This is a genomic window from Schlesneria paludicola DSM 18645 (genome assembly GCF_000255655.1).
In the GTDB taxonomy this organism is placed as follows: Bacteria; Planctomycetota; Planctomycetia; order Planctomycetales; family Planctomycetaceae; genus Schlesneria; species Schlesneria paludicola.
On record NZ_JH636436.1, the window covers coordinates 1 to 57,671 of the forward strand.

Below are 57,671 nucleotides of genomic sequence, written 5' to 3' on the forward strand. Positions count from 1 at the left end.
CCGTGTAAACGTCACGGGCACACAATCGGTCAACTAAACTTTTACAATTGCGCCGCGAACTGCTGGAGAAGCTGCTCGATCCATACTTTGCGGTGGTCATAGTTCTTGCCGGTCACCGAGTCGGTTCCCAGCAGGAAACATCGCCGCACCACGCGATTCATGACATGCACGATCGCGATCTCATCCGGCGCAAAGACCTCCGCACGAGACAGGCGAGCCATGACAAGGTCCTTTAATCAGCAGAATCTTTTCATTCACCACACCGAAAAAATAGAACATTTCTTGAATCGAAGTTCAATCGATCCGATGAAGATGCTGTGTCCCCATGGTTACCCATACCACTATACCTCCGCCTTCTTTGGTAGCGCCGACCATTCTTCTTGAAATCCTAGGCTCCACGTTTTAAGTACACTATAGTAGTAATCTGCCGATATCCATATGTCACTCAGCGTGCTGGGGTCATGAAGCCTGCCCTTAGTCTTGAATGCGATCAGGCGAACTCGCTCGTCTACATCAAACTGAAGAACATAACTGCCATCATCGAAAGCTTCATCACCATCAGGTGCCCAAACTGCGCGAGCATTGTGTAAGATCCTGCTATACTCAGGGAGGGGAACACCAGTGTTGGCGTTAAGTTCGTCATCGTTGTAAACTGCATTTCGAAAGTCGTCTGCGATATCCGCCGCCCGGGCGTCGGTCGCAACCGATACTCGGTGTTGTCCACGATTCTTTAATCGACTAATCACTTCTTGAAATGAGCAGGCAAGCATTGTTGCTTTGTTCTGCCGGACTCCATAGACACGCCCATCAATAATTATTACGAAAAACCCTAAAGCGAGAGCACTTAATCGTTCGTAGGCACATGCGATATGTGACTCTATCGCAAATACAGATGGGTCGCCAACAATCATTTAAACTCTTTGCGAATGTAGTTTGGTATATCCTCAAGTCGAATTGGACCTGCGCCGGCCGTCGAGCCATTCCAGTGAGTTTCGCCATTGCTTGGACGGCTAAAGCGGTGAAATACTCCATCCGAATCTTTGGCCCAGCGAACACCGGTTTTATCGACAACCGACTTGTCAAACAAGTCTTGAACATTAGAGGGTTCTGTCAGGGCAATCGAGCGTCGAAGTCACGGTTTGATTATTGCGTGAGGAAGTGGTCAGGGAAGCCCCGCGAATTCGGGCTTGGATTTCTCTGATCATTTAGCAACGGAGTTGACTCGTGTCCTCAGCATTTGTTGAAACAGTTACGCAGTACTTTGAAGAAGTTACAGATCCCCGCGTCAATCGTGGTCAGAATTATCCTCTGATCGAAATGGTCTTCGTTGCGCTGTGCGGCTCGATTTGTGATTGCAACTCTTGGGTCGACGTCAGTGAGTTCGGTCATGCCAAACTCGCTTGGTTTCGGAAGTTTCTGCCGTTCAAGCTCGGTGTTCCCTCGCACGACACGTTTAGCGAAGTTTTCGCCCGATTGGACAGCGTGCAGTTTTACGCCGCCTTGCAGTCGTGGACCACCAGTATCGCCGGTTCGCTACAGGGTCAGACAGTCGCCTTTGACGGCAAGACATTGTGCGGGTCGTTCGATCAGGCGTCTGCCAAATCCGCGTTGCACTCGGTCTCGGCATGGGTGTGCGGGCTGAAACTGTGCCTGGGCCTGAAATCGGTGGAAGACAAATCCAACGAAATCCCGGCTGTTCAGCAGTTAATTGATCTCATCGATCTGCGAGGAGCAATTGTCACGGCCGACGCGATGCACTGCCAGATCGAAACGGCCGCTAAGATCGCAGACAAAGGAGCGGACTACGTCTTGGTCGCGAAAGGAAACCAGAAATCACTGCAATCAGAGATCCGGGAAGTGCTGGCCAAAGCCTTCGAAGAGAATGATTCTCGCCTGCGACAATGTGCCTCCGCCGAAACGAGTCACGGCCGAGATGAGACGCGACAAGTCGTGGTGATGCCCGCTCCGAAGAATTCGAAAATCTTCTCGAGGTGGCCGAATATCCAAACCATCGGTGCGATCTATCGGACACGCGACGTCGACGGCAAACAGATCGAATGGCAAGACTGCTTCATCAGCAGCCTGTCTTCGAAGGTCCGCAATCATCGCGACCTTCTTCGATCTCACTGGAGTATCGAAAACTGCCAGCATCATATCTTAGATGTAACATTTACAGAGGATTCGAGTCGAATTCGGAAAGGAACGGGGCCCGAAATTAGTTCCGTTTTCCGCCGACTGGCGCTCACGATTTTGCAACAGGACACTTCGATCAAAGGAAGCCTTCGAAGCAAACGAAAGATTTGCGGCTGGGATGAATCCGCGTTTGAAAGGCTTCTCGCTGGTTTTTCTGAGGATTAACGCTCGATTGCCCTGGACTTGTCCCCCCCCGTATGAATGGTTTGTTTTCTCGATTGGGGTTCCGCGGCGTGTTGCGCTGAGTTTCATCGTTCGCTTGATTGTCTGGAGGGCGTGCAGTTGAGTGGGTTGGTGTCGCCACGATCCACCCGTTCCCTGCGTCAAGTTGTCGGGAGTCGAGATGTTCTGCGTGTACTTGTAGGCGGCAGTGTCTCTGGGATGTCTGTGGGCGAAGAGGGGCGCGAGCATTCGTCGATGTCGGAGTGTTTCGAAATTGTGCATGCCGGCCGGTGGTGATGAGGTTTTCGGGGGTGGCGAGCGGTGTGTCATCATTTGGGGCTCAAGGCATGATCGGGTTCTGCTGGTTGCCTGTGTTTTCCATTGGCCGGTCGAAGATTATGGATTGGTCCTGTGGCAGCAGGGGCGTGTTTGAGTGAATCAAAGAGGTTTCGCGGATAAGCCGTACTTATGGACGCAGTCGCCATTTTTAATGCTCTTGAAGCGGTGTTCTGGTTGATTGTCAGCGGCGTCGTTTGGTGGAAAAGCAGGGGCGCAGGTCGGTTTCGACAGCTCGGTGGCTGGGCGGCATTCTGGTTTGTCTTGTTTGGGATATCTGATGTGATCGAAGTCTTCACGGGTGCCTGGTGGCGGCCCCTGTCATTGCTCGTTTTGAAAGGAGTCTGCGTTGTCGCGCTGGTCACGTGCGGGGGCCTCTATCGGGCACGGTGTCGCTGACAGGTACGGCGGACGTTCTTGTCGCTGGGTTGATCCATTAACGATTGGCAATGTGTGTCGGGCGACTTGATCGCGACGTCTCTGGTTTTGATTTCAACTCGTTGGGATGCGTTTCCGCGTCCTCGATATCAGTTGCATGCCAAGGAGCTGTGCCGCCAGTCTGGTGAGGCCTGTCGAGTGGGGAGGATCTGCGGTTCTCACTTGTGAGAGATCCATGTTTGGCAATGGTTTGCATCGCTTGCGTTGAAGCGGGGGCGTCCTATAATCCAGCGGTCTTCATGAAGCGGGAGCTTTGCGCTGTGCTCGGGCTCCCCGGTTGACGCGACGGCGAACGTCCCGCATGGCGTTCACTCAGCGAGACTATCTATGCAGGCGATTCGGAATTTCCGTGAATGGTGCCGCAACGTCTACGTGGCGGTTTCCACGTTACTCCAGGGCATGTGGGTGACGATGCGGACGATGATCTGGACGTATCGCCGCAAGACATTTACCGAAGTCTTCGAATACCCCGAAGTGCCGGTCCCGGTCAAAGCCCGTTATCGTGGTTTTCATCGGTTCGATCTGACGACGTGCATCGGCTGCGAAAAGTGTGCGGTGGCCTGTCCGGTCGACTGCATCTACATCGAAAAAGAAAAAAGTCCCGTTGGCAAGGGTTTCCGCGTGAACGGCTTCACGATCGACTACACCAAGTGCATGTTCTGTGCTTTGTGTGTCGAACCTTGTCCCGTGGATTGTATTTTCATGGGTTCCAATCACGATCTCAGTTGTTACAGTCGCGACGGCTGCATTGTGGATTATGCCAAGTTGCCCTTGGAAGTCGGTTGGGGACAAGCGACACTTAATCCAACGGCGGTGGCTGAATCGAAAGTGTTGTATGAGCCGGTATGGGTCAAGGGTGAACCGAGTCCTTTTCAGTTTGCGCCGACTGACGAGTGAATCAGACGTTTATTGTCTTGCCGGGTTTCCGTGAGAGAGGTTTTCGCTGCTGCGGAGCAGTGGCCAAAAAAAGGCGGAGCTACGATGAGTGCGAAACTGGCACCCCGGCACTATTTTTCGGTGGCATCCGCCAACCAGACGTTACCACTGGTCCGAGCAATCGTCAGTGACATCGTCGAGTTGTATCCGGAAGTCAAAGATCGGGAAGAACGGCTGACGCGGATTACCCGCGGTCGGTCCAAGGATGCTCGTCCCGGCGATCCGTATTCCGAAGAAGTCGAGCAGATCAAGCAGGAACTGGAACGGGACGTCGAACGATTGCAGGGCTTCATCGACGAACTGCAGCAGTTGGGAGTGGATTTCAAAGACCCGGTGATGGGCCTGGTGGATTTTCCGGCCCAACGTGACGGTGAAGAAGTTTGCCTGTGCTGGAAACTGGGTGAGCCCTCCGTCGGGTTTTGGCACACTCTCGAGAGTGGGTTTCAGGGACGCAAGGAACTGACTGAAGACGATTCTGAGGGCTCCGCCGCCAGCCAGAAAGAATGAGCTCGCCATGACTGAAGTTGTTGGACATTTTCTCGTCTTCACGATCTCTGCGATTGGTTTCTTGCTCGCACCACTCTTGATCGGCAAGCTGGTCCGGCCGCGGTTGCCGACGCCCGAGAAAGACGCCGCGTACGAGTGCGGTGAACCCACGATTGGAAGCAGCTATATTCAGTTCGACCTGCGTTTCTACGTCGTCGCACTGCTGTTCATCATCTTCGACGTCGAAGTGGTGTTCTTCTTCCCTTGGGCCACGGTCTTCGGGAACGCCATGCAACTCGCCGACACCGCCCTGTCCGCTGCCGCGCGACAACACCTCAGCGAACAACTGCTGGCGCTCCCCACAGGCTCGCTCGCCAATCAGCCCCAGATTGATGCTGCGGCCGCGTTGACGCTCGGCTGGACCACGTTTGTCGACGTGCTCGTCTTTTTTGGTGTGCTGTTGGTGGGCTTCGCGTATGTCTGGAAACGCGGCGACCTCGATTGGGTCCGGTCCACCGCAGAACAACGACTGCGACTGGGGGTGTCCACGACCTATCCGTTGTCTCAGTCAGCGGTGCGGAAGCCTGATTCCCTGACCGCCAGTTAAAGCTCATTCAGAGGGTGGGGGCCGTCGAGCGCCGGGATGAACCTGGCGCAGCTGGTTTCCACGATTTCATGCAGCCAGTGAGGCCGTCGGATGGCTGGGCGACAGTTTGATTCCCGTCAATCGCAATTCTGTGGCCGTGGGCCTTCCGACATCGCTCGCTGAACTTTGTAATACGTTCGACTCGTTCCCGCTCGCACTCAACAAAACTTGTCGTCCGATCTGACGTGGTTGCTGCGTCCGGATCGTGTTTCCCACACGAAGCCAGAACTTCCCGGAATCGATTCCATGAAGATTGAAGACATCCATCAGCGCCTTGTCACTCGCTTCGGTGACGCGATCCGCGAGCTGAAGACTGGCGTCAAAGATCCGTGGATCGAAGTGGCGGTGCCATCGATTGCAGAGGTGTCCGAATTCCTTCGAACGGACCCCGAGCTCAAGTTCGAATCTCTCAACGATCTGACGGCAGCCGACTGGCTGGAAACCGACCCCAAAAAGAAAACACCATGCGAACCGCATGTTGAGGTCGTCTATCACCTTTACAGCTATTCCCTGAAGCATTGGTGCAAGCTGAAAGTGAAAATGCCGCGGTGGAAGAATGATGTGGCGGGCGAACTGCCCCAGGTTCCGTCGGTTGCAGGTGTCTGGGCGATCGCCGACTGGCACGAACGCGAAGCTTATGATCTGGTGGGAATCGAGTTCACCAATCATCCGAATCTGCGGCGAATCCTTTGTCCGGAAGATTGGGAAGGGCATGCGCTGCGAAAAGATTACGAGTTCCCATTGGAGTATCACGGGGTGCGTGGGAAGTAGACCTCGGCATTGATCCCTTCTCTAGACGCCGCTCAAGCTGGGAATAGACATCATGAGTCTGACACTCGAAGATCCTCGCATCGTTGAATTCGACGTTCGTACTGACGAGATGCTCGTCAATATGGGGCCGCAGCACCCCAGCACGCATGGTGTGCTGCGATTGCTGCTGCGGACCGACGGTGAAATCGTCCATGAAGTCACGCCGCATATCGGCTATTTGCACCGCTGTGCCGAGAAGATCGGCGAGAATCTGTCGCCGCCGCAGTGGATTCCGTACACCGACCGGATGGACTATCTGGCGGCGATGAACATGAACCTCGGGTTCGCTTTGACGATCGAAAAATTGATCGGCATGGAAGTCCCCGACAAGGCGATGAACCTGCGGGTGATCATTGCCGAACTGAACCGAATCGCCAGTCACCTCGTCGGGATGGGCGCGTATGGTCTCGACCTGGGAACGTTCAGTCCGTTCCTGTATGCCTTCCGCGAGCGTGAGATCATTCTCGATCTGTTCGAGGAAGTTTGTGGTGCGCGTTTGACCTACAGCTACATTACGATTGGCGGGGCGACACATGATCTGCCCGATCAAATCACGATTCCACCGGGCCTGGCGCAACTGACCGAACGTGATCCCAACATGCGACTCAGTTGGGCCGATGCTCTGCGGATGTTCCTGGATTGGATGACGCCGCGGATCAAAGAATACCACACTCTGCTAACGCGCAACGCCATTTTCGTCCGCCGCACGGCCGGATTAGGCGTCTTGTCGCCCGAGATGGCGATGAGCTACGGCTGCACGGGACCCGTCCTGCGCGGTAGCGGCGTTGACTTTGACCTGCGTCGCGACGGTGAGCCGATCTACACGCGGATGTACCAAGGATACGACTTCAAGATCCCGGTCGCACCGTTCACCGATCCCGCGTTCGGAGCGATTCCGCCCGATGTGAAACTCGGCGACAACTGGTGCCGGTTCTTCGTTCGCATGATGGAAGTGGCTCAGTCGATTCAAATCGTCCGTCAGGCCCTTGATCGCTATCCGTCGTCGAAGGGGGAATATCGTGTCCCGTTCAAGATGAATCAGAAACTTCCCTCTGACGAAGTCTATCTGGAAACCGAATGCCCGAAGGGGTCAATGGGCTTCTATGTCATTGGCGACGGCGATGCGGAACCCTTCCGCGCCCGCGCGAAGAGCTCCTGCTTCTGCAACCTTTCCGTCACCGGCCCGCTCTGCCAAGGCGTCCTGATCGCCGACATCCCCTCGATCGTCGGCTCTCTCGATATCGTGATGGGCGAGATCGACAGATAACGTCTTCTGGACGTGATTCCACTTGGAATTCAGCAGGCGATGATTTAGTTCACGAATCGATCGAGCCCCGAACCAGGTTTCGGCAGGTGCTGGCATAGGGCCTCAGCACTTGCAAGAGACCCGTGAGAACGAGGAGATTGATCATCGCGGATCTGAGCTCGGGCGAATTCGGAGAGACGGCAAGTCGCCAGAATAAGATCAGAGTGCAAGCGGCCTCGATCACATAGCACGTGATCAAGGTTGAACCGCGTGCTTCGTTTTTCTCGTTTCCGATTTGGATGCTGCGGGTGATGAGAATTGTCAAACAACTGACCAGCGCCCAAACTTCCTTGATGTTTCCAAGCTGATAAATCGGCACCGCAAGAGCCACTGCGAGCCCTACGAACCCAACGACGCTGAAGCAAATGCCTGCCCGAAATGCCCACAGACGTTGGTGGCAGGCGAAGTAGGTGACGGTGGCCCAACTGAATGAGAACAGCATCAGCAGGGCGCCGAGCAGCACGTCCTGGAACGTGCCCGAGGACAGCATTCCCGAAGTTCGTGGCGCCGAGTAGGCTATGACGACACCGACTGTTCCCATCACAAGACAGAACCATTGGCATGCGATCCAGAATAACAAGATCGGCCCCCGCCGCTTCTGGATGTCGTCTGGCCACATCAATGGTTGGGCTTCGGTGCTGAATGTCGACTCGGCCATGGTTTGCCTAACCCGAGTGCAAGTCCGTCATTGATCCGGTTGAAATCTGTCCGGTCCGTAATGTCCCTGATCGTACTGAGAAGACGATGATCGAAGCAATCCGTCTTGTTTTGTGTTAGCAGCCTGTTGAAGAATGGGAGACAGGCACCTGGGTCGTCGGGGCGTCATGGCGTTGTTTCATCTGATCCGAGCCAGTCCCCGTGACTTCAACGGGCTGTCAGATGGCAAGTCCGTCGCGAATGCTGGGCTGGGATACAGAATGGATGAGCTCAGCGAAAGATGGAGACATTCGGACGCGCGTCTTTGAAGCCGTTCAAACCCGAGTCGGTGATTTCGGTGTTTCGAATTCTGAGCATGGTGAGATTTTTCAGGCGCTTGATGTCGGAAAGGCTCGTGTCTGTGATCTTGTTGTGACTGATCCCCAGCGTTCGCAATTTTCCCAACACCATCAGTTCACTCATGCCGGCATCGGTGAGGGCGTTGTTCTCGATTCTGAGTTCTTGCAGCCCTTCGAGCTGGTGCAGTTCAGCCAGGCCGTCGTCGGTGACTCGCGTGCCTGAAATAACGAGTGTCTTCAACGATTTCAGCGTGCAGATTTCTCTCAGGCCCTCATCCGCAATCAAACACCGATCGCAACGGAGTACTGTGAGCTGTTCCAATCTTTCAAGACTTTTGAAGCCAAGTCCCGAGATCGCGGTTCGGCTAAGGCTGAGTTCCTTTAAGTGGACCAGACATTTCAGTTCGCTCAAACTGGCGTCGGTGACTTGAGTCGCATCGAGGTTGAGGCTTGTGAGGTGCTTGAGATCCCCCAGACCGTGTAACCCAGTGTCGGTGATCGGTGTGACTCGAAGGTCGAGATGCGTGAGATCGCGCAGGTGGTTGAGTTCACTGATGTCAGTGATTTGTGTACCGCCAAGGGTGAGCCTTCGCAATCGTTTCAGTTCTCGCAACGATCTCAGTCCGACATCCGTGATGGGGGTATCGGAAAGCCTGAGGTCGGTCAATGTTCGTATTGAGCTCAGCCGGTTTAGCTCAACGTCCGTGACTTGAGTGTCGCTCAAGTCGAGCGTCTTGAGTTGGTCGAGGTTCGTCAGTTCCTGAAGTCCGGTTCCGGTGATCTGGTTCGAGCCGATCAAAAGGGTTGTCAGATTTTTCAGTCCCTTTAGTGCTGTCAGACCGGCATCGCTGATTTGTGTCTTGGTCAGCTTGAACGTTTCGAGTTCGTGCAGCCCTCGCAGTTCATTCAATCCTTCGTCCGTGATTTGAGTGCCACGAAGATCCAGTACTGTCAGATGTTTGAGGCGTCGTAGCGACGTCAGGCCGGAATCGGCAATGGGGATGTTGGCGAGATAAAGGTGCCTCAATTCCGGAAGGTCGCTCAATTGCTCAAGGCCTTCATCCGTGATTCTGATCGTGTTTAAGCCGTTCAGATTGCTCAGGTCGAGCGTGGTGATGGTCTTGAGCCTTTTCAACGCCTGCAATCCGTCGTCAGTCATTTCAACGTTTTGCAGCCAAAGGGTCGTGAGATTCTGAAAGTCTGACAACTCACGAAGACCGCGATCAGTGATTCGAGTGTCGCTCAGGTTGAGCTCCGCGAGACGTTCGAAACTGGCCAGTTCCTTAATCCCCGCGTCGGTGATCGAGGTGTTTTGGAGCCAGACCGTTTCCAGGTTCGTCAGTCGTTTCAGATGAAACAGACCGCGATCCGTAATTCTGGTGTCGCTGAGATTCAGATTCACAAGACTTGTCAGGTCCGCCAGTTCTTTCAGATCTCGATCCAAAATCGGAATCGCGTGCAGGTCGAGATCGCTCAGATCGCTGAACGGTTTCAGCAAATGCAAATGCTTCTCACTGAACTTGTGGGCTTCCTCGAACGCAATTCCGATGACGGGATGATCCGGTGCTTCAGCATCTCGCTCGATCAAAGCACCTAACAGTTCAAGCTTCTGAACCGCCTTGGAGACATCGGGACCGTCTTGGGCGATCAGGCGGCTGCCAGCGAGCACCGTCGCTGTGATCAACGACAGAAGAGGAGCACGCATGGCGTTGGTTTCACCGCTGAAGAATCAAGAACGTCACACGCACGAATTTCGTCGGGCAGTTGCAACTTCGTTCCAGCAGGTTCCACCTTACAGCGATTTCATCAGGCTCTCTGAGTCGAACCCCGATCGAGGGGCCATTCGAGCAGGAGTACCTGTTCAGAAACCGCGCGCGTCCTTGGATAAGATCGACGATCGAGACAAAAAACACGGGCCTCAATGCAAGAGCGGCCACCCTTTGAGAAGAGTGGCCGCCCGTTGATCCGAATTGAAGCGAATGCGCAGGCTATTTCGCCAGACCGGCCGCCTTCAGGGCTTTGGCTTCTTCTTCCTTGGACACTTCAGGATTGGGGGTGGCGTCGCCAGGTTCCTGACCCAGAATCCATTTTACCCCACCAGTGACGTGGTCCAGAAATCGCTTGTCGACCCAGGTTGCTTCGTTATGGCCCAAGTTTGTCACGAACACGCGGCCTTCGCCGTAATTCTTGACCCACGAAACGGGGACGTGTCGAGCTTTGGCAACTTCATTGGTCTTCTTGCCATCGGGCCCTTTTTTCATCTCACCCTTGGTTTCGCACTTTTCCAGATTCAAACTCATCAGGACGCGAACCTTCTCTGGCTGCCAGTGACGGTACCAGTAGATTTCGTCCTTGATCTGAAATTCGCTGCCAAACGGCTTCATCGCGGGATGCTTGGTGTCATGCACCGAGATTGTGACAAGTTCACCGGCGTTCCATGGATGGCCGTCGAACGTGCCGCCGATCATGTCCCAATAGGGTTCGTATTCGTGAAAGGTATCGAGCGCCGAGTGAAATCCGATGAATCCATGCCCTTTCTTCGGCAGCCACTCTTTGAAGAAATAGTCCTTGTCGGCGTCGGCGATGGGCAGGTCAAGTGTCGTATAGAACATGACCAGGTCGAATTTTTCCAGATTCGCCTTCGTAAAGTCCGCAGCGGCGTCCTGCGTGCATTTCACGTCGAACAGACCTGTCTGCTGACCCAGTTGGGTCATCGCGACTTCGGCGGGTGCCAGGTCTCGCTTGGGCTGATTCTTCGGGTCACGGGTCACAGGGCCGTGTTTGAACCCGGCGCTTTGTGTCAGCATCAACACTTTGACTTTGTCGGCGGCCGTCGCCAACGACGAACAAAGCACGCTGCCGACACAGACTGCCGCAAAGGCACGGAACAACTTCATAGTGTGCACCTCTCGAGTGATCGAACCGAACGAAGAACAGGCATGATATCGCAAGTTCCGCCGCGTTTCACTCGGCTCGACACTCACATCCTTGGTTCCGCTCCCAGCGTTCCAACCAGTTCATTCAGATATTCGGGACGGCGCAGGCGATCAAGTTCCGCGTCCACCGTCTTTTGGCGCCCGACAATTGTGTCTCGTTCTGTTGGATCGATCTGGGGCCGCTCTTTCAGGTAGCCCGCCAGGTAATCGCGATGACGTTCCCACAGCACGACATCGCGCTGCTGCTTGGTTGCCAACCGCTCGCGGTACCAGTCGCTCGCGAAGAGCGATTCACGTGTGAATTGCTGTCGAACCCAAGGATCCCGTTCCGTTTTTCCTTCGTAGCTGCCATGAGCCATGATGGTCAGCAGGAGCTTGAGCGGCGGACACGCATTCTCGATCGATCCATCTTCGAAGTACTGCGCGGCTGATCGCTGTTGTGCTTCGACGATGTACTTGATTCCGTCTGCGAACGAATCCAGATCTTGTGATTCGGGTTGCAGGATCGATCGATCGAAAACTTTGTCTGGATTGTCGAACACACGCCCGAAGTAGCGTCGGACAAAACGATCGGTGATGCGATAGCCCAGTCGACTGGCCGGAATCGCTTCACCCTTGTGAGTAAAATCGTTGATCGGCTCGAGCAGTCGTTCGGCAAGCAGGAACTGAGGATCGCGTTCGTCCGGTGACATGCGGCACCAGACTTCCGGGATCAGCAGGCTGATATCGTGGTCGAATCGTGCATTCGGACCGATGTAACCTGCCGCGGTTGAATAGCCGGGCAGGTCCGTCAAGATCATTGAGACTAGCGCCGCATTGATGTCGGCCGTGGGGATCACCGCGTTGAAGGGGCCCTTGGTCAACGCGCCTTCGCTTCCTGCGCCCGTCGTGGAGGGGCTCTTGCCCGTCAGCGAGCAAATGTAGTCCATGAAGAGCTCGGGCAATTCCTGGAAATGGATCGGGCCATACACGGCCAGGCTGCGAATCCCTTTCGCGGGTTCTGGCGGATTGTTGCGTCGACCCGACAGCACGGCATTGACCGGCAAATGGACGGGCAAGCGGGCTGGAATCTTGCGCCAGAAACGAGTTCCCATTTGCGCGACATAACGGTCCATCGTGTTCACGACATCCGGACGGTCTTGCAGATAGCGCGGGTTCTTGGAGGGGGCTCCATCGACGATGCGGGGCTTGTCAGAGCAGACCACGAATCGACTTTTCGATTCCAGTGCCGACTCAAGCAGTCGTTTCATCGGTGGCGTGAATGCGTCGAAGTCGACAACTTTTTGAGTGATTTGTTCGATGTCGTCGCGTGTCAGCGGCTCGAAGTTCGAGATAAAGTTCGCACCTTCGCGGGCGATGTCGGCTTCGGCCTGCTTGTCAAAACCGCGATGAACGGCGTCATCGGGACGCTGGAACAACCGATATTCGCAGTTCGACACGAACTTCACCGAATCGGTCGCTGTCGTGGGCTGGTCGCTGGCCGGACTGAACAGGCTGGCATCCGCAGCCAAATTCGAGAGCGATCGAACCGGAACAACGACCGAGGCACTGATGTCGTCTTCGTTCTGAATTTTGGTGGCAGCGGCAAAGTCTTGACGAACTTTGAACGTGCGCCAGCCGTGGTGACCGGACAGACCGACGCGCAGGTACGTCCCAACAATTTGTCGGTCGTGAACTTTCAGCTCGTGCCCCGGGCTGCCGTTGACGAAGTTGACGCTGAAATGGCCGCGCCAGTCATCGCCCCAGGCGGGGTCGTAGAAACGCTTGATGGCATAGACCAGGGCGTAGACGTGACTGGGGATCTTCGCCAGCCACTCGTTGTAGTCATCGGTGTAATCTTCGGACGGGGTCAGCAGTTTGATGACGCTGCCCAGTGACCGCTTGGGGCTCAGGATTGGACGGCTCGGATGGACCGAGTAGTTTTGTTCCTTTCGCATCGAGGGGATCCAACGATCCGTGAAATCACGTGCGAAGATTTTCTCGACCTGATCAAGGTCTTCTTTAATGTCCGAGACATAGACCGAACCATACTGCATGTAGTCGACCAGCGACTTACTGATTTCGCTCTTGCCGCCGCCGCTCACGGTGCACGGTTTGTGACAGAAGGTGCCCTCGGCCGCTGTCCCAATGATTCGCCACGAGGGCGCCGACGGGTGCTTTTCCATTCGCACTTTGTAACCCGAGGGGGCCATGTAAATCTTGCCGGGCAGCAGTGGGATGCTGGATTGCTTCCCGTCACGCGTCCACGAGATGTTCTGCTGCCGCAGGTCGGCCAGGGCGTCTTCGGGAATGTAGTACAGGTCGGGAAAATGACGATCGATTCCATACCCATCCGGCTGGACGTCGATCCATTCCGAATATTCACGGACGACATCGTCAAACGTGCGGCCGTTGTAGCGACGACTGTTGACTTGCAGTTCTTCGCCCAGGCTCCAACTTGGAAAGACCAGTGCGCCACCGGCATGTTCTTCTTCGACGTTTCCCATCAAGTTGGCGGCGTAGCTGATCTGGGTTTTGACTTCTTTTTTGCAGTAGCCGAAATAGTTATCGGCGATAATGGTGACGATCACACCGGCTTCGTTTCGGCAGGTGATTTTGAATGCGTCGCCGCCGTTGTAGAGCTCGTCGTCTTTCTCCCAGCACATCTTGTCTTTGATCTGTCGCGGTGTCGCTTCCCGCACGTGGGGCAAACCCAGTTGCTTCTTGGTTAACCGTGTCAGATGCGGTGCGAGGATCACGCAACCGGTGTGTCCAGACCAGTGTTCGACATCCAGGGCCGCGTCGTTCATCGGAACGAACGGATCGCCCGCATTGCCGAAGATCGATTCGACGAAATCCAGATTGCTGACCAGCGCACCTGGTGCGAAGAATCGCACCTCCATCGTCTTTCGCGGGCAATAACCCGGAACTTCTGGGCAGACAATCGGGCGTAAGAGCACCGTGACCCAGTACCGCGCTTTGTCGGCTTGATTGGCGGTGAATGGCAACAGCAACAGATCTTGCGGTGGATTCATGGCATGTCGGAACAGTTCGACATACGTTCGTTTGGGGACCGCGCGCTTGTCGCCCGGGATTGCCAATCCCCCTTCGCAGACATGGAAGGTACCGACTGTGGTGCGACGGTCTGATCGCGGGTTGTGCAGCACGCCGTTGCGAACGCGATACGAGTGCAGATATTCGCTTTCGAGTTCATCACCATCGGCAGGCAGAGACAATTCTCGGGTTAATCCGTGACGATCACAGACCAGCGCGCGGCCAGGGACGCGCAGCTTATTCGAAGTCGTTGCGGCGGGATTCGCGCGAACTTCAGCCGCAAGTTCGTCGGCGAAATACGAATTCAAAAACGTCTCGATCCGCTGATCGACGGGACAGCGGTGATCGTACAGCAGCCGGGTCTTCTCGCGAAAATTTGTGATAAGACCTGCGGCGAGTTGAACAAGTTCGGTGCCGCCCGCGGCTTCAGAAACCGGCAATCCGTTCGCTGCGAGTTTGAGATTCAAATATCGCAGTAGTTCTAACCGTTCCTGGTCTCGAACCGTGGATGCCCGATCGCCCTCGAATCCCAAGGCGAGTTTCATGTCTTTCACGTCAATTGTCTCTTCACAAAATCAAAGAACGCGGTCGGAGCCTGGGGAAAAGCGTACCCCCCGCCGATCGAAGATTGTACACGTATTGCGGCTCATCTTCGGATGTCCGCAATACAAAAGCTGCCGTAAGTGTGGACGCGATCCTGTGGGTGCAGTTCGTTTGCCAGGCGATCGTTGTACGACAGGATCTCTTTCAACGTCTTCTTCTTCCCATCGATGCTGACTTCGATCGGATTGATAAACGTCCCGTCCAGTCCGGCACTCCGCCAGAGCACGCGCGCATTTGGTGCGGCGCGGTCGACGATGGCTTGCCATTCGGCCGTCAAAATCTTCTTGGCGGGATCTTTCGACAGCCAGTCCATGTGATCGAGCAGGATGAATCGCGTAATCGGCTCGGATTGCCCTTCGAGGAATCCTTGCATCGTGTTGGTGTGACGCGAGACCTGATTGGCGACACCGTTCTTCAGACGCTCGAAATTGTCCTGCTTCAGATATTCAGGACAGGCTTCGGGCGAGTACTCACCGGTCAGGTAGACGCGCCATGCATAGTTGTCTTTCAATGGAATTTTCGTGAACACTGCTTCGACGCGGTCCATCACGAATTGCAGAATTCCGCCCGGATACCCTTCGTCAATCTGACGCCGCTGAGCTCGTGGAACGCCGAGCAGCGACAGCGTCACGTCGCGGCGCATCGCGAACTTGATCATCGGCTTCCAAAGCTTCTTCGCCAGATCGTACTGCTCAAACAGGCTCTTTTGCTGTTCAACGTTCTCGGCGGCCAGCAACGCGTTCACGGCGTCACGCATTTTGGCGACACGGTCGACGTAATAGTTCACAAACCAGGCGAATGTTCCGCTCGTACAGCGGAAATAGAACGATTTACGCCGGCCTTGCCGAAACAGAATCCCTTTATGATCCCAGAATTTCCGGGCGTCGGACGTCAGGTTTGGACGGAGCAGGGAAGGGTACACCTCGTTCCATTCGGGAAGACTTCCCTTGCCGAACAGCTTCCAGAACGTCGGATAGTCGAGGTGCTTCAGCCCCACTTGCTTCAATTCGAGCAGATGATTCTGCTTCGAGTTCATGTCGACCGCGTGGACGTGCCCTGCACCAGCCAGGGCATAGTCCAAAGCGTTACAGCCCGCCGATGTAATCACGACGACGCGGTCTTGCGGCGTCAGTTCCAGCGCGACGCGGTCGAGCCGTGGGTCTTCCCAACACTGGTTGTAGACAATGTTCCGTCCGTGAACGAGGTTGAACCATGTTTTGCTAAGTCGTTCTACAACCATATTTTATGTCTGTTCTTGTCGAAAATCGGAAGCGGAATGGGACAGGTCGAATTCACCGCGCAGTTGTTCGAAGTTCGCGTCGGAAAACGCTCACTATGTTGGTGTAACGCGAGCCGATTCTCAACCGAGACCCTGACGGTTCTTCCTGACGGCATTCTGGTCAGGGTTTGAGCCAGTATTTCTGTTGTCGGCGTCGTGAAAGCGGAGTTTGGAAGCTGGATGACCGCGTGCGAACCAACGCAAACCGAATCCACTTCATGTCCGTCACTCCGTGAGGTGCGACATGCAGGGGGTGTTCGAGGGGCGATCAGGAATCCGCGGGACGGCTGGATTGTATCGAGATCGAAGCCCGCTCGGGAGTCCTCGCCGGGGTGAAGTCGTTCTGGGGCGGACGAGCAGGTCGCTGACACGCGCCGTCGAGGCGAACTCCATCGGTTGAGAGAATGGACCGAGGGTGCGATTGCGGGGCTTTCGGTGGGCGGGTGTCGCTCTGAATTGAAGGGCAGTAAGTCAGCACCACCAAGCACTTCGTCGAGCGAACATTCAAGGCCGAGCGGGCCGCCCGTTGAACTCGCCGCGCGCGAACCCGTCATGACAAAGTGTCGATGCCACTAGCAGACTTCGACATCGTTTGTGACCGACATGTCTTCGACCGCGCGCTGGACGGCACAAGTCACAAGCTGCTTGTTGTAGTAGCTGGAGGTTTTTCCCGAGACAATCAAACGGCCATCGTTGACTCGAACAGACAACCCGCGAATACGACCACCGGTTTTGATATGGACCGCCTGTTCAACCAACTCGAGCAGGTGGGGCAGTCCGGGCGACGATGGGACGAAGGCAATGCTCATTCTGAGTCCTCCATGAAGTGACAGACATTCAACCTGACCGCAAACCGCACCGCGTTGATGTGGCAAGCACGCACAATCGTTTGCAATGAGGATGTGGCTGGAGATCGAAGTGAGACGAATTCAGCTTCCGTGCCATGTCCATGTGAGTTCAAGAAATGACGTCGAGCCTTCCGTCGGCTCGACCACCTACGAACCGTATCCGTTGAAATTCACACCGTCAAAAGAAATTCGCAGAATCACGACAGAATTTAAGGAGAATTGTCTTTGAATCCGCAAGCCGCAGAACACCTAATCACCCATGCTTGGTATCTCGCCCAGGTTCTCGGAGATGAGTGGCGTTGAAGGTCTCTGACTGCCCCGTCTTCCTGGAGACTTCATCCGGGAATTGTTGTCGCGATATGGATGGGGAGCCCATGCCACCGCCATCTTCACAGCCGGAGCAAGTTGATTGGCTCAGCCAACGTGGTTACGCGCGGCGGAGTGGCGAATGCCCCAACAGGCCGTGCCGGCCGCCGCCGCCGCAAACAGGTACTCGAGCACCGGAATTCTGGCGACCGGTTGAGCTGCCGGGGCGGCGACTGAGCCTGTGCCTGGAGCGAGTGGCGGGGCGGTGATTGCGAGCGGAGCGATCGCGACTTCAGGTTCAGTGGGAGGAACCTGGCGATAGTCGCGAATCGGGATGGACTTCGATTCCACGATCTCTGGGATCGATTCGTCCACCGCGGCAAACAGCTCATCGGGAAAGTCAGGGTTAATCTCAAGTGACCCTGCGACGATTTCGAAGATATTGTAGGTTGGATCATCGGTCGAGATGGGCGACGTTCTGAGTTCGCGGACGCGAGTCGGAATTGCGGTGCACTGGTCACCCATCTGAAAGGTCACATATTTCTCAACAACCGACGAATGCAAGATTTTACGCTGGGGGTCGAGAGACTCGATTTTCATAGGGTACATTCCCAGCGATTCGGCCAGCCAGACATCCAGCCGATACTGGCTTTGGTGGTGGAAGAGGATGATCTGCTGCACGGGAAGGCCGTCCAGATTCTCCCGCCGCACCGTCGAGCACACGTCATTCGATTCGAGCATCCGTTTCCAGGTAAATGGATCCTGCACGATAGGCCATCGTCCGGCCGTGAAATCGTCAAACAGCCACTCGAATTGAGCCAGATGCAGCAGCCCCATCGGCAATGGTGACGGGCCATTTTCTTTCCCGGTATAGGTCCATGAGTCCGCATTGTTGGCGGCCCATTCGTCCCCGCAATGGTCATCAGGAGTCGTCGAAGGTGTTAATCCTCCGTTGCGAACGTAGAGCTTCGGGACACGGGCGCGATACTTCGAATCCTTCATCCAGAATTCCAGTTCTCTCGCGAAGTCGGGGCTGCGAAGTACCATGCGATAGTGCAACGAGTGAATCAACTTGGCGGACTCACTGGCCGCCTGGATGCAGCGTTCAATCTCTTGTTTTCGTAAGAAATCTTGCGCATGCAATTCTGGAGGACTGGACGTCATGGCGATCGCAATGATCCCAAGAAGCGACCGGTACGTTACCCACGCGATCCAGCGTCGATCAACCGACATCGCCAATCTCCTCAACCGACTCTAAGTCAATCGGGCTGATGTAAGACGGAATGACTATTGCGAGGGGTGATTAGACAGAGGTCGTTGAGGAATTTCAAGAGGGGTTTTCAGTTCAGGCGAAGGATTTCAATGAATCCAGGGTTCGCCGAACAACAGACCTCGCGCCGTGGTCAGCGATAGAAATCGACAGTTCGCTGGATGCCATCCACGATTGAGGTGGCGCGCCAGTCAGGCAGCACGTTCGTAATCAGATCCGTGCGTGGCGAATCATTTCGTGGCAGAGTCGGCCCTTCGATTGTGATCGTGCGAGCAGAACCGGGAACCGCAAGATCAATGGCTGTGACCAGTTGCTCAACGGTCGCCGCTTCGCTCGGCAGGTCGACGACGATCGAGCCTGGTGGCGTCTGCAGTGCCGTTTGCACGAATGCATTCGCCACGTCTTCGACATAGTCGTAACCCACCACGCCACGATAATTGATCTGAAAGGGCCGCCCTTCTGCCGCAGCTCGCGCCGCGAGCGATGGTCCGGCCGTCAGGCCCTGATCGCGTTCTGGGCCATAGACCACGTGCGGCCGGATTCCGACCGAAGGCAGGCCGGCATGCATCCAGTATTGCTCCGCAATCAGCTCCATCGCTTTCTTGAATGCGCCATAGAAGCTGGGGGAACGGTTTTCGGGAGCGGCTGTCGCCAGCAACCCGCCCGCGGAATCGGGTTCGGGGCCGAACACCGCCAGTGAACTGGCATAGGAAAGCCCCTGAATCTTCGATCTCACCGCCTGCTCGAACAGCGCCACGCTGCCCAGGACATTGACTTCGCATCCCAGGAAAGGGTCTTGCTGGCATGCGGGCGTCAGCAGCGCGGCCAGATGGATGACATGGCTGATGCGATGACGCTCAAAGACCTCCGCGAGCAGCGCTCGATCCAGCAAACTACCCGAGACAAATGGGACTCGGGTCGCGTTTGAACCCAGCAACCGCTCCCAGCGAGGGCGATTTTCATGGGCATCCAGCGCGACGGCCGCAAGACCTCGTTCCATCAGTGAACGAAGGACCCAGGTTCCAACAAATCCACTACCGCCGGTGACGAGAACGCTGATACTCACGCCAGATCTCTTTCGATGGCGATCGCGGGAAAATCGAGGCGGCGATCGTGTCGGGGAAGGGCAATGACGACGGAATCTCAGATCATATCGAGCTTACGATGCGAACGGACGGGTGGTCGCGAACAGTCCGCGCAGATTCCTTCGACTTCCAGCCGGTGACCCGACATGCGAAACCCATGCTCGGCGGCAATGGTCTCCAGGAATCCCGAAATCATCTCGTTCGGGAATTCGATCATCTCGCCGCATTTCTTGCAGATCAGATGGTCGTGCTGTGGATAGCCATAGTCGTGCTCGTAGACTTCCCGGTCGTTGGCACGAGCCACTTTTCGGATCAGTCCTGCTTCTTGCAGCAGGTTCAGCGTCCGATACACGGTGCTGCGACTGGCAAGCATCGTTCCCTTGTGCCCTGCCAGGCTGTCGATCCATTGATCCGCATCAAAATGTTCATGTGATGCGTAGATTGCCGTGACAACGGCCTCTCGCTCAGGAGTCAGCCGCATTTTCTTCGTCAGTAAGAACTCACGAAATTTGTCGACGGGTGCGACGGTCACGTTCATCGTGGCCAGATCCGACACGAAACACTCTCCTCAGCTTTTGATCAATTGGAACAAACGGGCGATTGAAGACCGCCCCTTGCGACGTTGTGGCGCACGCGACACGCGTGACCACATATCCTACACAGTAAATCTGTGGATGTCCAAAAGTTCAAATTGAAGACAGAATCGAAATCGACCAGCCGTGTGCGAATGTCCGCTACGAATCGGTCATTCGTCGTCGAAATCGATGCCCAGCGAATCGAACATCCGTGACAAGGCCGCTTCGAGCTTCTCGTCGGTATCGTAGGCGCCACTGTCGATGGCCTCTTTAATCTGAGCCAGTCGCTCGGCACGTACTTCTGGAGTTTCACTCAGCCGATCCATCATCTTACCTGCCGACGAAATCTCAAGTTCATCTTTGGGAACCGAGACAATAGGTTCCGAAACAGGCTGCGCGGTCGTCGGAGCCACAGGGCGAGCGGGGGTCGCTCCCGATGCCGATCCAATTCCAGAGACGTCCATGTTACTCTGCCCCTCATTGCTTGGGCGATCAATCCGCTTCCACGATTTGGAAAACGCAGGATTCACGCCAGAGGGATCATAGCTCACACATGCCAGATTGTTCAACCGGGACTGCATTTGACGACTCATAACTTTCCCCTAATCAACAGGTTCGGACAAATTGTCCGGACGAGCGGGCAGTTGGGGGAACGTCGTCTTTCCCGGTGCTCAACATCGAACCTCACGCGGTTGACATCGAAAGCATGGCGATTTTTCAGCAGGGATCCGTCAGATGGATCATCGTTGTCGGCCCGAATTCGTCCGACACCACAGGTATCGGCGTTCCGGCCCTCAACAATTCAATCCACCTGAGAATTCCTCGCCAAATCCAGTTCATGGTTGTCGAAATAAACAAGTGTCCAGTATTGTTGTGTGGTGGAATGATGCAAAACGGAATGACGCCCGCTCGTCGATTCAACTGACGTCACGGCTTGAATTGCAGCGACAGCCGGATGGATTCGGGTGCATCGGAGAAGACTCATGCAGCACTGGACGCGATCCCGATTTCATTTCCGCCAGTGCTGAGCGTCATCGTGCCATGTAAATTCGCGACTGCCGAAGATTCTGCGAAAAGGTGAACGTCCCTGCAGCTTCTCTCGCTGCGTATGATACGATTCGCGGCCCCCGTTTCCGTCGGCCGCCGAGGTTTTCGTCGGGGAGCCAACTAGGAGGATGTCATGACAACCAGCCAATCCCTGCTCGAATTTCGTGACGGAAATATCACGTTCGTGATTTTTGGCGACGAATTGAAGCAATTAGACGAATTGAATGTCGCCGGAGTTGGCGAACGTCTCGTCGAGATTGCCGAACGAGCCGCGCCGCCGCTGATGGTGCTCGACATGAGTGTCACGGAATTCTTTGGATCATCATTTATTGAGGTCCTGTTCCGTGTCTGGAAGAAGCTCGGCACCAAACCCTCGCCCAAATTGGTTCTGGCCGGCGTCCAAACATACTGCCGGGAAGTGCTGAGCGTGACACACCTCGATTCGCTTTGGCCCGTCTATGAATCGCGCGATGCGGCCGTGGATGCTCTGAATCAGGTCGCTGTCACAGGTTGAACGCGTACCAGACTGAATGCCGCGTCTATTCAGATGGGGCATCGATTGGGGTGGCGAATTTCGTTTGCCAGACGCTGATCGTGGCATTCTGATCGGCGTTGCTCTGTTTGGTGACACGGCGCACGCCAGATTGGCAAACTCGACGTAATCGGATCGTCGACCCTGGCGACACGAAATCGGGACTGCAACATGCTTCCGCAGATTCCTCTCGCAAGATATGTTGTGAAGTGGCCCGTGGTTGCCCGGCGGAAACGTGATGGATGCACTCAGCCACTGCATGACCCGACCGATTGAGCACAGCCCGGCGGCGTGAGCGTCACGTGTCGGATGAGATGACGCCATTGACCGTCCACTTAAGCCACTTCCGCTTGAAAATGTGATGGCGGGTGACGAATTGATATCAAATGCGGGTTGATTTCGAATGATCGTGACGATCGATGGACCAGCGGGAACCGGCAAAAGCACCGTCGCACGAATCCTCGCCGAGCGGCTGGGCTTTGAGTTTCTGAATACCGGCGCCATGTATAGGGCGGTAGCCTACGCCTGCCTGCAACGGCAGGTCGAGCTGGCGAATACGACGGCTGTTGGTGACCTGGCCGGAACGCTTGAGATTCTCTTTTCCAACAATCACCTATTGCTGAACGGACTGGATGTCACCGAGGCGATTCGTGGACAAGAAGTGACGCAGTCCGCGTCAATCGTTGCCGCCAATCCCATCGTCCGCAAACGACTGGTCGAGCTGCAGCGTCAGGTCGGGCAGGGGGGCAACCTTGTCACTGAAGGTCGCGACCAAGGCACGACCGTCTTTCCTGATGCGGAATGCAAGTTTTTTCTGACGGCTTCTCCCGCCGAGCGGGCCTTGCGTCGCCAGCGCGAACTGAACGCCAAGGGAGATGCGATTTCGCTGGATGAATTGCTCCAGCAGCAGGAACTCCGCGACCGCCGTGACGAATCCCGTGCGTGCTCACCCTTGAAGCCCGCGGACGATGCGCTGCAAGTTGACACCACCGAAATGTCGCTCGACCAAGTTGCCGCCCATCTTGAACGTCTGGTGCAACGCGCCAAAGCGGAACTCGATGCCTCATTTCAGCGACGCTGAAGCATGGCGACGTTGTGCTATTCGATTCTGAGCAGATCTTTTCTGGGCAATACCAATCTCCGTTGTCTCAACGTTCTCCTAAACCTTCCTTTTGGATGACCGCACGTCGCAGGTGTTTGCGCGACACCGACCCGTCAACCGCAGTCGATTTCTAGCAAAAATTCGATAACCAAGGTTCATCGTTTGCGAAAGGATCGGGAGTCGAGTAATCGCGACGAGCGGACCAAATCCCACGGCCGTGTACAACCGACGAAAAACTTCCACACCCGTCACCCAGGTTCCATCCGATAACCGGCCCTGAATTTCTGCCATCAGGTCGTCGTACGTCTTGCCGAGTTCTTCCGGGCGGAAATCGGGATTGTCGATGTCGGTGAACTGAATTTTGCCCTTCCGGTCCATTCGGCGTAGCAGATTGACTTCCCGAAGACAGAGCGGACAACCACCATCAAAAAAGACTTCAATTTCACAGGGCACCGTCAGGGCATTGGTCATCGAGAGTTCCTTTTCTCGAATTGTAGTCAACCACCTTCGGCGCGACGAAGAATTGATTTTGCCCTCGTTGCCAAGCTCCCGCTTGGCAACGCTGCCTCGACTCGGAAGTGTCTACGAGGAGCCCTGCCACGTTCCTCGCGATGGGAAACCAGATCGCAAGAGGCGTTACCAAGCGGGAGCTTGGTAACGAGGAAACTTTACAGAAAACACGAGGAAACGAGGAAATGTAAACGGGTGCGCGAACAAATGTCCGCCATCAGTCATTCAACGGCTGTGAGATCCTTAAATACGCGAACAGATTCCTCACCTGCTCGTCGCTCAAATCTTTCAACTGATTCTCGGGCATCAGTGACTTTCGCGACTTGATCAATTCCTCAAGCTCGGCACGCTCCAGCGAAATGGTTTGCCCGTCGGGGCTGCGTAGCGTCACCGTCTGCGGATCGTTCTCTACCAGGAAACCGGTCACGACGCGGCCATCCTTCAAGACCGCAATCTGTGTTTCAAACCCTTCCCGAATCTCGGCACTCGGGTTGACGATGTGAATCAGCATCTGCCGCAAATCATCCCGTTTGTACGTCGTCAGATCGGGGCCAATCTTGCCGCCCGATGCGTGCAACGTATGGCACTTGCCGCACATTTGCAGGTACAGTTTTTTACCGGGATACGGATCGCCTGCTCCGACCAGCACACTTGAATAGTGGTCAATCTGCGTCTGCATCTCGGCGGTTGTCGCTCCCTCAATCTGATTCCAATGCTTCTGGATCAGGCCCGCCAAGTGGTCGTCGCGATGGATTGTCAACCGGCGGACCGTATCCAGAGGGAGTGCCGTTGCGGCAATTTCTCCGCGATCGACCGCTTCGACCAGCGCGATTGCCCAGCTCTTGCGGCTGACCAGCAGTGACTGGGCGACGGTACGGACATCCTCGTTCATGTTCGCGTATTGATTCAGGACCGCCGCGGCGATGTTCGGATCAGGATAGGCCTGTAGCGACGTCAGGATCGCCGCCTTCAGTCCGTCGTCTGCTGTCCTGGAAAAGGTTTCGAGCAGAATTGGAACGGAACGCGGCTGCTTCACCTCACCAAAAATCCCCGCATATTCGGCTCGCTTTCCCGCCGCGGCTTTCTCATCCGCGATGACCATCAGTGCTTCATCAATTGCTGGTCCGTCACCCTGACGAATCTTCAGCGACAACGAACCGCCGCCCGCCGCGCTTAACGCACTCACCAGGTCGGCCGGCACATTGCTCAATGAGCGTCCCTGGTATGCTTCTTCAAATCCCTGCATCAGCGCTTTCGTTGTGTCAGCATTAGGCGACTGCTTCAGCAGTCGGGCGCAGATTGCCAGATCGGCACGCTGCCCGGTCGATGCGAACCGACGCATCAGTCGCGGCAAGATTTCCTTCTGCACTAGCGGCCAGGTCCAAATGGTCCGGTCTTCGAAGAGATGCAGCGCCGGTGAAGCCTCTCCCGGTGCTGTGCTGACCACCGTCGTCGTTCCCGCAATTGGCTTCGTCACAGGCGGATCGACATTCGCTTCCAGCGCCCACCAGATCATCAGCGGTTGTCGCGCCTCGCTGGTATCTTCGTCATGCCGCATCAGATTGCGAAGAATCGGTAACGCTTGTTCCGATGGCAGGCGCTTCGCCGATGCGGCCATCTGATTGCGGACTTCGATATTCGGCTCGGTCACGGCGATTGCTGCCACGCGTGCGGCGATATCGGACGGCAACTGTCGTTCGTCCGCCAGCAAACGAATTGTCCAGAGCCTGACTTGAGCTTCCTGGTGTTCGAGCGCTTTCAGGGCGGTTGCGTCGTTCAGGCCATCCGACAGATTGAGTGCCCACAGCAACTCGAGCGACAGTTGGCCCGATGTTCGAAACAGCTTCGACCGAAGGTCGGGCACGACGGCCGCATCTTTGCGATCGGCAATCAGGCGCCGTGCGGCTTCTCGATGCCAGCGATCGGGACTCTCCAGCACGGTGAGCAGTTCAGAGGTTGTCATCTGATCCAGCGTCTTTGCGACCGACTTGGGTTTCGAGATTTTCTCGGTCGCGGCAGGCTTGCGGCGGATGCGATAAACTCGTCCATGTTCACGGTCGAGACCACCCTGATAGTTCGCCGTATGTGCGAGTTGCCCGTCGTACCAGTCGGCAACGTACAACGCTCCGTCGGGGCCATCCTTCACGTCCACCGGACGGAACCAGCTATCGGACGAATCCATGGCATATCCGATGTCTTTCGTCTTGAACGTCGAACCAACCGCCTCGACATCGCTAATCACCACATGATTCAGAATCGCGGCGGCACCGAACAGCTTGCCTCGATACTTCGCGGGTAGTGCGAAGGGACCGTCCACATTTCCTTCATAAATCACAAATTCATGTGTGAAGCGTGGCACGTTGTGATGTTCCATCGCGGGGAAGTACCCGAACGAGTACGGGTTCGACAGCGGCCCATGCTTCGAAAAGCCTTTTTGCAGGTAGGCGCCCTGCTGGTAGTGAAACCCGCGCGTATTGCCGCCGTTATGTCCCGAGAAGGCACGACCGGCGGAATCGAGTTCCAGGCCAAACGCATTTCCGCCGCCTTCCGAAAAGATCTCGTAACGCTTGGTGGTCGGCTGGTAACGCCACACATTCTGTCCTTGTGAATGCACGGCCGGGGCACCGGTCTTGTCGTCCCGCTTTCGCGGTGGACCGATCGTGACCGCACCCGACACGGTGCTCCCTTGAGCGCCGTACAGCCAGCCATCGGGGCCCCAGCGCAAACTGTTGACGACAGAATGAGAGTCTTCGATTCCGAATCCGGAAAGATGGACTTCCGGGTCGCTATCGGGCACATCGTTTCCATCTCGGTCAGGATAGAACAGCAGGTAGGGTGGATTCAAAACCCAAACTCCCCCGCGCCCCTGGACGAATGCCGTCGCGATGTTCAGGTCATCCAGGAACGTCGTGTGCTTGTCGAAGACACCATCGCCGTCGGTGTCTTCATGGATCGAAATCTTGTCGATTCCTTTGACGCCGTGCGGTGGTGGTTCGGGCACTTTGTCGTAGACGGCTCGCCACCACTGGTCTTTACTCAACATGGTCAGTCCCGCCGGTTCGGGGTACTGCAAGTATTGCATGACCCACAGTCGCCCGCGTTCGTCGAAATTCATGAATAGCGGTTGTGAGACAATCGGCTCGGCCAGCACGAGATCGATCTGCAGGTCTTCTGGGCACTTGATGTGGTCCATGGATTCCCGCGGTGACAGGGCGGTCTGCTGGGCTTCCCGGCGAATTACCGTCGCGAATTTGCTGACCTCCGGCGCTTTCCCCACTTTGGAGAAGGGCGACAGTTTGAGGTCGGTCAGACGTTGCGCCGCGGGTTCGGCCCACGTGAGATCATCGCCCGAACGAAACGCCCATGCCCCTTCGAGTGCGATCGCGTCGCCACCTGCGATCAGTTGCGGTGGCCCGCCGGCAAACCCACTCGCCCCCTCGGGGACCACCTCGCGGATTGCGATGGAATTCCGTTGACCCGGTTTCAGGATCGTGTCCGGGATCACATAGCGATGCTGATTCTCGCCACCACCGACGTACTTGGGCGGCAGTGAACCGCTGACACCGACTTTGGTCCCATTGACGAAGCTCTCACTTGCGCCGAGCAGTTTCTCGACATACAAGAACGCGCCGCGCCCCTTCCACGCCTCGGGCACCTCCACTTCGCAGTAGTACCATCCTGTGGTCGGTTCTTTGCTCGGCTTATCGGTCGGTTTTGTGGTTCCTGGAACGGTCGCCGTTGTCCAGGATTTTGAAACGGCTGGGGCAGGCTCTGCGTTTGAGGTGACCCCTGGCGGGACCGCGACCAAGGGGCGATCTGCCGGAGGAACTTCCAGTCCCGCCGCCCAATGCAATCCGTTCAGCAATAGACGCTGGAACACGGGCTGTTTGAAGTCGTCGGGGTGTCCCATCGAAGAATAGAATGTGCGGCCGCCGTCCTTCCGTTGGAAGGTCCAGGCAAACGGTTCCTGTTGAACGCGGCCTTCGATGCGACCTCGCATTAGTTCCGTTGCGGCAGGGTCGAGAGGAAACGTCTTATACAGCGTTCCACCAGTGGTGAATTCGCCCGAGATCCCCGTCAGGATCGGATGGCCGACACCCGGCAGCGTCCAGACGATTCCTTTTGTCTCACCCGCGGTGTGGCCCTGATAGTTCCCACCGAGCACGTCACGATCGATCTCTGGCCATGCATCAAACCCTTCGGGCGGCTCTGCGTTCCGGAAAGAAAACGCATGGCTTGCCGTGCGGATTCCCACCACCGGCTTTCCATCGGCCACATGCTTCCGGATCAGGTTCAATTGCGATGGCGGCAAGACTCGTCGGCGGGCACTAATCAGCAGCACATCCGCTTCGCGGACGACCTCGATCCCTGGCAGATCGCGCTTCACGTGGTCCTTGTTTGCCGAGTCAAACACGAAGCTGGTCTTGAAAGATGGGCCCAGAAACGCCCGGGCGAATTCGGGTAGCGTCACTTCCGTCTTGTATTCATCTTCTGCCGCGATGATGACGACGTGCGGCCGTTTGTCATCATCGAATTTGAACGGGGTGCCGCCCAGGAAATCGCTGCTGGTCATCGAAGGGCACCAGTATTTTTCAATATGCTCGACGACCAGATCGTTGCCGGTGAAGTGGCTGACGAAAGGATTCATCGCCGGGTTGTACATCGTGTCGGTCATGTCGCGCATCAGGGCGACGTTCATCCCCTGATAGCTCAATTGCCGAATCGCAAAGGGCCGGCCGAGCACGCACATATTGGTGTGTACGCCCATCACGATCACATTCCGAATCCCACGACTTTTCATCAACCGATAGGCTTCGTCCGAATCGGTGATCGCGTCTTGCTCGTGAATTTTCAGAGTCTCGATCTGCCGCGACCAGGCCCGCGTGTTTTTCTTCAGAGTGGTTTCACAATCACACCCGCCATCGGAGTCATCAATTGGCAGGACCGGTTCTTTGTTCGCATCGATCCGACACCACTTTTCCAAGGGGCGTTTAGTCTCGACCGTCGGTGCCGCTTGAGCGAGTTTGCGCTGCGGAGTGTCTTTGTAGAACTCCATCGTGTCGCTGGGGCAATGAATGATGAGGACACCCTTCGACCGAGCCGCCTTTAAGACCTCGTTCATCCGCGGGGCCATTTCCGCGACGCGGGCGGTTGCATTGGGACACCAGTGCTTGTCCCACATGTCGCAAACCACGATGGCGGTCTGGTCTGCCTGCCATGTCGTCTCGGTCGTGATTGCCTGCCAGCGATTGGCTCCGGGTGCCACTTCCGTCCGCGTCCGCAGGTTCAGCGTCAGCGGACTCGCTTCCGCTGCGATCAGTTGCGATATGTCGCCGAGAATCGCGCCCACAGACCCGCAGAGCACCACCACAAAGACACACCAACGCATAGCGATCTCCGACAACGAATGATCTCTCACAAAACCGCGACCGGCTCCGAGTGTCCGTCGACCGAACCTGAGGCATACGGCTGATCGAAGTCGGTCGGGCGTCTCCGCTGAGTGTCGGAAACGTGATGACTTGAATCACTCAAAGCCGCTGCGACTCCCATTCCGTCGACTGCCAGACCGACCGCGAGGTACCGCTCAGCCCTTTCAGGAGAATCCTCAGGGCAGGGCACATCCAGAAGTGTGATCACCCCCGAAAGGAATTGCCAGCAAAGCCACTGTCAGCGTACACCAGTCAGGCTTTGGAGAGTTCGAAAATAAGGTACCGCTCGCATCAGGTTGGAGCTTGAAGCGGCAGGCGAGGTTGTCGCATTACAAAGTCAGAGTAGTGCAGTTATCTACTCTGACTTCCAGTAGAATTGGTCGAGCGTCAAATGGACCTAACGACCGCAAAAATCCTACTCCGCAGGCGGGCTTGAAGACGCCGCCAGGGAAATTCCAGTAATTAACCTTCGAACTACGAGATTGATTCCTTGGATCTCACTCCCTTCTTGCACACGGATGAATTCTATTCCATCCAGAATGGCGGCGATCTCAAATTCTCGTTGTCGATCTCGATTCTGATTTGGGGAGTTCAAATGGTGCTTCTCGTCGTATTCAATCGCGAGCCGTAGAGAGGGAATGTAGAAATCGATTCGATATTGACCTACGGGATATTGCCTCTGAATCTGGCACAGTCCGTCGAACACTCCGAAGAGCAATTCCTCGAAATGGCGTTCCTTGACGGGATGGACGAGAAAATGCGATTTCGTTACACCAAGAAAATTTGCTGTTTCGATAAGCCAGGTGTGCTCTGACCATCGTCTGCTGCGTATCGCGATTTGGTGCGAAACATCGAGCCCAAAGTGAACTACCCTCCTGCGAATCCGACGGCTGCCCTCCGTTTTCTCGATATCGAATTGGCGCTTAAGTTCAGGCGTTACGGCGATAGCCGACGTGTGCTCATTGATCGTTTTGATTGACGATTCAAACAATACAGCCAGTTCGAATTGTGATATCCAGATGTCATTTTCGAAGATGACGAGGTTGACCGACTTTCCATTCGGGCAGGTGCCAACGATGTGTTTAATGGCCATGGATTTGTTCGAGAAATCGTGCTAGCGCACGTGACGATTTCGACCACTGTTTTGCAGCATCGTTGGTAACGTCAAAGAACTCGATTGCACGAGTTTCCTCGGCCGCATCGAGACGGCGACTGAGGAAACACCGAACTGCGGATCGCACGTAATGCATATTGCATTGCCGCTGATGACGGTCTTTTGCGTTCAGTCCGAACCAATGCGCCAAGAGTTGCGGAACTACTGCAACAAAACTTTGACGTTCGAACCGACGGCCATTTTGGGCCAGAGTTTGCCGGCGGGTTCGATCTTGGTCTGCAGGACTGTCTCGGTCGTCCCGGCCACCGGAACGGTTTGCGGTGGAATGCCTGTGATGACCCCGCTACGTCGATCATTTGTCGGGAAGATCAACGTCACCTTGCTGCCCTGGCGAGCCTGGGCGGTGGCGTGTGACGGGATCTGAGCCACGACGTGGGGCTGTTGATCGTCGAGGATTTCGACCAGCGTGCTGCTCGCGTTGACGCGATCACCTTCCTGCAATTTGATCTCACCGATCGTGCCGTAGCTGGGGCTGGTGATGGTGAGTTCTTTGACTTGCGCTTCGAGCGCCGTCAGTTCTTCTTTTGCACTATTGAAGCGGGTTTCGGCCACATCGACGCCTGACGATGCGCGAATCTTGCCGTTCAAATCCTGATCGAGCTCTTCCAGCTTCTTCAGTCGTTGTTCGCACAGTGCGACCTGAGTGCCGATCGCTTCGACAGCGGCGGCCGCGGCGTCTTCTCGTAGCATCGCCTGCAGCCGACGATCATCAGGCTGAGTCAGGCTGGCCGAGATTGGGCGGAAAGGATGATCGGTTTCGGCCAGCAGGGGACCAATGCCGGAATCGCCGGCGCTCAGGCGTTCTTTCCACGCGATCTGTTCGACTTGCTTGTTCAGCTTCTCTTGCGAGAGGGCAGCGACTTTCAATTGGGTTTCGAAAATCTCGCTTTGCAGTTCGCGGCGACGCCAGCTCAGCTCGACTTCGGCGATCGCTTTCGAGCGTGCGACTTCTGCTTCGAGTTCCGCCAGATCGCGTCGCTTGCGATTTAACCGGTCTTCGAGTTGGGTGTCGATCAACTGGATCAGCGGGTCACCGACCGCGACCGATTGTCCGGTCTTGACCGACACCTCCTGGATGCGTGCCGCGCGGCTGGCGGTCACAACGGTCCGGCGGGCTTCGATCGAACCGGGGAATGTCTTCTGTCCGGTGTATTCCAGCAGAAGGCCCAAACCGGTTCCGGCCGAGGCGGCCAGACAAACGAACAATCCGACCCGGCGCCACGGCGTCGGCTGCATGGTGGCTGGTACGGGGGTAGTATCGTCGGACATCATGCGCATCGTTCCGAGAGGCGTGATTGCGTGCTAGTTCCTCTGATTGGAATCGGCATGAATCGCGGGCTTTGATTGCGCAGACTGACGGCGGGCGGTTGAGAACTTTCACGTCACCCGTAGAAGTGCGCCAAGCGGAAAAGTCTTGTCCGGCAAGGCGCAATAGCCGCTCAAGTTTGACTGGCCGGATATGCCAGTTAGACGGGGCCGTCGCCAAGACTTAAGAAATCGTACCTATGGCCTCTCCGCCGGACCCTCAGATCTCGGCGTATGAGACTTCTGCGGACTTCTCGACGGGATTTGATGCGGCACTGGTCGTTTGAGGTTCCCAGGAACCGGATTCGACATCGGCTGATTGCAGTTCGCCGTCGGTCGCGACCTCTCCGTCGGAGGGCGGTGGCGTGACCACGGGTTCGAATCGGAAGCATGAACCGTTCTGATAGTAGTACACCCAGTTACGGCCACCGTTTTTCGCGGCGTACAGTGATTTGTCCGTACGCTGCAGCAATTCGGCATCGGTTTCGTGATCTTCGACTTCTTTAACTCCGATCGAAGCCGTGACTTGCAGTTCCAAGTCCCCGACGCGATGACGCCCGCTGGCGATCACCTGGCGAATTCGATCGGCTGCTCGGCAGGCGTCTTCCAGTGGTGTTTTCGGCAGGATTGCAATGAATTCTTCGCCACCGAAGCGTGCGATGAAATCCGTTTCGCGGAAGGTGCTGGTCAGGCAGCGCGAAAAGCTTTTCAACAACTGATCGCCGACCATATGTCCGTATTGGTCGTTGATGCGTTTGAAATGGTCGATGTCCAGAATCAGCAAACAGAACGTCGTCCCGTTGCGACGGCGATCGGCGAAGACTCGAATGATTTCATAGTCGAAAGCGCGACGATTCGGGATGGCGGTCAGCGCGTCCATGCGAGATTCCTGCATGCACGATGTCATCATTTCGCGCTGACGTTGAATCTCTTTCTTGGCGTCTTCCAGGTCGGTTTGCAGTCGCTGATTGGCGTTGACCAGCATCTTGCCCGCAACCAGAACCAGGGCAGAACCGATTTCACCGGGGGTTTCCAATTTGTCGGTGATTTCATTGACGCGAAGACAGTGCTGACCCACCTGCAGGTCGACATGCGACGTCAGTTCGTACAAAGAATTGGCCAGGTGTTCGATCCGTCGTTCACTTTGGTTTTGTTCGTTCTGTTCGTGTTCCGACAGGGTTTCGCCCGCAGCCCCAAGTTTCACAGGACGCGTGAAGGCGCATCGAAACGCGATCGTTAGTGCGCTTCCGATGACGGCGCTCATCAGGCAGCAGGCGATCGTCGCAGGAAGGGAAATCAAGATCTTCTCCGCACTCAAATTCGTGGCATTGCTGGTAAACGAAATCGGGATGCCTGGGGAGGCAGTCGTTTCGCATCAATCGACGAGCGTGATCGGAGGGCGGCGTACCAATTCCAACTGCGATGAACGCGACCTTGGAATTAGATGAAACGACAGCCCATGCATCACTCTAGCTCATGGATTTTGTCCAGCGAGCGAATTCTGTTCACCTACTGGTGATTTGATGTGCTTTGAGCGAGAGAATCGCCAAGAGACGACAAGTTCTGCACCATTTCCTGATTGGCTTCGAACAAGCGTTGATTGAGTGCCAGCGCCGCATCCTGGCTTTCTTTAAGACGCAATGCGGCATTCACCCGGCTGCGCAATTGGACGATGCTGAGTGGCTTGACGAGGTAGTCGTCGGCACCCGCAGACATCATTCGGGCCATTTCATTGGGGCTTGAGCGGCCCGAAAAGACCAGCACCTTCAGGTTCCCCAGTCCCGGACGATTCCGAATGACACGCAACAGTTCCATTCCCGACAGGACAGGCATTTCGATATCGGTCAGGACCAGGTCGTACACGTGCTCACTGAGAAGGTTGAGTGCGGTGTCTCCATTTGCGGCTTCGTCACAATCGATTCCTTCGGAAAGGAGCGACAACTTCACACATTTTCGTACGGTGGGTTCGTCGTCAACGATCAGAACGCGTCGTTTCCGACGTGGATCGGTCGGAGAGGACTCCGCAGGCAACGCTTCCAGCATCGTTTTGTTGACGGGAACCAGCCGCGAATCGACGCGTCGTGATTCGATAAATGGCATCAACGCGGTCATGACCGCCGCCGGACTTTGATATCGATCACCGGGTTGCACGGCCATCATTTTCATGACGACGGCCGACAGTTCGCCGGGCAGGTCTGGGCAGACTTCAAGTATCGACGGAGGTTCTTGATTGGAGCGGCGCAAGAAGTCTTCGACGATCCGGCCATTGGATACAAACGGCGTTTGACCGGTCAGGCACCAGTACAGTGTGGCGCCCAGGCTGTAGATGTCCGCCCGGATATCCACTGAACTGGCGTCACGTGCTTGTTCCGGCGCCAGGTAGTCGACGGTTCCCAGCCAGGAGCCGGGACGCGTCAACCGGCTTTCGTAGCGGCGCGACAGGCCGAAGTCCAACAGTTTGGCGGTTCCGTCCGGAGTCATGATGATGTTGGATGGCTTGATATCGCGGTGGATCAGCCCATGTTTGCTAGTTTCTTGCAGGGCACTGGCGGCCTGGAAAATCAGGTTGCAGGCGACCTGCTTCGACAGCGGCCCCCCGGTTGTGACGGCCTCTTCCAGATTCATTCCGGGCACATATTCCATGACGAAATACAGCAACCGGTCTCCGTCAGGCGAGGCGCTGATCACTTCTCCCGCATCGATTGCGGCCACGATATTGCGGTGCTGCAATTGCGCGACCGACCAGGCTTCGTTTTCGAACCGCCGCAGCAATTGCGGTTCGACGTCACGAGACACGATCTGAACCTTGATGGCCGCCAACCGCGGCAGTCGCACATGTTCCGCCTTGTACACATGGCCCATCGAGCCGCGGCCAAGGCGGCCCAGCACGCGATAATGGCCCAGGATCAAGCCGAATCCCTGTCCCGACTGAATTCGTTCCACCTGATAGCGTGTCAAAAGATTCAGTGAGACCAACTCTTCCAGCAGAAAATCGTCGTCGAGTTCATTGGTCAAACGGTTTTTGGCGGCGAGATCGAGGTCCACCCAGTCGTGTCGGCGAATGATGGACGTGACGAGCAGTTCTTTTAAGAGTCCCTCGGCACCCTCCCAGAGCGACTCCAGCGATTCGCCAGACGTATGACTGTCGGCGGGGCAGTATGTGGGGGACAACGTATCGCGCATCTTGACTCGGGGACCAGTCATAGTTTCTCCGGGGAGTTGGCCGCTTGTGATGTTCGGTCAGACTGGGGAGCGTGACCCGAACCTCACGTTTGATGAATCACCGAACAAGCTGAATAATTGGCATTTCCCGCAGAATTCGATCAGGCCAGTCGTGGTCCGACGGCACCGCTATCGTCTTGGTAATCGAAGGTGGATTCGTTCACTGACCTCGAAAATCTTCACGATCGGTGAAATCCGAAAAAGGGACGCTCGCGTAACCGTCAATATCGTTGGTTCCGACGATGCTGTCCGGAAGGTTCAGAATATCCATGCAAAATGCGTCACTGCTGACTGGGCACGGCAATCGAATTGCCATGCCTGAATGGGAATAATGCGACATACTGTGCGCTCGGGCAGGTTGAATGAAACGGTGTGTCGACTTCACCGCAATTTGGTCTCACATGGTATTGCTCGATCCAAGCGAACACGGGGGGTGAGGTGTCTGCACCGTGCGTGGAAAGTTCGTGGGCGGCAAGTTCGTGGGTGCAGTAAGGGCCGTTATTGGAAGCGGCTGATCAGCGGAGTGATCGAATTTTCGAGAAAGGGTCGCGTCGGTTCGACTTGCGGCTAAACTGAGACTCATGTTGAACCGCACTCGCCACTTCCTGCTCGTTGCCGTCGTCGCGATCGTCCTGACATACCTTTTCTGGTGGCCCTTGTTCGCCGGCGCGGGTTTGATCGGTGGAGACCTCTATCCCTATTTCTTTCCGCAGAAAGCGTTCTACGCCGACTGCCTGAAGGCGGGCGTGTTTCCGCTGTGGAATCATCTGACAGGGTTTGGTTACCCGGTTCTGGGCGAGAGCCAGACCGGTGCCGCGTTCCCGCTGCACTTGCTGTTCTACTCCTGCTTCGATCTGAATACCGCGTACAACATCGAGCATCTGCTGCATTACCTAATCTGCTTCGTAGGGACGTGGCTTCTGGCGAAACGTCTGCAGCTGACGAATGTCGGGGCTTATCTGGCTGCGATCGTATTCACTTTTGGCTGGTTTCCCGCGCGGGGTTGTTTGGAATGGGCGATTCTGACAGGGGCGTGGATGCCAGTCGCGCTATGGTGCGTTGAGGCGTTTCTGCAAACTCGACTGTGGCGGTTTGCGATCGGCTTGAGCGTCGCGTTGGGACTGCAATTGCTGGCAGGGCATTTCCACCTGGCCTTCATCACGCTACTGTTCATCGCGACGTACATTCCGTATCGAGTCTGGATAAGGTCCGACGCGGTGGCCGATCTGCCAGCGACGGATGACTCTGCGCGTCGCCGGACGTTTCTCGTGGCGGCATTGATGTTGGCGGTCGTCGCGGGCGGCGGTTTGGCCGCAGTGCAATTGTTGCCCTCCTGGGAACTGAAGCAGCGGAGTTCGCGTGTCGCAACGAGTACCGACTATGACCCGGCATACGGACACATGCCGCCCGTATATGCCTCACAACTGATCGCTCCCTGGCAGTGGTACAACCTGTTGGAAGTCGATGAAGAGAATGTCGTTCGTGATCTGGCCGAGTTTGTGGCGCCCTGGCACTGGTTCGGACCGCGACAAAGTCCCATGAATCCGCAAAGCCTTTGCACGCTTGATGAAGCCGTACAGGGAAGTCGATTTGCCGCCCTGACTGCCGGAACCAATAAGGTCGAAGCCCATTGTTATTGCGGGCTGATTCCCGTGGTCATGGCGCTGATTGCGATCGTCGAGTGGCTCAAGACAAAACGGCCGGGCACCCGTGTGAATGGAGCGGAATCGCTGCTCCAGCGGACCGCGGGATATTGGATCGTTGCCGGACTGTTTGGACTGGTCTATGCCACGGGGGTGTTGTTTCCGATCGGTCGCCTTCTGCCAGGTTTCAGCTTTTTTCGAGGTCCCGGGCGGTATGGTATCATGACGACCTTGGCGATCGCCCTGCTCGCCGGGCAGTTGCTCGGACAATGGTCTCGGCGATTCTCGAACGGTTGGATGCGGATCGCCGTGGTGAGTTTCCTTTTCGCTTCGACGTGCGGTGATTTGTGGCTGGTCAGTCGAATGGTGAAGTACACGGTGATGGTGTCGCCTCCGCGGATTTCCTTCCGTGAATCGAGCGAAGTTCGGCAACGATTGCTCGCGGAACCATCAATGCCGCGGATGCTTGCACCCGGCCCCAACGTCGGGAATCTCTTGGGGGTGTCATGCGTTCCCTGGTATCTGGGGATTGCTCCTGCGGAGTACGTTGACCCCCAGAACGCGATCCCTCCCGTTCCGAAGCCTTTGGGCAAGAACCGACCCACACCGGGTTCGCCAGAGTTGAATGAGTGGCTCAGACGCTCGGGCGTCACGCATGTGCTGAACTTCGAACCACTCGAAGAATCGTCGTGGAATGTTGAGTTGATGTGGCGCGGTGTCGATCCGTTCTTGAACCGCGTCTGGGCGCGCGACGAACCGATCTTCCTGTACCGATTCCGTCCCGATCCGAATGGGGGGCCCAATGGCTCGCTTCCAACCCGCGCGTCGACGATCACGGGAACTCCGCGTGTCGATGCACCGGACTGGCAGCAGGCACGCATCAATGAACGTCGACTGACGTTGGGTGCGGAGCTCAATGAGTCGACGCGAATGGTGCTGACAGAACTGGCGTATCCAGGATGGACGGCGCGCCAAGGAACCGCCGAGTTAGCGGTCATGAACCAGGGACTGTTCCGATCCGTGGAACTGCTGCCTGGCGGTTCGTCGGAAATTCAGTGGTCGTACCGACCATGGAGCGTCTATCTCGGCGCGGTGATCAGTCTGGCAACGTTGCTGATCCTGGCAGCGATTGCTCACGTAAGGTTCTGGCATCCGGGTTTGGTCAATCGATGGCTGAAGAGTGCGTGAAGGTGCATCGTTGCCGGACGCTTCTGTCGTCCCGATTTGGCTGCATTCGCGAACCCAATCGCCCCGTGATTCAGTAGTCGACTCGCATCAAGTACAGCCCCTGTGGGGGCGCGGTTTCACCGGCATGCGTTCGATCACCCGTCTCGAGAATTCGTCGCATGTCCTCGGGCGTCCATCGTCCGCGTCCCACATGAATCAACGTGCCGACGATGGCGCGAACCATGTTGTAAAGAAAACCGTCGGCCTGAACGTCGAAGCAAACGAAAGACGGTTCGACATCTGCAGGCGTCGCACTGGCAACTGGACCGCTGGCCTGGCGTGGCTCTCCGGGAACAGTTGGAGCAAGATCCTCCCAGACGTCCCAGCCAGCGGCGCGACTGACGCTGGCGTGCATGATTGTCCGCACACTTGAGGATCGATTCGGCCAGTTCGACTCAAAGCAACGAAAGTCGTGAGTTCCAACGAGATACTGGACGGCGGCATGCATCGCATCATGGTCCAAACGTGAACGCTGCCACAACACGGCATTTCTGAGGAACGGTCGTCGAATCACACTGTTGTGGATGACGTATCGATACCATTTCCGCTGGGCATCATATCGGGCATTGAAACCTTCGGGCGCGGGCTGTACGTCCCGCACAACAATCTCATCGGGAAGATATTGGGCGAGGCCATGCAGAAAGGCGTGACTTGGCGCAGTCGATGTGGTCGAGAAGCTGACGACCTGCCCGAGCGCATGGACACCGGCGTCAGTGCGGCCCGATGCCACCGCTTTGATCGGTTCGCGGGTGAACTGCGTGAGTGCCTCTTCAACGACGGATTGCAGCGAAACCCCGTTGGGCTGAATCTGCCAGCCGCAATAGTTCGTGCCGTCGTAGGCGACGGTCATTCGCCAGGTGTGGCGGGGGAGTTCGATCGAGGCGCGTGTGTCGGACTGTTGAGTCTCGCTGGGGGGCGCAGGGACCCCATGAATGTCCGCCGACATCCGTTCTGCGGGGCCGTCAGGATCTACCGCAGACACTGGACGATCTCCGCAATTCGACGTGCCGCTTCGTCCACTTCCGCCTCGGCTGTCAGGCAACTGAGCGTGATGCGCAGGGCCGACTTGAAGACTTCGGGTGGCAAGCCCATCGCGACGAGAATCGGCGTCGGTTCGATCGAGCCGCTGGCGCACGCGCTTCCCAGCGAGCAGCAAACGCCGTCCAGATCGAGTGCTACCAGCAATGCTTCACCGTCGACACCGGGGAACGAGATATTCAAGGTATTGGGAAGTCGCGGGGCGTCTTTTCCATTCACGACGGTCGGTGCCGCCCGTTGTTCGAGCTGCGTTTGCAGGCGATCGCGCAGGCTCGTCACCCGTGCCGTTCGTTCGGCCTGCGATTGATGCCAAAGCTCCAGTGCTTTGGCCATTCCCGCGACAAGCGCGACCGATTCTGTCCCGGCCCGGCGCCCTGTTTCTTGCAAGCCGCCCACTGGAAAGTCCGCGGACAGTTTCACACCGTCGCGAATCAGCAGCCCGCCGATTCCACGCGGACCATGAAACTTGTGCGCTCCGAAACTGAGCGTGTGAGCCCCCAGTTCGCGAAAGTGGATCGGTAGTTTTCCGACAGCCTGAACGCCGTCGAGATGGACGGCAAAGTGACTGAGGTTGGCTTCGCGGACCAGCGGTTCAATCGCTTGAATCACGCCCGTTTCGTTGTGAGCCAGGATGACCGCCGCCAGCCGGACGTTGTTCGAACTTAGACCGTTCCAATCGGAACTGGACGTGTCGAACAGGCCGGAATAATCGACGGGCAATGAGATCCGCTTCCAACCCTGGCGTTCGCGTACGCGGCAGGCCTCCAGGTTCGATGGGTGTTCGCCCGGCGACGTCGCGATCGTCCCGGCAGGGCCGGATGTGAGTCCATAGACCGCAAGATTGTTGGCTTCGGTTCCCCCGCTGGTGAAGACCAGTTCTTGAGGAGCCGCCCCCAACAGACTCGCGATTTGTTCGCGGCTGTCCTCGAGCACTCGACGCGCTTTGCGACCCAGGCCGTGCCGACTGCTGGGATTGCCGTACGTCTCACGCAGATGAGACGCGACGGTTTCAACGACTTCCGGCAGGGGCTGTGTCGTGGCGTTGTTATCGAGATAAATTTCAGACACGACAGCACTCAATCAATGTCAGGAAGCCCGGAATCATCAATGCGAAACAGGTCGCAGATTGCCATCGGAATCGAAACTCATTTCTGCAGGAGCAGAGATCTGTTCCAGGTCATCGCGACCAACCAGTTGTGGCAAGTACGCTTCACTGATGACAACTTCGCCCAGATGCAAAGTGTCAGAAATCTGAACGACTCGCGCATTCTGCGGCTCGACCAGTCCGCACGTTTGCAGGGCATTCGTGACGACTTCGCGGTCTGTGTCGTAGGCGATGGGGATCATGGCGGCCGTCGGGTGCAGGCCGGTGATACAGTTGATGTTGGTGATCTTGCGATCGATCGCGTCGGCGGTTCGCTGGTTGGTGAATTCGCTCAGGCCGATACCGGTCGCGTTGCCGTGGGTTTCCTCCGTCATCCCACGAACAAAGATTCGCTTGCAACGCACCGCGTCGCGATCGGTTCCCGCGTGATCGTTAAATTTGCGGCCGACGACGTTCGTATCGAGTCCCGTCCCGCTAATGTTCTTTCCGATCTGGTCGATAATCAAGAGATCGACGTAGGGGAAAGGCAATCGAGGCAGCCACTGGCTGGCCAGCTTGAGCAACTCTTTTTCACGTTCGAGGAAACGCGTCGGCGCCACGGCTTCGATCAGAGCCGTTTCATCGTAGGCGTTTTCGACGATGGCCAGACCGCCCGCGACGCGGCACTTCGCGATGACCGATGCGGCAACCGCGGTGATAATGTCCATAAAGCTGTAGTCGGCAATCGCGCGGTGATAGATCTTGGCCCCTTCATGCTTGCCAAGTCCGATCAGCATCATCTTGTGAAGGCCGGATTCGACTTCGCCGACGAATCCCGTGTGCGGCTTCACGCGACCGACAACGAAGACGTGATCGGCAAGCGAGGCATGCTTGTCGAAGTGAACGGGGATTCCCTGCGGCGTCTTGTCGACGATGACTGTTTCCATCGAGGCGCGCAGTTCACAACCCATCTTTTCGGGTGTGATTCCGTAATGTTCGAGGAGTTGCGTTTGCCCGGCCGCCGTCCCGCCGCCATGACTTCCCATCGCCGGAACGATAAAGGGGATCGCCCCCAGCGATTTGAAGTGGTCGACGACCGTGCGCGTAATCACCCCGATATGTGCAATGCCTCGGCTGCCGGCCGTAATGGCGACCGATTGTCCAGGTCGAATTCGTTCAGACAGGTTCAGTGCAACGAGTTGGTTTCGGACTTCGGCGGGAATGTCGGAGACACGTCGCGCGTCAAACTTTTGGCGAAGACGGAACATCCGCGGAAACTGCGACATAGTTGCCCTATCGATGACTTCGGAATCGGAGTGTGAACGGTTCAAAACGCATACGGGGCGATCGTGGTGGATCGCCCCGCGACAGCATCAGGATGACCCCGTTGCTGGAAATCTAACCCACTTCATTCATCAGAATTGTTGCAGCGGATGGCCGACAAAGCTAGTGGCATCGCCACTCGGTCGTCACAGGCTCGAGCACATCGCCCGCGTGCTTGCGGGCATACTTGCGGCGAGCTCATCAGCGCGTGAATTTCGATTTGAAGCTCGTCTAGTTGATTTTCGTATCGGGCAGTGCGAGTGCCAGTTCGGCCATTCCTCTGGCGCTGATCGATGTTCCATGGACTCGCAGGATCTTCAAGTTTTTCATCTTCTTGATGAACGGCACCGCATCGTCGCCAATTCTCGAGCATTCGCCGATATGGAGTTCTTCGAGGTCTTTGCTTCCAAGCAGGGCCTTGAATCCCAGTGTCCCAAACAGGCTGGGGGTCTTACTGCAATTCAGGTACTTCAGATTCTTCATTCCCCTGACCATCGTCATCAGGCCTTCGTCGTCAAGCTGAGGGATTTCTCCCAACACCAGCTTTTCAACGGATTTAAAATTGCCAATAGCTTTCGCTCCCATTCCGTCGAGAGGGCATTTGAACAGCGACAATTCTTTCAGGTTCTTACCGCCACCCCGTTTTTGAGCGTGCGCCAATCCCCAGCCATGAATACCTGTCTCATTGAATTCGAGCACTTCAATCCCGGGCAACTTTCCGAGCGCGTCCAAGCCCTGGTCGGTAATCGGATTGTTCGAGAGCCTGAGCGAGACCAGGGTTTTCGCATTGCAGACCAGATCCAGCGAAACATCGTCGAGATTCGTTCTCCGGATTTCCAGGTACTCCAGTGCCGGAAAAGCTCCAATCGCCTGGAATCCGGCCCGGGTCAGGTGACATCGTGAGAGTTCGAGCGATTTCAGGTTCGACAAACGTGAGAGTGCCGCCACGCCGACATCGTCGACGACGGTGTCACTGAGAATCAGGACTTCGAGCGCGGGGAGTTCGGCGATTTTCTCACACGCTTCGTTCGTGACGCGCGTGGAACTCAGCCGCAGTTGACGCAGCTTCGAGAGCTTCGAAATTGAAGCAAACGCGGCACTGGTGACAGTGCTGAAATCCGCATTAATTTCCGTGATTTCATTAAGGCCTTCCGAGAGGCTGGTCAGTTGCGTGATCGCCGAGTCGTTGATTTCAGAGGGCTTCAGGGTCTTGAATTTCGCGACGATCTCCTGAGCACTCGGTGGAGGCGGTTGCACGACCTGCTGTACGACGGGAGGTGCAGGAGTGGGATTCGCTTCGGGTTCTGCCGGTTTACTGCCCCCGGTTAGTTCACCCCATGTGGGAATCTTGCCACAGCCGCTCAGTCCGAAGACAACGGCGCATGTCAGCCCGATGATCGCGATACGCATCTTGCCTGCCCTTTCTAAGCTCTTATCCGGAAATGACGAGAAATGAATGAGACCTGAAATGATGGAGAGCGACGAATGGATGGCCCGTGCATGAGTCAAACGATTTCTGACGGGAAAGTAAACCTTTGTCTGGTGCGTAATTCGAAATCTTAACCGCATCTGACGAGAATATTCGTCTCAAGAATTCGAATTCCCGGTCGCGCTCAAGTCTGTCTGAACCCCGACATCAATCGAAGTGGGAACCGAAGAATCATTCAGAATGTCCGTGGGCGAATGCGTGAGTTGGGATATTATCAATACTGGCGGTCTGCGTTCGGCGAGACCAAGGTGTCGAACAAAGGCGCCGTGGTCGAGGGTGCTTGCCCGACTGGTAGTCGTTCGAGTATGTTGCCGGACGAAATTTCATGCTTGAAATGATCACCAAACTGGATCGGTTTGTGATCGCACCCCGCTGCTCGTTCGGACGCTGCCACAATGCGTGTGTGGTCGACATTCGGCGATGCGTGAGCCACAATGAGCTGCCGCCGATGCCGTAAGAACTGACCCCGCCCGAAGCGACCCGCCATATCGACTACGAATCTGAATCACAGGATTATCACCATGCCGCTGCGATCTTGGTTTGTCTGCCTGTTCGGTTTACTGGTTGCACTGGCTGTTGACGCGAATTCGGGACGACTCGACGCGGCCGATCCTCTCGATTGGCCCTATTGGCGTGGCCCCGAGATGAACGGAATCTCGCGCGAGAAAGACCTGCCAAGTTCATGGTCGCCCGAAGGTGAAAACCTGATCTGGAGCAAGCCGGGACTCGGAACGCGATCGACGCCGATCGTGATGAACGGCAATCTCTACACCATGGTCCGCCACAATCCCGCCACGACCAAAGAAGCCGAGAAGGTCGTCTGCGTCGATGCCGCGACCGGTGAAACGAAATGGGAAAGCATCTTTAATGCGTTCCTGACGGACGTTCCGGACACCCGCGTGGGTTGGTCGAGCGTGGTTGGCGATCCGGTAACGGGCAACGTCTTCGCGCTGGGCGTCTGCGGCTACTTTCAGTGTCTGGATGGTGCGACCGGTAAGACGATCTGGTCGCATTCGATGAGCGAAGAGTATGGCCTGCTGAGCACGTATGGTGGACGAACCAACTTTCCGATTGTGTTCGACAATCTGGTCATCATCAGCGGCGTTGTGATCGGTTGGGGCGAAATGGCTCGACCCGCGCATCGAATCATTGCGTTCGATAAGCGAAACGGACAGGCCGTCTGGTTCCAAAGCACGAAACCGTTTCCCGAAGATACGACCTACAGTTCTCCGGCGATCACCGTCATTAACGGCGAAGCCCAGTATGTCATCGGGTGCGGCGACGGCAGCGTCTACGGAATTCAGCCCCGCACCGGCAAGATCATCTGGAACTACGACGTCTCGATTCGTGGAATCAACACGCCGCCCACGGTTGTTGGCAGCACCGTGCTGTGTGGTCACAGCGAAGAAAATCTCGACGACACCGCGATGGGGGCGCTGTTTGCAATCGACGCCTCCAAATCTGGAAACTTGACCAAGATCGGTGAACTCTGGCGCACTAAAGAAGAGTACATCGGCAAGACCGCTCCGCTGGTGATCGACGATCGAGTTTACTCGGTCGATGACGGTGGAATTTTCTTCGTCAATGATCTGAAGACGGGCAAGCAAATCGGTAAGAAGAAGATCGGCACAATGGGGCGCGGAAGTCCCGTCTATGGCGATGGCAAGCTGTATGTCGTCGACGGGAACGGCCGGTGGTTCATCTTCACGCCGGATGCGAAAGGTCTGAAGCAGATTCACACTCTGCGACTCGAGCAGGGCGACGTCAATGCCTCGCCGATCATTTCGCATGGCCGAATCTATCTCGCCTGTGAAACGATGATGTACTGCATCGGCAAGCCCGATGTGAAACCGTCGGCCGATCCCATTCCGCCAATGCCGAAGGAATCGCCTGTTGATGAGGACAAAAAGCCTGCGACCGCCTTGGTTGTTCCGGTTGAATCGCTGCTGAAACCCGAAAACAAACAGCAATTCTCGGTTCAGCTTTACAACGCCAAAGGCCAGTTCTTGAAGGTCGCGGATGCCCGTGAAGCGAAGTACACCCTGCAGGGGCCTGGCACCATTGATGCCGCTGGCAAATACACCGGCCCCGGTGGAAAGGTGAACAACGCGGTTCTGGTCAACGCCGAAGTGGGCGAACTGAAAAGCCAGGCCCGCATCCGTGTCGTTCCCGAGATCACTGCCGAAACGCCGTGGTCGCTGACGTTTGATGACGGTGTGGTTCCCGTGACCGCGGTGGGGATTCGGTATCGTCACATCGCCATTGATCATGACTACTATCAGGATCTGCGATCCAAAGATCCGTTGGCCGCGAAGATGTACATCTACCTGACGACTCAATTCACGAACGTTCCCGCACCAAAGGCGACTCTGGATGATTCGACGCCAGCCCAGGCCTTTACCGGGTTCAAGCGGTATCTGGGATTGATCGAAGCCATTTCCAATCAGGATCAGGCCAAAGAGAAACTCGATCCGTCCCTGAAGCTTCTGCAAAGCGATGGGGTGATTGCAAACTGGGAATGGACCGGAAATGACAAGATTCCCGTCCAGTTGGTGATCGGCAAAGGAACGCGCAAGGTCGCTGGCAATGGGGTGCTGTGCAAGATCACGACGATCCCCAAGGGGACGCGAAGCCAGGGCTGGCTGGGACATCCCGGTTCCAAAAACTATACGATCCAGGCCGACGTTTTTGCGAATCCCACCGACGCAGGTATCGACGCCGACAAGAATGCGAAAACTCCGGATATCGGTCTGACCAATCAGCGGTATCGATTCGAGATGATGGGGGCCGCTCAGAAGCTCAAGTTGTATTCCTGGATTCCGCATGATCGCAAATTCCACGAAGTCGATTTCCCGTGGCAGACCGGTGTCTGGTACACCATGAAATTCATCGTCACGAACGAAACGCGTGATGGCGCACTTGTCTCGGTTTGCCAGGGCAAGGTCTGGAAGCGGGGTGAAGCCGAGCCTGAATCCTGGTCCATTGAGTGGGCTGACAGCCCCGCCAATGAAAACGGCAGCCCGGGATTGACGGGCAATGCGAAAGATGCCGAAATCTTCATCGATAACGTGAAGGTCACCCCACGCTAAACGGGACGCGAAACCGGTATGTGATGCCCAGGACAGAAATCGCTCATCGATCAACAAAAAACTGACATTGATCACGACAAGGAATAGGCCATGAAATCTCTGTTACCACAAACCGTCCTGGCGCTGTGCCTGGCGATGATCAGTGGCGTCACTGCAGCCGACAAATTCGATCCGACTGAAGATGCGCTGAACCTTATCGGCAAGATGAAAGTCGGCAAGTACGACTGGCCCCAATGGGGGGGATCGTCGCACCGTAACAACACACCCCAGGGCGAGAACATTCCTCACGAATGGAATCTGGACACGGGTGAAAACGTTCTGTGGGCCGCGCCGCTCGGATCGCAAACATATGGAAACCCAGTGGTCGCGAACGGCAAAGTCTTCGTCGGAACCAATAACACGCACGGCTATCTCAAACGCTATCCGTCCAAAATCGACTTGGGTGTGCTGCTTGCGTTTGACGAGAAAACCGGAAAATTTCTCTGGCAAGCCTCGTCACCCAAGTTGCCGACCGGTCGTGTTCATGACTGGCCACAACAAGGGGTCTGTTCCACCGTGTTCTGCGACGACAAACGTCTGTGGTACAACACGAGCCGCGGCGAAGTGCTGTGCCTGGACGTTGAAGGCTTTCATGACGGCGTGAATAACGGCCCTTACAAAGCGGAACCTAACGAGAACAAAGACGAAGCCGATATTATCTGGCGCTACGACATGATGGGTGATCTCGGGATTTCCCAGCACAACATGTGTTCGTGCTCGATCACCTGTGTTGGCGATCGCTGCTTCGTGATCACCGGCAACGGCGTGGATGAAGGGCATATCAATATCCCCGCTCCGAACGCCCCCAGCTTCATCGCGCTGGATAAGAACACCGGCAAATTGCTGTGGTCCGACAAGTCACCCGGCGTCAATATTCTGCACGGACAATGGTCAAGCCCCTGCGTGTTCGAAGCGGGTGGTCGTGAACAGGTCGTGATGGGTGGCGGTGATGGATGGATCTATAGCTTTGATCCGGCAGGCGATGGCAAGGGGGGCGCCAAGCTGTTGTGGAAGTTCGATGGCAATCCCAAGGAATCCATCTATTTGCTGGGCGGACGAGCTACGCGGAATCACATCATCGGCACGCCCGTCTTCTATGACGGTTATGTCTACGTCGGTGTTGGTGAAGATCCTGAGCACGGTGAAGGCATCGGCCACCTGTACTGTATTGATCCGACCAAAGATGGCGACGTGAGTCTGGAACTGGCTGTCTCCGCGGAAGGTAAGCCACTGCCACACAGCCGTTTGCAAGCCGTTGATACCGCCAAGGGTGACAAGGCGATTCCGAATCCGAACGCCGCCGCCGTCTGGCACTATGACTCTGTGGATCGCAACAAGAATGGCAAGAAAGATTTCGAAGAGACGATGCATCGCACGATTGGCAGCGTCGCGATCAAGAATGACTTGCTGTTCATCTCCGACTTCGCAGGTCTGGTCCATTGTCTGGATGCCAAGAAGGCCACGAATGGAAAGCCAACCGTCCACTGGACACATGACATGTTCTCGGCCGCGTGGGGGTCGGTGTTGATCGTCGAAGATAAGGTCTATGTCGGTGACGAAGACGGCGATATCACGATCTTCGAATTGTCCGACAAGCTGAACGTGCTGGCCGAAAACAACATGATCAACTCGATCTATTCGACTCCAATCTGCGCCAACAACACGTTGTTCATTTCGAACAAGAGTACTCTGTTTGCACTCAAGTCAGGTGCGACACTGAAAGGTGGCGTCAAGCAGTTGTCGGGTGAGGGCGGCAGCGCCGAGTAGTTTCTGTTGAGGCAACCCAGCCCGGGTTGACCTTGGCGATAGAACGAGGGATTTCAAACACCGCGGGAATTTTTCCCGCGGTGTTTCCGTAGACGGCGCCATGATTTCAAGATCACGGCATTTCGAAACGAGACGTGCATTTCGATCACCAGCAAGAAGCCGAAGATGAACGTCAGTCGCTCTCACGCGCAGGATCTGGATGGTGACTCGTCAGACGCGATTTCGTCGTCTGCGGCCTGGTGGCTGCTCGGTGCGATTTGCCTGCTGTTTCTCGCGATTCGAATCCCAGTGATGTATCTGCAGCCGGGTGGGATGGATGAAGAATGCTATGCGGTCCCCGGCTGGATGATCGCACGAACCGGAGTGCCGTCGTTACCGCACGTTCCGGCGCGGAATGCGGAATCTGTCTACTATCACGCAGAGCAGGGACTGTATTCGGAACCCCCTGTTTTCTTTTATTTTCAGTCGTTGTTTTTTCTCGCTCTGCCGCCGGTCTATGGAACGGGACGATTGGCAGCGGCCGTCGCGGGAATCGCGTTGCTGGGACTCATGTTTCAATTGATGCGATCCCTGGGGGCCCGTCGTTCGGCCGCGCTGTGGGCGGTGTTGTTATATTCGCTTTCTCGTTGTTTTTTCTTCCCGGCAATGCGCGCCAGACCCGAAATGCTCTGTGCAGTCTTTGGTCTGCTCGCGATGGAATGCCTGTTTCGCTGGATCGATACAAAACAGATCAAATGGCTGGGCTTCATTGGGATCTGTATTGGTTTGGGGGGACTGACGCATCCCTTCGCGATTGTTTACGCCGTTCAATTGGCCGTTTGGACAATGATCGTCGCTCGGGGCTGGCAGCGCCTCTTGCTGCCGACGATGCTCGCCGTTGTCGCAGTTGCTGTCACGGCGACGTGGCTTCCGCTGATTTGGCCACATCCAGATGTCTTTCGAATCCAGTTTCACAACCAGTTCATTCATGACGCGGGGGGAGGACTTTTCGCGAGGATGCTGAATCCTTGGGAATCGTTTGCGTACCATTGGTTTCGCCCAGTCGCGGGACTGGTTCCGCACCTCGGTCTGTGGCAAATTGGTTTGGCACTCGCTCCGCTCGTCTGGGTGACGGCGGAGGCGGTCAGGTACCGCGATCGGCGATGGTTGCCGATTTGCCTTTGCGCATGGACTTCGATGTATTTGATCTGTGTCCTGGTGGGACCACATCATCAAATTACCGGCTACTGGTGCTATACCGGAGCGCTGATGTACCTCTGCGTGGGCCGCGCGGTGGGCTCAATCTTGTCGTTCGGTCATCGCTGGAAGCCCCTGCTGCGAACGGCCTGGATGGTTGGTGTCAGTGGCGTGTTGCTCGTATCCCTTGTTCCCGGCGCGGGTTTGCGAGCGGTCGCGACACTTGTTTGGAAGCGGAACAATCTCAACTATAACGCCCCCGCGTTTGCCGACCACCTGATCCGTTCACTTCCCCGCGACGCCGCTTACGCCGTCGACACCGAGTTTGTATTCGATTTCATCGCTCATGAACGACAGGCGGTCTGGGCCCTGATGAATCCTACGATGTTTCTGGTCGATCAGTATCCCTTCGACTATCTGATCGTCAGCCGGTTCGCTCTGGACTCTGGTCTCGTCAAGGGCTTGCCGGTAGTCCTAGAACGCACGTTCGGGGACCGCGACGATTTGTTTGCCTGCTACTGTGAGGTCTATCGTCGCGTTGGGGTCGAGCCGGCGCCGAATGACAACGAGCAATAAGGCGGCTCGAACATTATTTCATCAGCAAGGCCGTCAGCGACAGGAAGGTGCCGCACCAGAGCAGCACGGCGGTAATGCCCGCCAGGGCGCCGAAGAATTGAAGCCGGCGTGATCGTGTCAGGCCATGAAGAGCGGCGAACATGCCGAGCGCGCTGAATCCCATCGTCGCGAACGAAAGCCCCGCCCCCAGCGCAAACACGCGGTTCTGAACGACGGCCTGTCTCCAGTCTTCGTAAAGCTCGGTTCGCACGATGGGCGAGATCTCGACCTGCCACCAGAGTCGATTCATCGGAGATGAAAACGTGCCGAAATCTTGTTCCACCCCTTCGAGATAACGATCTTTGACGGCGACCTCCACGATACGTGATTCGCTCAGGCAACGCAGTGCCTTTGGGTCGAGCCAACTGTGGTGGCGTTGATCGAAGTCCGCACGAAGCATCTGAGTGACCTTCACCCGAAGTTCGTTGTCGGCTTCTAAGGGCGTGCTCCACAATCGGCTCGAAAGGACGACCCGTTTCATCTCGGGCGTCGTTTCTTCGGACTGCTGCGTCCATGCGGGACGATTCGCCGTCGAGTTGGAAACCGGCATCGCGGTAACGTTGAGAGCCGTTGTCGTGATGTTGGCTCGTTCTGCGGGCGGGCGCAAGATGTCATATCCCTGATCGAAGATCGAAAGTGACTGCCAATTCCAATTCGCGTTCTGGTTGAGCAACACAAACAGGAGTATGACTCCGGTGGGAGCGATGGCAAATCGGCCGATCGTGCGGACGGCGTCGCGGAGATACGGAAGAGCAAGATCGCTCACGTTCACGGTCGCGACAGAGGGCTTGTACCCGACAATCCGCAAGATGACCGCCACGACGACAATCCAAAATGTCAGGATGACAATGGCCAGCGGCACCATGAAGAGAAGTTCGGGAATTCCAATTCCAGGCAATGTCATGAGAGTCTCCAGTCCGGCGATGTCACGATTCATCGCATGCTTCCTGGACGCGACCGCTTTTCAAATGGCCGATAGTCCGTCGCGAGTTGGACTGTGGTCGAGATCGCGCCCGCCCAAAGAATCGCGTACCACTGCGGGAACGAGATGATCACCGATGCCAAAAACGCGGTGAGCGCTGCGGCGAAAACGGGATAGATTTGAATGCGATGTCGCCGATGGAAATCCATTTCGCGCGACCAGCGTCGAAGTCCAAACAGGATGGCGAAAAAGAGGGCATATCCGAGCCACGTCGATTCGGTCCCTGCGACGGTCAGCGGTTGCGATCCTACCGACTTCACCAACGATTTGGAAATGAACGCGGTTTCCGGCGTGCTGATGAGCAGAAAGCGATCGACGAAGAACGCAAACGTTCCACACATCAATCCCGCAATCACTCGCACTCGCCATCGCGCGCGCTTCTTCCATCCCCAGCGATCTGCGACAGACTGTGAAATCAGTAACAGCCAGGAACAGACGATTGTTGTTGCGACGAAGTGCGCGACGTGCTCTTTGGTGGGGGTGGGAGACGACGTTTTGATGATTTCCAGCATCAGACAGGCCGTTAATGAAACGGCGGTCGCAATCAATGCGGCCGCTCCGCACCGCCGTGCAACATCAGAAATCTCGATGGCGGAATGGCCCGTCGTCGTTCCTGATCGGTTCAGCGGAGGTGGCGTTTTCAACGCATTGCGGGCAAGCGGCGGCGCAAACGACGGACGGCCATTGTTGATGGGATGGGATGGGCGTATCGCACGCCGAACAACAAGGGCGGACACTGTGATCAACGCCAGCATCATGGCAATGCTGGATACGCTCTGTTGCCTGAGTGCAGATTTCAACATGTCAGAGTTGATGACGGCGATTCTCAATGAAAACAGCAAAGCCAGCGCGGCCAGGATGAGGATGATCGGCGGCCTGCGGTACCATTCTGACGAAGCAGGTAGGGCGTGATTCTGTTGGTCCAATGCAGGAATAGTCCTGCTCGAACTGTTCGTGGCTGCTGCATTGACGGTGGGGTCGACTGAAGTGCGCGCTGCGATCGAAGGAACGAACGAGGATGCGGGGATCTCAAGCGGATCGGGCGATCCCTGTGCGTTGGCAAAGTCCCGTTCCAACGCGCGAACCGTCGATGTCCGCTTGCCGGGATCTTTCTCCAAGGCTCGGGCCAACACGGGCCGCAAGGATTTGGGAATCGGGGTCAGATCAGGCTGGACGGTCAAATGCTTCATGAGGATTTCGGCGGTCGTCTCACCCTGAAATGGGAGCTTGCCGGTGATCAGTTCATATAACATGACACCCAGCGAATAGACATCCACACCAGGGCCGTACTGACCATTGGCCACTTCGGGCGCCATGTAGTAGACCGTGCCGACGCTTTGCGTCTGCAATCGTTGTCGATCGCTGTCGATTCGCTTCGAAAGGCCCACGTCGCCAATCTTGACGATGCCGTTTTCGCGATAGACGTTGGCTGGCTTGAGGTCGCGATGCACGATTCCCCGCTCGTGCAAATAGGCCACTCCGGCGACAAGACCCTTCAGCCAGTCTCGCACTTCGTCTGGCGGCAAACCGTTGGGAAACGAAACGAGCACATCTTCAAGGCTCGATCCCGACACGTACTCCATCACGATCCAGCGATCGCCCAGGCTGTCTGTCTTCAGGTCGTAAAGCGAGACGAGATTGGGATGCTTGAGGTTCAAGCACTGGGTGACGCCCCGAATTTCGACGTCGCGTTCCTCATGATGCAGCAGTTTCAGCGCGACTTCTTTCCCGGCGTCACTGTGCGCAAAGTAAACTTCACCGAAGCCACCACGGTGAATGCCGCGTTGGATCGTGTAACCCGCGAGGGGCCTGGCTCCGGTGTGGTAGGTGAATCGCATGCGATCAGCCAGAAAAGTCAGAGTGTGATGCGATTGAAAACGCACGAGCCCATCCAGGGGCTGGTGTCGCTACCAATTTCAGGTCGAAGGCGGTCTCCGTCAACATTTCTTCAACCGTTGGAAGAGATCCTCGCCGTGGCATTCCATCGATCATCAGTGTAACGCAAGAACCCGCTTGCCAGATCATTGTGGGAAAAGCTCGATCCCGTTCTTTTCTCTTTTTCCCGTCTTCCCCTCATCCTTCCCTCGTTTCCCTCGTTACCAAGCTCCGCTTGGTAACGCCTACTGCGCTCGCGTCAGGTGGTCTCGTCGGGTCATCTTTTGAGTCCGGCAGGGCCGGCCATTCGAAACCGAAGCGGATTCAATTCAGATGATTGATCGGCCCCTTATGGCAACGCTGTTCCGCATTGTGGGTTGAGTTTCAAGTTCCAATCAAGGCGAGACACAAGTTCGTAAGTATCTCGTGGCCGATGTCTTTTCCTTAGGCCCAATCGGGCCGGCCAGCCTCCTCGCCAAGGTCGAAGGCGTCCTCGCCGGAGGCCCTGGAATTCCCACATCAAATTGTAAAAGGTCTGAAGGACCGCTCCGTCTCATTTCTGTTGCGAACCAATGCCTCGAAATCGACAGGTGATCCATCGGGAATCGAAAGAGACTGTCCGGTCCTTCATGCCTCAGAATCGTCTCGCTATGATCTCGTTCAGGGCCTACGTCGAAGACGCCTCCGACCCTGGCTAGCAGGCCGACCCAGCCCGTCGGGGTCCTTCGGTCTCCTCTGGGCTGGTGGAATGGTTGGGCCATCCGCCCCGCACGAACTGCCACGGTTGGTCCAAAATCCCTCGTTACCTCGTTACCAAGCTCCGCTTGGTAACGTCTCCTGCGCTCACGTTTTCAGTCGATCAGAACTGTGGCCTGTGACCTTCGCACACGCTTCCGATGAGGGGGAAGCGTGACCAAGCGGGAGCTTGGTCACGAGGTCACGAATGAGTCCATTCCGATGTGCCGATCTCCCTCTTCGGACCGTGAACGGGTCACCTCAACTTACTTCACGACGACCGCCGCTTCCGGAGCCTTTTCGGAGTTGAAGTAGGCATCGATTTGCTGGTCGAGATCGTTAGGGGGTGTCGGCGCGACATTGTCCACGGGAATCAATCCCACGAACTTGCCTTCGACGTCGAGCATCTTTTGTTTGACGTCCAGTTGTCGATTGAGCTCGGAAATCAGTTTGCGGGCGTGGCTGAGATTCGAATCGTCAATCGCCAGCCGACTGACCGTTTCGGCGGCTTGAACCGTGTGGATCCGGGCCGCGAGTTGTTCGAGTTTGACCTCGAGTTCTTTTTTGGCCTGCATCATGCTGTCCAGCTTTTCACGATTGGCGGCGAGCGTCTGTTCGCGGGCCGTCAGAATCTTGCGATCAGCCGCCAGAACTTCTTCGGCCACTTTGAATCGCTCGAAACGCGAGGCGAGATCGCGCTTCACATCCGCAGCACTGTACGACGTGCGGGCGTAGACAAACCCGGTCCGCCCACTGCCCAGGTCCGTGCGCAGCGTCAAGATCGCCTCCTTCTGCTTGCTGACATCGCCTTCTTTTTGAGTCAGTGCCAGTCGCAATTGCTCGATGTCGACCTGTTGTTCGGCGACCACATGCATGCACTGCCGAATGTCTGGGACCAGTTGATCGACCAGGGTTCGCGCACGTTCCATTTCGAATTGGATGGGGACTTCCGCTTTCACGGCATTTCGTACGTTTTGACAACCGGCACGAAGGTAACTGACGGCCTCGCGCCCAAAGACAAATGTACTCAGCAATCCCGCCACAGCCAGCCCGAATAATCCGCGTTTCAACATTCTGAATCCCCCCTCACACCTGCAAGTGAAACTTCATCCGATCCGGCGAACGAATCGCGCGGTGTTCACCAGTCATTCGCAGCTCGCCGCGAAATCTTGGAAGAAATTTCAAAGAAATCGAGATTTCCCGAAGAATCCTGAACCGGCTGAAACGTGAGCTGGTATTTCGCAGGTAGGACAGATCAGCACCTTACTCGAAATCGGGACGATGCTTAAGAATCGCCGGTCCTGGACAATGGCGTCGTAACTTGAACAGTCGCATGCCTGTGCGTTTGTTCTCGTCTCCGCGGCAACTCGTTCGTGCCGATGGCGAAGGTGCGTTGGAATTTGGTTCTGGTCTGCATCAGTGGCGGGATCTGTGTTGTCATTCCACAAGTTGAAACGGGAATGGTGTCGCGGAGGTAAATGATGTCACTGAGGAATTGATGTCACTGAGGAATTGATGTCATCCGGGGCGATTCGATGGATGGTCCGGCAGGGATGATGACGATTCATCAGAAACAATGACCATTCAAGGATGGATTGGTTGAAGAGCCGTTCTTCGCGAATCGTTGCCACAAGTTTGCGAGACGAACGCTGTGCGACGAGAACAGCTCAGAGATAAAAATCGCTCTGAGACGACGACAAGGGATTGATCCGGTCAGCGCGGGCCACTGCGCGATTAAGCATGACGCTGCTGATCTGAATACGCAGTTTCGCTGAGCCACCAATTTTGGAATAGGGAATCTTCATGCGTCAAATTGGTCTGACCCTGCTGATCGTTGCGGGATTGGCTTCGCAGGTTTGGTCCAGCGACACCGCGACGCCCATTCTCGGACAGAAGGTTGCCGAGTTCACATTGAAGGATGCGCGTGGCAAGCCGTATTCGCTCAGCCAGTTTGCAACGAAGCCCATCGTCGTGCTGGCCGTCTTGGGGACCGAATGTCCGCTCGCCAAGCAGTACGCGATCAAACTGCAAAAGCTGGCCGAGCAGTACGAAGATCGTGGGGTGGTGGTTCTTGCCCTGGATGCCAACCGGCAGGATTCTCTCGTCGAAATCGCGGCGTTCGCCAAAACGAACTCGCTGACGTTCCCCATTCTCAAAGATTTGAATCAGCAGGTGGCCGACGCCATTGGCGCCACCCGAACACCCGAGGTCGTGGTGTTGGATGCGCAGCGCGTGGTGCGTTATCGCGGCCGTGTCGATGATCAATTCGCAGTGGGGGGGAAATCACGTAAGGTGGCCACGCGCGATGACCTGAAAATTGCCCTGGACGAATTGTTGAGCGGCAAGGTGGTCAGCGTTCCCGAAACCTCGGCCATCGGGTGCCTGATCGGTCGGGCTCGTGAAGCGAAAAATGATGCGACCGTGACCTATTCCAATCAGGTCGCTCGTGTCCTGCAGAAGCACTGTGTCGAGTGTCATCGTCCTGGTGAGATCGCGCCGTTCAGCCTGACGGACTATCAGGAAGTCGCGGGCTGGGCCGACATGATGGTGGAAGTCACAAGATCGCAGCAGATGCCTCCGTGGCATGCCTCGCCCGAGTTTGGTCATTTTGCCAATGAGCGGCGGATGGCGCCCGAAGAACTGCAGATCCTGCAGGATTGGGCCGCGGCGGGTGCGCCGGAAGGGAACCCGGCCGACCTCCCCGCTCCGAAAACCTATACCGAAGGCTGGCAGTTGCCACGTCAGCCGGACCACGTTGTCTGGATGTCGGACAAGACCTTCAAAGTTCCGGATACCGGTACCGTCAAGTACCAGTACTTTGCCGTCGATGCTGGTTTTGCGGAAGACAAATGGGTGACCGCCGCGGAAGTCATTCCGGGCAATCGTGCGGTGGTCCACCATGTCATCGTCTTCATGTCGACCGACGACAAGGTTTCTGATGAAGAGCGGCAGTTTGTGACGGCATATGTGCCCGGATTGCGAGTCACGCCGTTGCCCAAGGGGATGGCAAAGCGGGTGCCCAAAGGGGCCAAGTTCATCTTCCAGATGCACTACACTCCGAATGGCGTGGCGACCGAAGACCGGTCCCAAGTCGGTTTGATTTTTGCCGATTCCGCGGATATCCAGTACGAAGTCAAAACGGCCGTCAACGTCAATCGCCGTTTCAAGATCCAGCCGCAACTCGACAATCAAGCGTTCGATTCGCGCGAAGTCACGTTCCCGATTGACGTAAAACTGCTCTCGCTCTCACCGCATATGCACTTGCGAGGCAAATCGTTCCGCTATGAATTGACGCTGCCCGATGGCACCACGGAAACGCTGCTCGACGTACCGCACTATGATTTCAACTGGCAAACGGGATATCGATTAAGCGAGCCGCGGACATTGCCCAAGGGGGCGAAAATCAAAAGCTTCGCCGCATTCGACAACTCGCCAAACAACCTTGCGAATCCTGATCCCTCGAAAACCGTGACCTGGGGCGAGCAGTCCTGGGATGAGATGCTGCTAGGGTATTTCGACATCGCCATCGATCGAAAAACCAGTGACGCCATGGCCCAGACGGCAGCATCCGGAAGCAAACCTCGTGACCCTCAAGAGGTCGTCAAACGTGTCCTGCAGGCCGTCGATAAGAACAAGGACGGCAAGGTCACGCGCGATGAGATCGGACCCACACAAAAGCCGCTCTTCGACAAACTCGACACCGATAAAAACGACATCGTGACGCGCGAAGAAATCCTCAAGGGCCTGCCGGAACTGATGAAGCTGTTTCCGTTGCAGTTGTAAAAGACAGGCCTCAGTCTGACGGGGATCGAGGTGTTGATCTGGAGCGGGCCGTCACCATGATCGCTTTGGCTGACTGCACTGGCAATTCGCCGACTGCTTGGTTGGCGAATTGCTCCGCGTGTTCCCTGTTGTTCTCTCGTAACCAAGCTCCCGCTTGGTTACGCCGCAGCGATCTCATTTTTATGAGGGAGCACGTCTGCGGCCAATGGTCGCGTCGAGCGTTCTCTTAAGTCCCGCAGGAAATGTCACGGTTGGCTCCCAATTCGCAAGCATGCCTTCACGGCAACGCCGTGAAGGCATGCTTGCCACGGCAGCGATCGGAGGGTGTTGTACTAAAGGGGACTGGCACCTTGCGGAGTCAGTCCCCTTTAGTACAACACGCCGTTTGGCTTACCGCTCTGAAATTTCGCCGACGACTTTGTTGGCGAAATGTTCCGCTTCCGAGAGGTCGATAAATCCGTCCGCGTTTTGGTCCAGTTCGTCAAAACTGGTCAGCTCGCCAAGGAACTCGCCCTGCGAAACTTCACCGTCCCGATTCTTATCCATCTTGCGGAACCAGATCGGACCCAGCGGTTTCTCGGTCAGCTGTCCGGCGATATTCATCCCGGCCGGCATCGTGATTCCCCCGCCCAGGACATTCAACGTCCCGCGTGAGACCGTCAGTTGATACTGCAGTGGAATTTCATTTTCGGACAATTGCCCGTCATGATCGCGATCCCAAAGGGGCAGCTTTGCCGCAGCGGCCTGTAATTCACGGAACGACAGGCGGCGATCTCGGTCGGAGTCCAGGATTTCAAAAAGTGTCCGCCCCTGTTCGGTCACGGTCAGGATGGTACGGCTGCGAGCCGCATCGAAACGCATCTTGAAATAAGGCACTGCCTCGTCCAAAAACAGCTTACCGTTTTGATCGGTGTCCAGACTCTGGAATGTGGCGCCAAGGAATAATGCTTCGTTGGCCTCGGTACGTTCGAGATACCCATTGTTATCTTGATCGAGCATCCTCCACAGCGGTTTGAGAAACGGTTCGATCGTGGTGGCGTCGTCAAATCGTTGGCGGTTGATGCTGAGTTGCGTCGATCCCAGGTTGACGTTCACCGCACCGTCCGAGGTGATGACAATTCTGTCGTTCAGTTCAAGGCGGCCCGATTCGGCAATTAACGGTTCCAGCGAGTCACCTTGGATCGTGATAGTCAGGGCTGGTTCGGGAGTCGTCAAGAATTGCCGCAGTTCATCAAAATCCAA

General features: G+C 56.2%; 40 protein-coding genes (1 of these 40 running past the window's edge). 14 read left to right on the top strand and 26 right to left on the bottom strand.

Annotated elements, in window-relative coordinates; translation table 11 throughout:
* Positions 1-41: 41 nt before the first annotated feature.
* Positions 42-221, bottom strand: a complete 180-nt coding sequence (locus OSO_RS0132920) for a hypothetical protein (protein ID WP_010587136.1) — start codon at positions 219-221, stop codon at positions 42-44.
* A gap of 120 nt (positions 222-341) precedes the next feature.
* Positions 342-911 (bottom strand): Imm42 family immunity protein, encoded by a 570-nt coding sequence (locus tag OSO_RS0132925; RefSeq protein ID WP_010587137.1) that lies wholly within the window; start codon positions 909-911, stop codon positions 342-344.
* Positions 912-1,224: 313 nt separating this feature from the next.
* Between OSO_RS0132925 and OSO_RS46060 the strand changes: the two genes are divergently transcribed.
* From OSO_RS46060 to OSO_RS0132970, 7 genes are all read left to right on the top strand, one after another.
* Positions 1,225-2,358 (top strand): ISAs1 family transposase, encoded by a 1,134-nt coding sequence (locus OSO_RS46060; protein WP_010587138.1) that lies wholly within the window; start codon positions 1,225-1,227, stop codon positions 2,356-2,358.
* 465 nt (positions 2,359-2,823) lie between these two features.
* Positions 2,824-3,090: a hypothetical protein gene (locus OSO_RS0132945; protein WP_010587139.1), complete on the top strand. Its 267-nt coding sequence runs from the start codon at positions 2,824-2,826 to the stop codon at positions 3,088-3,090.
* 366 nt (positions 3,091-3,456) lie between these two features.
* Entirely contained in the window at positions 3,457-4,026 is a 570-nt protein-coding gene (locus tag OSO_RS0132950) for a NuoI/complex I 23 kDa subunit family protein (RefSeq protein ID WP_010587140.1), read from the top strand.
* A gap of 84 nt (positions 4,027-4,110) precedes the next feature.
* A complete protein-coding gene (locus OSO_RS0132955; RefSeq protein WP_010587141.1) occupies positions 4,111-4,572 on the top strand; it encodes a DUF2203 domain-containing protein in 462 nt (153 codons plus the stop codon).
* Between the two features lie 7 nt (positions 4,573-4,579).
* Entirely contained in the window at positions 4,580-5,158 is a 579-nt protein-coding gene (locus tag OSO_RS52400; protein WP_010587142.1) for an NADH-quinone oxidoreductase subunit A, read from the top strand.
* A 285-nt stretch (positions 5,159-5,443) separates the two neighbouring features.
* Positions 5,444-5,968: an NADH-quinone oxidoreductase subunit C gene (locus OSO_RS0132965; RefSeq protein ID WP_010587144.1), complete on the top strand. Its 525-nt coding sequence runs from the start codon at positions 5,444-5,446 to the stop codon at positions 5,966-5,968.
* Between the two features lie 52 nt (positions 5,969-6,020).
* Positions 6,021-7,274, top strand: coding sequence for an NADH-quinone oxidoreductase subunit D (locus OSO_RS0132970; RefSeq protein ID WP_010587145.1), 1,254 nt, complete (start codon positions 6,021-6,023; stop codon positions 7,272-7,274).
* 49 nt (positions 7,275-7,323) lie between these two features.
* On the opposite strand, the gene OSO_RS0132975 is transcribed toward OSO_RS0132970, so the two are convergent.
* The 10 genes from OSO_RS0132975 to OSO_RS48915 all read right to left on the bottom strand — a co-directional run bounded on the left by OSO_RS0132975 (position 7,324) and on the right by OSO_RS48915 (position 20,824).
* The gene (locus OSO_RS0132975) at positions 7,324-7,971 is read right to left on the bottom strand and encodes a hypothetical protein (RefSeq protein ID WP_010587146.1); all 648 of its coding nucleotides are present in this window, start codon (positions 7,969-7,971) and stop codon (positions 7,324-7,326) included.
* A gap of 269 nt (positions 7,972-8,240) precedes the next feature.
* Entirely contained in the window at positions 8,241-10,013 is a 1,773-nt protein-coding gene (locus tag OSO_RS0132980) for a leucine-rich repeat domain-containing protein (RefSeq protein ID WP_010587147.1), read from the bottom strand.
* A gap of 283 nt (positions 10,014-10,296) precedes the next feature.
* A complete protein-coding gene (locus OSO_RS0132990; protein WP_157605806.1) occupies positions 10,297-11,205 on the bottom strand; it encodes a ThuA domain-containing protein in 909 nt (302 codons plus the stop codon).
* An 83-nt stretch (positions 11,206-11,288) separates the two neighbouring features.
* A complete protein-coding gene (locus OSO_RS0132995; protein WP_010587150.1) occupies positions 11,289-14,822 on the bottom strand; it encodes a PPi-type phosphoenolpyruvate carboxykinase family protein in 3,534 nt (1,177 codons plus the stop codon).
* Positions 14,823-14,923: 101 nt separating this feature from the next.
* Positions 14,924-16,120, bottom strand: a complete 1,197-nt coding sequence (locus tag OSO_RS0133000) for a BtaA family protein (protein WP_010587151.1) — start codon at positions 16,118-16,120, stop codon at positions 14,924-14,926.
* A gap of 611 nt (positions 16,121-16,731) precedes the next feature.
* Positions 16,732-16,968 (bottom strand): hypothetical protein, encoded by a 237-nt coding sequence (locus tag OSO_RS0133010; RefSeq protein WP_010587153.1) that lies wholly within the window; start codon positions 16,966-16,968, stop codon positions 16,732-16,734.
* 453 nt (positions 16,969-17,421) lie between these two features.
* Positions 17,422-18,546, bottom strand: a complete 1,125-nt coding sequence (locus OSO_RS0133020; RefSeq protein ID WP_010587154.1) for a hypothetical protein — start codon at positions 18,544-18,546, stop codon at positions 17,422-17,424.
* A 170-nt stretch (positions 18,547-18,716) separates the two neighbouring features.
* Positions 18,717-19,649: an NAD-dependent epimerase/dehydratase family protein gene (locus OSO_RS46070; RefSeq protein WP_010587155.1), complete on the bottom strand. Its 933-nt coding sequence runs from the start codon at positions 19,647-19,649 to the stop codon at positions 18,717-18,719.
* Between the two features lie 77 nt (positions 19,650-19,726).
* On the bottom strand, positions 19,727-20,224 hold the full coding sequence (locus tag OSO_RS0133030) for a Fur family transcriptional regulator (RefSeq protein WP_010587156.1): 498 nt from the start codon (positions 20,222-20,224) through the stop codon (positions 19,727-19,729).
* 189 nt (positions 20,225-20,413) lie between these two features.
* Positions 20,414-20,824, bottom strand: a complete 411-nt coding sequence (locus OSO_RS48915; protein ID WP_010587157.1) for a flagellar biosynthesis anti-sigma factor FlgM — start codon at positions 20,822-20,824, stop codon at positions 20,414-20,416.
* A 599-nt stretch (positions 20,825-21,423) separates the two neighbouring features.
* On the opposite strand from OSO_RS48915, the gene OSO_RS48920 reads away from it, so the two are divergent.
* Positions 21,424-21,804 carry an STAS domain-containing protein gene (locus tag OSO_RS48920; protein WP_010587159.1) on the top strand — a complete coding sequence of 127 codons (381 nt, stop codon included), beginning with the start codon at positions 21,424-21,426 and terminating at the stop codon, positions 21,802-21,804.
* A gap of 421 nt (positions 21,805-22,225) precedes the next feature.
* The gene (gene cmk / locus OSO_RS0133060) at positions 22,226-22,903 is read left to right on the top strand and encodes a (d)CMP kinase (RefSeq protein WP_010587160.1); all 678 of its coding nucleotides are present in this window, start codon (positions 22,226-22,228) and stop codon (positions 22,901-22,903) included.
* Positions 22,904-22,981: 78 nt separating this feature from the next.
* On the opposite strand, the gene OSO_RS0133065 is transcribed toward cmk, so the two are convergent.
* The 6 genes from OSO_RS0133065 to OSO_RS48935 form a co-directional block, all read right to left on the bottom strand.
* Positions 22,982-23,395 carry a thiol-disulfide oxidoreductase DCC family protein gene (locus tag OSO_RS0133065; RefSeq protein WP_010587161.1) on the bottom strand — a complete coding sequence of 138 codons (414 nt, stop codon included), beginning with the start codon at positions 23,393-23,395 and terminating at the stop codon, positions 22,982-22,984.
* A gap of 256 nt (positions 23,396-23,651) precedes the next feature.
* The gene (locus OSO_RS48925) at positions 23,652-28,823 is read right to left on the bottom strand and encodes a PVC-type heme-binding CxxCH protein (RefSeq protein WP_010587162.1); all 5,172 of its coding nucleotides are present in this window, start codon (positions 28,821-28,823) and stop codon (positions 23,652-23,654) included.
* 455 nt (positions 28,824-29,278) lie between these two features.
* Positions 29,279-29,956 carry a DUF559 domain-containing protein gene (locus tag OSO_RS52760; RefSeq protein ID WP_010587163.1) on the bottom strand — a complete coding sequence of 226 codons (678 nt, stop codon included), beginning with the start codon at positions 29,954-29,956 and terminating at the stop codon, positions 29,279-29,281.
* Positions 29,957-30,178: 222 nt separating this feature from the next.
* Positions 30,179-31,309, bottom strand: coding sequence for an HlyD family secretion protein (locus OSO_RS0133085; protein WP_157605810.1), 1,131 nt, complete (start codon positions 31,307-31,309; stop codon positions 30,179-30,181).
* Between the two features lie 253 nt (positions 31,310-31,562).
* On the bottom strand, positions 31,563-32,642 hold the full coding sequence (locus tag OSO_RS48930; RefSeq protein WP_157605812.1) for a GGDEF domain-containing protein: 1,080 nt from the start codon (positions 32,640-32,642) through the stop codon (positions 31,563-31,565).
* A gap of 209 nt (positions 32,643-32,851) precedes the next feature.
* Positions 32,852-34,546, bottom strand: coding sequence for a protein kinase domain-containing protein (locus OSO_RS48935; protein WP_010587167.1), 1,695 nt, complete (start codon positions 34,544-34,546; stop codon positions 32,852-32,854).
* Positions 34,547-35,145: 599 nt separating this feature from the next.
* On the opposite strand from OSO_RS48935, the gene OSO_RS0133110 reads away from it, so the two are divergent.
* The gene (locus OSO_RS0133110) at positions 35,146-37,395 is read left to right on the top strand and encodes a putative glycosyltransferase family protein (protein ID WP_010587169.1); all 2,250 of its coding nucleotides are present in this window, start codon (positions 35,146-35,148) and stop codon (positions 37,393-37,395) included.
* A gap of 70 nt (positions 37,396-37,465) precedes the next feature.
* On the opposite strand, the gene truA is transcribed toward OSO_RS0133110, so the two are convergent.
* From truA to OSO_RS0133130, 4 genes are all read right to left on the bottom strand, one after another.
* Entirely contained in the window at positions 37,466-38,416 is a 951-nt protein-coding gene (gene truA, locus OSO_RS0133115) for a tRNA pseudouridine(38-40) synthase TruA (RefSeq protein ID WP_010587170.1), read from the bottom strand.
* Positions 38,404-39,540 (bottom strand): cysteine desulfurase family protein, encoded by a 1,137-nt coding sequence (locus OSO_RS0133120; protein WP_010587171.1) that lies wholly within the window; start codon positions 39,538-39,540, stop codon positions 38,404-38,406. The genes truA and OSO_RS0133120 overlap by 13 nt, the downstream gene beginning before the upstream one ends.
* 36 nt (positions 39,541-39,576) lie before the next feature.
* Positions 39,577-40,842 (bottom strand): nickel pincer cofactor-dependent isomerase, group 22, encoded by a 1,266-nt coding sequence (locus OSO_RS0133125; protein ID WP_010587172.1) that lies wholly within the window; start codon positions 40,840-40,842, stop codon positions 39,577-39,579.
* A gap of 268 nt (positions 40,843-41,110) precedes the next feature.
* Positions 41,111-42,289 carry a ribonuclease inhibitor gene (locus tag OSO_RS0133130; protein WP_010587173.1) on the bottom strand — a complete coding sequence of 393 codons (1,179 nt, stop codon included), beginning with the start codon at positions 42,287-42,289 and terminating at the stop codon, positions 41,111-41,113.
* A 600-nt stretch (positions 42,290-42,889) separates the two neighbouring features.
* Between OSO_RS0133130 and OSO_RS0133140 the strand changes: the two genes are divergently transcribed.
* The 3 genes from OSO_RS0133140 to OSO_RS0133150 all read left to right on the top strand — a co-directional run bounded on the left by OSO_RS0133140 (position 42,890) and on the right by OSO_RS0133150 (position 49,015).
* The gene (locus OSO_RS0133140) at positions 42,890-45,457 is read left to right on the top strand and encodes a PQQ-like beta-propeller repeat protein (protein WP_010587175.1); all 2,568 of its coding nucleotides are present in this window, start codon (positions 42,890-42,892) and stop codon (positions 45,455-45,457) included.
* A gap of 90 nt (positions 45,458-45,547) precedes the next feature.
* A complete protein-coding gene (locus OSO_RS0133145) occupies positions 45,548-47,263 on the top strand; it encodes a BamB-related PQQ repeat family beta-propellar protein (RefSeq protein WP_010587176.1) in 1,716 nt (571 codons plus the stop codon).
* A gap of 165 nt (positions 47,264-47,428) precedes the next feature.
* A complete protein-coding gene (locus tag OSO_RS0133150) occupies positions 47,429-49,015 on the top strand; it encodes an ArnT family glycosyltransferase (RefSeq protein WP_010587177.1) in 1,587 nt (528 codons plus the stop codon).
* A 13-nt stretch (positions 49,016-49,028) separates the two neighbouring features.
* On the opposite strand, the gene OSO_RS0133155 is transcribed toward OSO_RS0133150, so the two are convergent.
* From OSO_RS0133155 to OSO_RS0133170, 3 genes are all read right to left on the bottom strand, one after another.
* Positions 49,029-49,991, bottom strand: coding sequence for a regulator of G-protein signaling domain-containing protein (locus OSO_RS0133155; RefSeq protein WP_010587178.1), 963 nt, complete (start codon positions 49,989-49,991; stop codon positions 49,029-49,031).
* A complete protein-coding gene (locus OSO_RS48940) occupies positions 49,988-51,919 on the bottom strand; it encodes a serine/threonine protein kinase (RefSeq protein ID WP_157605816.1) in 1,932 nt (643 codons plus the stop codon). Before OSO_RS48940 ends, OSO_RS0133155 begins: the two co-directional genes overlap by 4 nt.
* A 993-nt stretch (positions 51,920-52,912) precedes the next feature.
* A complete protein-coding gene (locus tag OSO_RS0133170) occupies positions 52,913-53,719 on the bottom strand; it encodes a hypothetical protein (protein ID WP_010587181.1) in 807 nt (268 codons plus the stop codon).
* Between the two features lie 730 nt (positions 53,720-54,449).
* Between OSO_RS0133170 and OSO_RS0133195 the strand changes: the two genes are divergently transcribed.
* Positions 54,450-56,429, top strand: coding sequence for a redoxin domain-containing protein (locus OSO_RS0133195; RefSeq protein WP_010587182.1), 1,980 nt, complete (start codon positions 54,450-54,452; stop codon positions 56,427-56,429).
* A 390-nt stretch (positions 56,430-56,819) separates the two neighbouring features.
* Here the strand turns inward: OSO_RS0133195 and OSO_RS0133200 are convergent, their stop codons facing one another.
* Positions 56,820-57,671, bottom strand: partial view of an EF-hand domain-containing protein gene (locus OSO_RS0133200; RefSeq protein WP_010587183.1) — the 3' end only. 879 nt of this gene lie beyond the right edge of the window; only the last 852 of its 1,731 coding nucleotides appear in the window; its start codon lies beyond the right edge, outside the window — the gene reads right to left on this strand; its stop codon occupies positions 56,820-56,822.

Bases quoted from the DNA above. Each gene is read 5' to 3' on its own strand.
- OSO_RS0132920 (WP_010587136.1), bottom strand. From the start codon at position 221: ATGGCTCGCCTGTCTCGTGCGGAGGTCTTTGCGCCGGATGAGATCGCG.
- OSO_RS0132925 (WP_010587137.1), bottom strand. From the start codon at position 911: ATGATTGTTGGCGACCCATCTGTATTTGCGATAGAGTCACATATCGCA.
- OSO_RS0132945 (WP_010587139.1), top strand. From the start codon at position 2,824: ATGGACGCAGTCGCCATTTTTAATGCTCTTGAAGCGGTGTTCTGGTTG.
- OSO_RS0132950 (WP_010587140.1), top strand. From the start codon at position 3,457: ATGCAGGCGATTCGGAATTTCCGTGAATGGTGCCGCAACGTCTACGTG.
- OSO_RS0132955 (WP_010587141.1), top strand. From the start codon at position 4,111: ATGAGTGCGAAACTGGCACCCCGGCACTATTTTTCGGTGGCATCCGCC.
- OSO_RS52400 (WP_010587142.1), top strand. From the start codon at position 4,580: ATGACTGAAGTTGTTGGACATTTTCTCGTCTTCACGATCTCTGCGATT.
- OSO_RS0132965 (WP_010587144.1), top strand. From the start codon at position 5,444: ATGAAGATTGAAGACATCCATCAGCGCCTTGTCACTCGCTTCGGTGAC.
- OSO_RS0132970 (WP_010587145.1), top strand. From the start codon at position 6,021: ATGAGTCTGACACTCGAAGATCCTCGCATCGTTGAATTCGACGTTCGT.
- OSO_RS0132975 (WP_010587146.1), bottom strand. From the start codon at position 7,971: ATGGCCGAGTCGACATTCAGCACCGAAGCCCAACCATTGATGTGGCCA.
- OSO_RS0132980 (WP_010587147.1), bottom strand. From the start codon at position 10,013: ATGCGTGCTCCTCTTCTGTCGTTGATCACAGCGACGGTGCTCGCTGGC.
- OSO_RS0132990 (WP_157605806.1), bottom strand. From the start codon at position 11,205: ATGAAGTTGTTCCGTGCCTTTGCGGCAGTCTGTGTCGGCAGCGTGCTT.
- OSO_RS0132995 (WP_010587150.1), bottom strand. From the start codon at position 14,822: ATGAAACTCGCCTTGGGATTCGAGGGCGATCGGGCATCCACGGTTCGA.
- OSO_RS0133000 (WP_010587151.1), bottom strand. From the start codon at position 16,120: ATGGTTGTAGAACGACTTAGCAAAACATGGTTCAACCTCGTTCACGGA.
- OSO_RS0133010 (WP_010587153.1), bottom strand. From the start codon at position 16,968: ATGAGCATTGCCTTCGTCCCATCGTCGCCCGGACTGCCCCACCTGCTC.
- OSO_RS0133020 (WP_010587154.1), bottom strand. From the start codon at position 18,546: ATGTCGGTTGATCGACGCTGGATCGCGTGGGTAACGTACCGGTCGCTT.
- OSO_RS48915 (WP_010587157.1), bottom strand. From the start codon at position 20,824: ATGCAGTCCCGGTTGAACAATCTGGCATGTGTGAGCTATGATCCCTCT.
- OSO_RS48920 (WP_010587159.1), top strand. From the start codon at position 21,424: ATGACAACCAGCCAATCCCTGCTCGAATTTCGTGACGGAAATATCACG.
- cmk (WP_010587160.1), top strand. From the start codon at position 22,226: ATGATCGTGACGATCGATGGACCAGCGGGAACCGGCAAAAGCACCGTC.
- OSO_RS0133065 (WP_010587161.1), bottom strand. From the start codon at position 23,395: ATGACCAATGCCCTGACGGTGCCCTGTGAAATTGAAGTCTTTTTTGAT.
- OSO_RS48925 (WP_010587162.1), bottom strand. From the start codon at position 28,823: ATGCGTTGGTGTGTCTTTGTGGTGGTGCTCTGCGGGTCTGTGGGCGCG.
- OSO_RS52760 (WP_010587163.1), bottom strand. From the start codon at position 29,956: ATGGCCATTAAACACATCGTTGGCACCTGCCCGAATGGAAAGTCGGTC.
- OSO_RS0133085 (WP_157605810.1), bottom strand. From the start codon at position 31,309: ATGATGTCCGACGATACTACCCCCGTACCAGCCACCATGCAGCCGACG.
- OSO_RS48935 (WP_010587167.1), bottom strand. From the start codon at position 34,546: ATGACTGGTCCCCGAGTCAAGATGCGCGATACGTTGTCCCCCACATAC.
- OSO_RS0133110 (WP_010587169.1), top strand. From the start codon at position 35,146: ATGTTGAACCGCACTCGCCACTTCCTGCTCGTTGCCGTCGTCGCGATC.
- OSO_RS0133125 (WP_010587172.1), bottom strand. From the start codon at position 40,842: ATGTCGCAGTTTCCGCGGATGTTCCGTCTTCGCCAAAAGTTTGACGCG.
- OSO_RS0133130 (WP_010587173.1), bottom strand. From the start codon at position 42,289: ATGCGTATCGCGATCATCGGGCTGACATGCGCCGTTGTCTTCGGACTG.
- OSO_RS0133140 (WP_010587175.1), top strand. From the start codon at position 42,890: ATGCCGCTGCGATCTTGGTTTGTCTGCCTGTTCGGTTTACTGGTTGCA.
- OSO_RS0133145 (WP_010587176.1), top strand. From the start codon at position 45,548: ATGAAATCTCTGTTACCACAAACCGTCCTGGCGCTGTGCCTGGCGATG.
- OSO_RS0133150 (WP_010587177.1), top strand. From the start codon at position 47,429: ATGAACGTCAGTCGCTCTCACGCGCAGGATCTGGATGGTGACTCGTCA.
- OSO_RS0133155 (WP_010587178.1), bottom strand. From the start codon at position 49,991: ATGAATCGTGACATCGCCGGACTGGAGACTCTCATGACATTGCCTGGA.
- OSO_RS0133170 (WP_010587181.1), bottom strand. From the start codon at position 53,719: ATGTTGAAACGCGGATTATTCGGGCTGGCTGTGGCGGGATTGCTGAGT.
- OSO_RS0133195 (WP_010587182.1), top strand. From the start codon at position 54,450: ATGCGTCAAATTGGTCTGACCCTGCTGATCGTTGCGGGATTGGCTTCG.